Here is a 55933-nt window from a genome sequence, read left to right as displayed (position 1 = left end):
TTTTCGGACGAAATCGAACCGGTAGACATCAGCTTTCCTTTCCAAGCGCGCTCTCGTGCCAGCGCCGTAAAACGAGGTGGGAAACTAGCGCCAGCACCCCATAGATGACAATCCCGGCCAGCGACAACAGAAGCAGCGCCGCGAACATGCGGGGTATGTTCAATCGATAGCCTGACTCGGCGATCCGATAGGCGAGCCCGGAGCCGGCACCGGCCGTTCCGGCCGCAATCTCGGCCACGACCGCGCCGATCAGCGACAGGCCGCCGGCGATGCGCAAACCGCCGAGGATGTAGGGCAGCGCCGCAGGCAGCTTGAGAAAGCGCAGGGTCTGGGGCTTTGATGCACCATAGAGCTGGAACAGGCCGGCGAGATTGCGGTCGACCGAATTGAGCCCGAGCGTGGTGTTGGACAGCACCGGGAAGAACGCGACGATGAAGGCGCAGACCACGACCGCGGTCTGCTGCTCCAGATAGATCAGCAGCAGCGGCGCAATCGCGATGACCGGCGTCACCTGGAGCACGATGGCATAGGGGAACAGCGAATATTCCACCCATTTCGACTGGTTGAACAGCAGCGCCAGCGCAATGCCGCCGATGCTGGCCGCGATGAAGCCTTCGAGCGCGGTCAGGAGCGTGGTCGCGAGCGATTGTGACAGCACCGCCCAATCCTTGATCAATGTCAGGACGATGACGGAGGGCGCCGGCAGCACGTAGGGTGGAATCTCCTTGATCCGGACGACCGCTTCCCACGCAAGGAGGCCGGCCGCGAACACGATGACGGGCAGGACGATGCGCATCGCGCGTTGCGCAGTTCGCGGTTTCGCGGTGACGGTGGCTTGCGCGCTCATAGCGTCGACTGTCCCGAATATGACGGCGCCAGCGCGGCCGACACGCGTCGGCAATAATCGGAATAGGCGGTCGAGGTGCGAAACTCCTCGCCGCGCGGCTCGACCGTCTCGATGCGGAGGTCGGCCTGGATGCGGCCGGGCCGCCCCGTCATCACCACGACGCGCTGCGACAGGTAGACGGATTCGAACACCGAATGGGTGACGAAGATGACGGTCTTGCCGAGGCTGCGCCACAGCGCGAGCAGATCGTTGTTGAGGCGGAAGCGCGTGATCTCGTCAAGCGCGGCGAACGGTTCGTCCATCAGCAGGATATCGGGATCGGTGACGAGCGCGCGCGCCAGCGACACCCGCATCTTCATGCCGCCGGACAGCTCGCGCGGATAGGCCTCGGCGAAATCGGCGAGCCCGACGCTGGCGAGCGCCGCATCGGCACGTTCGCACGCTTCCGCCTTCGGAACGCGGCCGAGCCGCAGAGGCAGCCGCACATTCTCGCGCACGCTGGTCCAGGGCATCAGGGTCGGCTCCTGGAACACGAAGCCGATGCCGTGGCCCGGCTGCATCTCGCCCTCGTGATGCGCCACCCGCACGGTGCCCGACGACGGCGCCGCGAGGCTTGCGACGATCCGCAGCGCCGTCGACTTGCCGCAGCCGGACGGGCCCAGCAGCGAGATGAACTCGCCCTTGCGCACGGCAAGGTCGAGCGGGCCGAGCGCCATCACGCCGTTGTCATAGGTCTTCGTCACGCCGCGCAGGCTGACGGCGAGCGCCGTCAGGCTGGCCTCGACGGCAGCGGAGGTTGGGGCAGCGGACATCGCCCGTGCGTTACGGCTTGTTCGGACGCAGCTCGACGCCGACGCCCTTGTTGACGAAGCGCAGCGTGTAGGATTTGCGGAAATCGAGATCCGCCTTGACGACGCCGGCCTTGACCATCTTGTTGAAGAAGGAGGCGTAGCGCTCGTCGCTCATGGCGCCGATGCCGTTCTTCAAGCTATCGCCGGAATCGACGATGCCGTGCTCCTTCATCTTGGCGACGGAATAGGCGAGCAGATCGTCGGTCATCTCCGGATTGAGCTTCTTGATCAGGGCATTGCCCGGGGAATTGTCGCGATAGATATAATTGTACCAGCCGATCATGGAGGCATCGACGAAGCGCTGGACGAGATCGGGCTTCTTCTCGACGATTTCGCGGCGGGTCTCGATCAGGGTCGAATAGGTGTTGAAGCCGTAATCGGCGAGCAACAGCACGTTGGGCTTGAAGCCCGCCGCCTTCTCGACCGCGAACGGCTCTGACGTCACGTAGCCCTGCATGGCGCTCTTGGGATTGGCGATGAAGGGCTGCGGATTGAAATTGTAGGGGCGGACGTTCTTCTCGCTGAATCCGTACTCGGATTTCAGCCATTGGAAGTAGCTGGTCATGCCTTCCTTGGAGACGAACAGCGTCAGCGGCTTGAGGTCCTCGATCTTGGCGACCTTGGCGTCGGGCTGCGTCAGCATCACCTGCGGGTCCTTCTGGAAGATCGCGGCGATGGTGATGACGGGCACGTTGTTGGCCACCGCATCGAACGACATCAGCGTATTCGCGGCCATGAAGAAATCGATCTTGCCGGCGATCAGCAGCATCCGGTTGTTCTCGTTGGGACCGCCGGGGATGATGGTGACGTCGAGGCCGTATTTCTTGTAGGTGCCGTCGGCGACGGCCTGGAAGAAGCCGCCATGCTCGGCCTCGGCAACCCAGTTGGTGCCGAACGTGACCTTGTCCAGCGTCTCGGCCCGCGTCGGCGCCAGAGACACGACAGCGGCCGTCAGGCCCGCAATTAACGCTCGCCGCAGATGAGAGGGGCTCATGAGTGCACTCCGTCGATCGCTTCTAGCCGATACCAAGCCAACGCGATAAAACCGCATGGGGACGCGAGCCGGTCGGGCCCGCGTCCCCTCATAACCCCAAATTACGTGACAAATTCGGGCAAAGAAACCTTGATGACGCCGTCCCGCGACTGGAACGAAATCCGTTGGGCCGACGCCGCCGCCGCGGACCTGTCGCGCTGGATCGCCGTGCTGCCGCTGGCCGCGACCGAGCAGCACGGCCCGCATCTGCCTGTGACGACCGACGTGCTGATTGCGGAGGCTTACCTGGCCCGCGTGCGCGAGCTGCTGCCCGAGAGCATTCCCGCCAGCTTCCTGCCCGTCGAACGGATCGGGATTTCCACCGAGCATATCGACTATCCGGGAACGCAGACGCTGCCAACCGAAACTGCGCTGAAGAAATGGACCGCCATCGGCGAGGACGTCGCGCGGCGCGGCGTGAGGAAGCTCGTCCTCATCACCAGCCACGGTGGCAACAGCGCGGCGATGATGCTAATCGCGCAGGATCTGCGCGCGCACCAAAAGCTGTTCGTGGTGACGACATCGTGGTCGCGGCTATCGGGCGCGGATACTTTGTTCCCAGCCGAGGAAGTGCGCCACGGCATTCACGGCGGCGCGGTCGAGACCTCGATCATGCTGGCGCGCTATCCCGATCAGGTGCGCCTGGATGCGATCGCAGATTTTGCCGCGAGCAGCATCGCGCTGGAGCGGCAATATCGCTGGCTGTCGACGCAGCGGCCCGCGCCGTTCGCCTGGCAGGCGCAGGATCTCAACCCCAGCGGCGCGGTCGGCAACGCGACATTGGCTGTTGCCGAGAAAGGCGAGCAGCTGATCGACCGGGGCGCCACGACGTTCTGCGAGCTGCTGGGCGAGGTCGATAACTTCGACGTGAACAGGCTCGCCAAGGGGCCCCTCGGGTAACTCCCATCTCTCTGGAATCATTCGGAAAAGATCGCGACTCCACGGCCGGATTTGCGGTCTTCGAACCGGACGCGAAGAGCCTCCGTCCAATTGGGCACGCGGGCCACAACGGACCGCCTCAACCCGGATGGAGTTTCACATGTCGATCAAGACCAAGATTGCCGCCGTCGCCCTCGCGACTCTCGCCGTCACCGGCAGCATCGTGTCCACCACCTCCTCGGCCGAAGCCAAGCAGCCCGCCTGGGTCTGGGGTGTGGGCGCCGGCATCGCCACTGCCGCCGTCGTCGGCTCCGCGATCGCCGCCACCAACGATCCCTATTACCACGGCTATCGCCGCTGCGGCTGGGTCGCCCAGTACAACGCCTTCGGCCAGTATGTCGGCCGCGTTCGTACCTGCTACTGATCTGAGTACCTGAGGCCGATCTAGCACGTGGATCCTGCGTCCGACACGGGCGCCTCATCCACCCCGTGTCGTGCCCCCCGACCCCGCCCGGCTGTCCCCCCCCGGGCGGGGTCATCTGTTGCGCCCCCGCAAGTTTGTTGCAGTCCCGTCACACAGTGGTGCGAACCATTCCGGGAGGTAGCAAGCGTCAGTTGTTATTGCGAATTATTCGCAATAACGTCTGCAGCAGCCTTAAGGACTTGGACGAAATCACATCGGATCTGGATCATCCGAAGCAATCGGGGGCCAACCAAGACCTGATGACAAGATCGCCGCGAATCGGCAGGGATGCCGGTTGCGGGGAATGGGACATAAGTCGCGTTGTGGGGGCGTGCGTTTGACGCTGAGAGATCATCGACACTGGTACTTGCGAACGGCGGCGGCGATTGCCACGGGCGTGCTGGCTCTACCCGCTACCGGCCACGCGGCCGACCTGCCGCTGAAGGCGCCGATGCTGAAGGCGGTTTATGACTGGACCGGCCTCTATATTGGCGCGCATGCCGGTTATAGCCACGGCTCGTCGCATTCCGCATTGAACGACGGCACCGCCATCGGCAACAATGGCGTCTTCAGCGGCATGATCGGCGGCGTCCAGGCCGGCTACAATTACCGGCTCAACTCCGGCTGGCTGGTCGGCGTCGAAGGCGATTTTACGTTTCCCAACTACATCACCTCGAACTCGATCGTCTCCTTCCTGGCGACACCCGCCAACACCGTCACGCAGCAATGGGACTACGCGGCGAGTGTCCGCGGCCGCGTCGGCTACACCAGTGGCCCGTGGCTGGTCTACGCCACCGGCGGCTTTGCATGGATGGGCGAGCGCTATTTCGACACGCCCGCCTCCGGCGCCGACGTCCCGAAAATCCTGAACACGCGGCCGGGCTGGATCGCGGGCGCCGGCATCGAATACGGCTTCGCGCCGCATTGGAGCGCACGGCTCGAATATCTCTACAGCCGCTTCGACGGCGCCAATGTCGCCTTCTCCACGGGGGCGCAATACTCGTCCTCGTCGCTCGACTTCCAGCAGGTCAGGCTCGGCCTCAATCGCAAGGTCGATTGGCCGGGCCTGCCCAGCTACGATCCAAAGAGCTCGCTGATCGACACGGAATCCGATCGCTGGGAGATCCACGGCCAGACCACCTACCTGCCGCAAGGCTATCCGTCATTCCCCGCGCTCTATAGCGGACCGAACTCGCTGTCGCCGTCGCGGCAGGCGAAAGCGACATGGAGCAACAGCCTGTTCCTGAACGCGCGGCTGTGGGACGGCGGCGAGGTCTATTACAATCCCGAGCTGCTCCAGGGATTTGGATTGAACGACACCGTCGGCGCTGCCGGCTTCCCGAACGGCGAAGCGCAGAAGTCGAACTTCCCCTATCCGCACTACAACACCTCGCGCCTGTTCGTGCGCCAGACGTTCGGTTTTGGCGGCGAGCAGGAGGAGCTTGCGAGCGGGCAGCTGCAGCTGGGCCAGAAAGTCGACGTGTCGCGCCTCACGATTCAGGCCGGCAAGTTCGCAGTGGTCGACGTGTTCGATGGCAATGCCTACGCCAAGGACACCCGCAGGGACTTCATGAACTGGTCGATCTGGGCGCCCGGCGCCTTCGACTATTCCGCCGACAAGGTCGGCCTCACCTACGGCGTCACTGCCGAGCTGAACCAGAAGCAATGGGCGCTGCGCGGCGGCTATTTCCTGATGGTCTCGGAATCCAATTCCAATCATTTCGACACCAGGGTCGGCGAACGCGGCCAGTACGTGCTTGAGCTCGAGACGCGCTTCTCGCTGCTCGGCCAGCCCGGCAAGCTTCGGACCATGGGTTGGGTCGACAGCGCCAACATGGGCAGCTTCCGCGAAACGCTGGACAATCCCGCACTCAATCTCGACATCACGCAGACTCGGCGCGGACGCGTGAAATATGGCTATGTACTGAACCTCGAGCAGGCGATCACGGACGACATCGGCCTGTTCGGCCGCTGGAGCTGGAATGACGGCCGTTTCGAAACGCTGGCCTTCACCGACGTTCATCGCAGCCTGGCCGCGGGATTGTCGATCAAGGGCACGAAATGGGGCCGGCCCGACGACGTGATCGGCATCGGCGGCGCCGTCAACGCGATTTCCCAGGACTATCGTGACTTCCTCGCCGCCGGCGGCCTCGGCGTTCTCGTCGGCGACGGCGCGCTCAACTACCGCAACGAGCGCATCCTCGAAACCTATTACGCCTACGCGCTGAACAAGAACCTCACCCTCACCGGCGACTACCAGCTCATCGTCAACCCCGCCTACAACGCCGACCGCGGACCGGTGTCTGTGTTCTCAGGACGGCTGCACGGGGAGTTCTGAGCACCGTTCGATCCTCGAGGCGGTGCGGCCGTGGTTCACCTCTCCCGCTCGCGGGAGAGGTCGGCGCGCCAGGGCGATGCGAAGCATCGTCCCGCGGCCCGCTGAGGGCTTTCTCCGCTCGGGGATTGTCCCAGCGCGGAAACAACGTCTCCCCGACCCTCTCCCGCAAGCGGGAGAGGGAGTGCACCGTTGCCGCAACATCAAATGGTCAGGCGGAGGCGCCAGCATCGCCGACTCCTCGGAATGGGACTAGGCAGCGTTAGCTATCGCTGAATTCTACGCCGCGCGGATCGCGTCGAGGAATTTGCCGACCTCGACCTTGAGGCGGCTGCTCTCGCCGGACAGCGACCTCGCCGAGGTCAAGACATTGGCGGAGGCGGATCCGGTCTGGCTCGCGCCGCGCTGCACGTCGACGATGCTGGCGGAGACCTGCTGGGTGCCGCGGGCGGCCTGCTGCACGTTGCGGGAGATCTCGCGCGTCGCTGCGCCCTGCTCTTCGACGGCCGCGGCGATCGCGGAGGCAATCTCCGACATGCGAGAGATGGTGTCGCTGATCGACTTGATGGCGCCGACGGAATCCTCGGTCGCGGTCTGGATGCCCGAGATCTGCTGGCTGATCTCGCCGGTGGCCTTGGCGGTCTGTTCGGCGAGCGCCTTGACCTCGGAGGCGACGACGGCGAAGCCGCGACCGGCCTCGCCGGCGCGCGCCGCCTCGATGGTGGCATTGAGGGCCAGAAGATTGGTCTGGCCCGCGATCTGGCTGATGAGCTCGACGACGTCGCCGATCCGGCCCGCCGCCTTGGCGAGCTCGCCGACATGATCGTTGGTGCGGCTGGCCTGCTGCACCGCCTCACCGGCGATGCGCGCGGAATCCTGCACCTGGCGGCTGATCTCGTCGACCGACGAAGCCATCTCCTCCGCAGCGGCCGCAACGGTCTGCACGTTGGTGGAGGCCTGCTCGGAGGCGGCCGCGACGGTGGCGGTGACCTTTTCCGATTGATCGGCCGTGTTCGTCAGCGTTCCCGCCGAGACTTCCAGCTCCGACGATGCCGACGACACGGTATTGATCACGTCGCCGATCATGGCTTCGAACTCGCGCGCGATCTGGTCCATGCGCTGGCTGCGGCGGAGCTTCGCCTCGGCTTCGACCGCGGCGGCCTCGTCGGCCGCCTTCTTGGCGGCGAACGAATCCTTGAAGTGGCGGAGCGAGCCCGCGACCTGGCCGATCTCGTTGCGGCCCGTCGCGGGAATCTCGACCTCGTGCTGTCCGGCGGCAAGCGTTCCGATCACGTCGGCGATCTTCGCCAGCGGCGTCACCACGCGGCTGCGCAGCATCATGGTCACACCGGCGAGCGTGCCGAGCAGTGCCAGCACCACCACGCCCGCGAGGGCGAGCATCGCCAGCGCACCATCGCGCGCAGCCGAAGCGCGCTCGGCTGCTTCCGCCAGCGCGGCGTCGCGGACGCCGTAGAACATCTGGATCGCGGGCACGATCACCTTCGCGAGCTCGTCGGCGGTGGCGCTGTACTTGCCGTCACTCCGGGCTGCGGGAATTTCCTTATCCACGGCACCCGCTGCGGATCCGAAATAGGACTCATTTGCCGCCTTCAGCGCGGTCGCGATGCGGGAGGGGTTTCCGAGCTGCGCGATGCCGGCCTCGATGCGCTCGCGGTTGGCCTCGACGCGGCCCTGCATGCGATCCATGAGCGACAATTCGGCCGCCGTCAGCGGGCGGCGTGCGGACAGCGCCGGCGACAGCGTGGCGGCCCGGCTGCCGGCGGACACCCGCAGATCCTGCGCCGTCCGCGCCAGGCTGAGCAGCGCCGCAAGCGAGGAATCGGCATTGATCACCTTCGCTTCGAGCCGGTTCATGACCGGCTCGAGAGCGGCGAGCACCTCGGCAACACCGGGCAGGAAGCCCTTGGTTGCGGCGCTGTCGCGCGCAGCCAGAGCGACGCCCATCGCGCGATCGGCCGCCGTGGTGATGTCCTTCAGCCGCCGCGCGGCACGGTCGAGATTTTCGCTGATCGCTGCACCGTCATCCAGCACCATGACGGCGCGCCTTGCGGCCTCGAAGCCCGCCTCGGCGGCTTTCGTCGCCTTCGCGGCGGCTTCGAGCTGAGCCTGGCTCGCGGCCGCTTCCTGGAAGATCGGGCCGATATAGGGGGCGCGCAGGCTGGCGACGTGCTGGCTGGCCATCAGCGTCGCACCAAAGGCATCGACGGTCTTGATCGCATCGGAGCGGTTCGCGAAGATCCGCGTCTGGGGGATGAGCACCTCAGCGCCGAGGATGATTGCAAACACCGTCACCGTCAGCATCGACAGCGCAAAAAGCTTTCCGATCCGCATCCTGGTCCCCGAATACATCCTGCAAATGTCGGGAAAACTAGCCGGCCCCCACTAAGAGCCCGTTAAGCAAAGGCCCGTAGTTCCGCGGGGGCGCCATCTCGTCGCAGGTTTGATCGAACAGCGCCCGCCGACCGCTTCCTACGGAGCGCGGAACGCGACACAATGACCGGCATTTTCCACTGGGATACCTATATCCAGACCAGTGCCGCCGTGCGGCCACACTCGCTTACCCCCTGGAACATCAATGCTCTCGGTCGAACTCGTCATCGTCGTCGTCCTGATCGTCATCAACGGCTTGCTCTCCATGTCCGAGCTCGCCGTGGTGTCGTCGCGCCCGGCGCGGCTGTCGCTGCTCGCGGCGAAGGGCGTCCGCGGCGCCGAGCGGGCGCTGACGCTAGCCGCCGATCCCGGCAAGTTCCTCTCGACTGTCCAGATCGGCATCACGCTGGTCGGCGTCCTCTCCGGCGCATTCTCGGGCGCGACGCTCGGGCAGCGCCTGACGCAATGGCTGCTCGAGTTCGGCCTCTCCAAGGGCATCGCCGACATCGTCGGCGTCGGCCTCGTCGTCACGCTCATCACCTACGCCACGCTCATCGTCGGCGAGCTGGTGCCGAAACAGGTGGCGCTGCGCGATCCCGAGAGCATCGCGGTCAGGGTCGCGCCCGCGATGCATTTGCTGGCGCGAATCTCGCTGCCGCTGGTGTTCCTGCTCGACGTCTCCGGCAGGCTGATCCTCACGCTGCTCGGTCGCGGCGGCAGCGCCGAGGAGAAGGTCTCGGAGGACGAGATCCATCACCTCGTCAAGGAGGCTGAGACGGCGGGCGTGCTCGAGCCCGGCGAGAAGGAGATGATCGCCGGCGTGATGCGGCTCGGCGATCGTCCCGTGGGCGCCGTCATGACGCCGCGCACCGAGGTCGACGAGATCGACCTGAGCGACAATGCAGAGACCATTCGCGACATCATCGCGAAGAGCCCGCATTCGCGCTTTCCCGTCTCGGACGGCGATCGCGACAAGCCGATCGGCGTGCTCCAGGCCAAGGACCTGCTGGTCGCCCATATGCACGCGCGCACGCCGGATCTGCGCGCGCTGGTGCGCGAGGCGCCCGGCATTCCGGCATCGGCAGACGCGCGCGACGTGCTGGCCATCCTGAAAGCCGCGCCGGTCCATGTCGGCCTGGTCTACGACGAATACGGCGCCTTCGAAGGCATGGTGACCGCCGCCGATATCCTCGAATCGATCGTCGGCGCCTTTCATTCCGAGGAAGGGCCGCCCGAGCCGGCCTATGTCAGGCGCGACGACGACTCGCTCCTGATCTCCGGCTGGATGCCGGTCGACGAGTTCGGTGAGCTGCTCGGCATCGAATTGCCGCCGCATCGCTACAACACGGTGGCGGGCCTCGTACTGCAACAGTTCAGCGTGCTGCCCAATGTCGGCGACGCCTTCGATTTCGCCGGCTGGCACATGGAGGTGGTCGATCTCGACGGACGTCGGATCGACAAGATTTTGGCGAGCAGGTTGGGCGAGCAGGCGGCGGCGTGAGACGTGAGTCCCTTGAATTCTCCTCGTGAGATTGTGGGGCGCGCTCAGGGCTGAACTCCTCGCCTCACCCGAACCTCACGCCGATCCGCTTTTCCTTGCGCCAGACCACGGTGCAGGCCCGATGCGTGCCGTCGGCCTGGACGAACAGGGTGAAACGGTCGGGAATGCCGACGGGGGTCGTGACGTCGAGGGCGGCGCCGGTGTCGGAGAGGTTACGGACGGTGCAGTCGATCGCGCCGCCGCCGAACTCGATCGTTCCGGCCTTCAGCACGCGATGTCTGGCTTTTTCGCGCCGCTCGTCCATGGGCATAACATATACCCAAAGTTGAACAAAACCTTAAGCGCCAACCCTGCTCGCGATGAATTTCGTAGGGGCCGGACCAATGGCGCAGCGCGAGGCGCTCACAGCGCGGGCTGGAACGTCTCGGCCCGCGCCATCCGCCAGGCGTCGCGGAATCGCGGATCTTCGGTGCCTTCGAGCAGCTCGCCCGGACGCAGCGCCGGATAGAGCTGCGCGAAGGAGCGCACGTCCGTGGTCGAGGTGCGCTGGGTGAAATGGATCGGGCGCAGCTGCTGCGGATGTTCGAGGCCGGCGGCGGCGATCAGTTCGGTCAGCGAATGCAGCGTCGCATGGTGATAATTGTGCACGCGGTCGATCTTGAGCGGCACGTAGAGCGCGCGCGCCCGCGTCGGGTCCTGCGTCGCAACCCCGGTCGGGCAGCGGTCGGTGTGGCAACTCAGCGACTGGATGCAGCCGAGCGAGAACATGAAGCCGCGCGCCGAGTTGCAATAGTCGGCGCCGATCGCCATCGCGCGCGCCATGTCGAAGGCGGTCGCGATCTTGCCGGAAGCGCCGATCTTGATGCGGTCGCGCGCATTGATCCCGACCAGCGCATTGTGGACGAAATTGACGCCCTCGCGCATCGGCATGCCGAGATGGTCCATGAATTCCAGCGGCGCAGCACCAGTGCCGCCCTCGTTGCCGTCGACGACGATGAAATCCGGATAGATCCCGGTCTCCATCATTGCCTTGCAGATCGCCAGGAATTCCCAGGGATGACCGACGCACAGCTTGAATCCGGCCGGCTTGCCGCCGGACAGGCGGCGCATCTCGCCGATGAACTGCATCATGCCAACTGGGGTGGAGAACGCGCGGTGCGATGCCGGCGAGATGCAATCCTCGCCCATCGCGACGCCGCGGATCTTGGAGATCTCCTCGGAGACCTTCGCCGCCGGCAGCACGCCGCCATGGCCGGGCTTGGCGCCCTGGCTGACCTTGAGCTCGACCATCTTGATCTGCTCGTCGCCGGCGACGCGCGCAAACGCCTCCGGATCGAAGGTGCCGTCGAGATGACGGCAGCCGAAATAGCCGGAGCCGATTTCCCAAATGATGTCGCCGCCCATCTCGCGGTGATAGGGGCTGACGCCGCCCTCGCCGGTGTCATGCGCGAAGCCGCCCTTCCTGGCCCCGGCATTGAGCGCCCGCACGGCGTTCGGGCTGAGCGCGCCGAAGCTCATCGCGGAGATGTTGAACACGGAAGCCGAATAGGGTTTTGCGCAATCCGGCCCGCCGATGAGGACGCGGAATTTTTCCTTGGCATGCGCCTTCGGCGAGACCGAGTGATGCATCCACTCGTAGCCTTCGCGATAGACATCCTCCTGGGTGCCGAACGGCCGCTTGTCGAGCTCCATCTTGGCGCGTTGATAGACCAACGAGCGGGTATCGCGCGAGAACGGCATGCCGTCCTTCTCGCTCTCGAAAAAATATTGCCGCATCTCCGGGCGGATCTCTTCGAGCAGGAAGCGGATATGCGCCGAGATCGGATAGTTGCGCAGCACCGCGTGGCTCTTCTGCAGGAGATCGCGCACCCCCAGCAGCGTCAGCGCGCCGAAGATCAGGATCGGCACCAGCATGATGTCGAAGATCTTGCGGTCTGCGAGACCGATGCCGATCAAGAGCGCGGTGACGACCGCGCAGATCGTCAGCACGATGAAGCGGGGCGAGAAAGGAAGCAGCAGGGTTTCCATGATCCCCTCCTCCGCCAGCGGCAGGCGTTTCGGAGCTTGCTGCGTCTTGTTGTCCTCGGCCACGATTCCCAATCCTCCCGCCAGCATGAGGCGGTACGATACGCCTGTGCCTGTCATACGGATATGACGCGGCCCTTGTTTCAGGCTAGCGAATTCGGCCAGGACAAATCAATCAGCCGGATGGACGGGTTTTGCGGTGCAGCAGGGGGATGGACAGAGGGGGCGGGGCGAAATGGCTTTGCGCCGGGGGCTGAAACACCCCGTTTCCGGCTTCCAGCGCCAACAGAGATGCCCCGGCGACGGCCTGACGCCGCTAGCCGCTCGAGCATCAGCGACGGATCCCGGAGATGGCACAGCACGCGGTGGGCCGCCAGAGAAAGGCCATAACATCAGCCTTCAACTTGTCGGCCGCTTCAAGGCTTCCACGACAGGAGAACTTCTCATGACCAAGCGCGATGCTGTTTTCCCCGCCGGCCGACATGACCTCTATAAGTCGCACGCCTATTCCGCAGCGATCAGATCGGGTGATCTCCTGTTCGTCTCCGGCCAGGTCGGCAGCCGCCGCGATGGCTCGCCCGAGCCGGATTTCGAGGCTCAGGTCCGCCTGGCATTTGCGAATCTCGAGGCGACCCTGAAAGCAGGTGGATGCGGGCTTGACGATATCGTCGACGTGACGACCTTTCACACCGATCCGGAAAATCAGTTCGCGACGATCATGACCGTCAAAAGCGAGATCTTTCCGGAAGAGCCTTATCCGAATTGGACGGCGATCGGCGTCAATTGGCTCGCGGGGTTCGACTTCGAGATCAAGGTCACTGCGCGTATCCCGGGCTGAATTCAGCGCGCCTGGTCGCCAGTGATCTCGCAAGGGAGCGTATCGTGCACGATCTGGAACGCAACAAGGCGAATGTGATCGCCTTCTACGAGCTGATGTTCAACGCGTGCCGGCCGGCCGAGGCCATCGCGCGCTTCGTTGGCGAGGAGTACATCCAGCACAATCCGCATGTCGAAACCGGAAAGAAGGGCTTCATCGATTATTTCGAGCGCATGGCTCGCGAGTGGCCGGGCAAGCGGGTCGAGATAAAGCGGGTCATGGCGGAGAACGAGTACGTCGTTCTCCATTGCTTCCAGCACTGGCCGGGAGACCACGATTACGCGGGAATCGATATTTTCCGGCTCGACGACGACGGAAAGATCGTTGAACATTGGGATGTGCTGCAGGTCATCCCCGAGCATGCAGCCAATCCGAACGGCATGTTCTGAGCTCGCTGCCTGGGCGGTCAGCGTCGTTCCCCGCGGCTGCTGCGCCGCCATACCCGACACGCGGATATGGATCCTGTCCTGGCCTTCGCCAGGACGAAACTGAGGACGAAGGCGGCTTAGCGCTCGACGAACGCCTTCTCGATCACGAAATGGCCGGGCTTGTTGCCGCTGCCCTCGACGAAGTCGCGGCCTTCGAACATCTGCTTCAGCTCTTCGAGCATCGCCGGGCTGCCGCACATCATGATGCGGTCGGTTTCGATGTCGAGCGGACCTTGGCCGATATCGTTGAAGATCTGCTCGGAGCTGATGAGGTCGGTGATGCGGCCACGGTTCTTGAACGGCTCGCGCGTCACGGTCGGATAGTAGATCAGTTTGTCCGCGAGCAGCTCGCCGAACAGCTCGTCTTCGCGCAAGGAAGCGACCAGTCTCTCGCCATAGGCGAGCTCGGAGACCTGGCGGCAGCCATGCACCAGCACGATCGAGTCGAACTGGTCGTAGACCTCGGGGTCCTTGATCAGGCTCGCGAACGGCGCAAGGCCGGTGCCGGTCGAGAGCAGCATCAGCCGCTTGCCGGGGATCAGATTGTCGGTGATCAGCGTACCGGTCGCCTTGCGGCCGACCAGGATGGTGTCGCCTTCCTTGATCTTCTGCAGGCGCGAGGTCAGCGGACCGTCCTGGACCTTGATCGAGAAGAACTCGAGCTGTTCCTCGTGGTTGGCGCTCGCCATGCTGTAGGCGCGCAGCAAGGGGCGGCCATCGACCTCGAGGCCGATCATGGCGAACTGGCCGTTCTGGAACCGGAAGCCGGTGTCGCGCGTGGCGCGGAAGCTGAACAGCGTATCGGTCCAGTGGTGGACGGAAAGAACCTTCTCTCGGTAAAACGCGCTCATGATTTTCGATATTCCGAATATTTGCGGTTTTCGGGCAACAGCGTCGCCCGGCCCCTGACTGCGGGGCGGGCACCATTTGCCATGGCGGAGGATTTCGCGTGTGTGATCTACGCCATTGAGACCAATAATCAACCTCGTTTCGGATGCAATTGATGCCGATCAAACCGGCATTTCGGCTGAATTGGGCGCATCATTAACGAATTTGCTGCCGAGCGCGCGCGACGGGCAATTTCTTTTCCCCGCGGGGCTCGATGGCAGCACTTAATTTCCATCGCGCTCGCAAGAATTTCATTAAGAATAGCTCTGATCTTCACCCCGGTTTGGCGCCATTTCCCGCATTTTTGCGGCTTTCCGCGCCAGGAACGACGGCAATCACCATGGCAGGCGGCGAGCGGATCTTCGTCCAGGCGATCAGGCGTTATTGCGCGGAGCACGGCATCACGGTCGATGTCCGAACTGGCGGGTGGTTGATCGCGATGCGCCGGGGCGAGATGCGCCGCTTCGCCTTCGGCTACGACATCGGCCTCAACAGCGCCATCGCGCACCGCCTCGCCAACGACAAATCGGCCACCGCCGAGGCACTGGCGCTCGAGGGCGTGCCTTGCATTGCCCATCATCTCTTCCTCGACCCGAAGCTGGGCACGCAAATCGCCGGCACCGATTGGCGCGAGAAGATGCTGTCGCTGCTCGCGCGGAATCCGCAAGGCGTGGTGGTGAAGCCGAACGAGGGGACTTCGGGGCGCGCCGTGTTCAAGGTGGCAACGGAAGCGGAGCTCGACCACGCGGTTGGCGAGGTTTTTTCCATGAGCGCCGGCCTCGTGATCTCGCCCTATGTCGCGATCGAGGACGAGGTCCGCGTGGTGCTGCTCGATGATGCGCCCCTCGTGGTCTACAGCAAGCAGCGCGGCAAAGATTGGCGGCACAATCTCGATGCCGGCGCGAGGCCGGTGTTGCTGGCGGAGGACGATGTTCGCGCGGCATGCGTGAAGCTCGCGATCGATGCTGCGCATGCCATCGGCATCGCTTTCGCCTCGATCGACCTTGTCCACGTGGATGGCAGGTGGAGCGTGCTCGAGATCAATTCCGGTGTGATGATGGAAGCGCTGGGCAAGCTGCATCCGGAGCTGGTGCAGGCGGCGTATGACGCGGCGCTAGATCGCGTGTTCGGGGAAAGATAATGGCTGCGGCACCGGTGCTGGGGTGCAGGTGCACGACGACGCAACACGCCTTGCGAGTGCCGGCGTTGGCCGGATGTTCCCGTTGTGAAATCGACCACAGCGCTCTAGCCTTTATGCAACGCACACCACATGCGGCTTGCACGTTTTCTTTGCGAGAGCTGCATCAATCAAAACGAGCGAAGAGGGAAACGCCATGAGCGGCAACATCAATCGCCAGATCCTTCTGGTGGAGAAGCCCAGCGGCAAGCTCGGCCCCGAACATTTCAAGATGGTGGAGAGCGCGCCGCCGGAGCCGAAGGACGGCGAGGCCTTGCTGCGCGTGCGATACATCTCGCTCGACGCCGCCAACCGCGCCTGGATGCACGGCGCGACCTATCGCTCCGCCGTCGAAGCCAACAGCGTGATGGCCGGCGGCGCCATCGCCGAGGTCGTCAGCTCGAAGGCGCCGGGCCTTGCAGCAGGCGACATCGTGTTTGGCGACACCGGCTGGCAGGAATTTGCCGCCGTTCCGGCAAAGCATCTCACCAAAATGCCGAAGCTCGAGCCGATGACGCATCTGCTCAGCGTGTTCGGCATCGCCGGCCTCACCGCTTACTTCGGCCTGCTGGAGATCGGCAAGCCGAAGGAGGGCGAGACGGTCGTGGTCTCCGCGGCCGCCGGCTCGGTCGGCTCGATCGTCGGCCAGATCGCCAAGATTAGGGGATGCCACGTTGTCGGCATCGCGGGCGGCACTGAGAAGTGCAACTGGCTGACCTCGGAGCTCGGCTTCGATGCAGCCGTCGACTACAAGGACGGCGCCGTGTTCAAGGCGCTGCGCGCAGCGGCGCCCAAGGGCATCGACGTCTATTTCGACAATGTCGGCGGCGACATTCTTGAAGCCTGCCTGCCGCAGATGAACAATTACGGCCGCATCGCCTGCTGCGGCGCGATCTCGCAATATGACGGCACGCCCTCCGCCCACGGCCCGCGCGGCGTGCCCGGACTGATCGTGGTGAAGCGCCTCGTGATGCAGGGTTTCATCGTGATGGACTACATGAAGGAGAGCCAGCGCGCGCTCGCCGAGCTCCAGGCCTGGGTCAAATCCGGCAGACTGAAAGTGCAGGAGGACATCATCGATGGCCTCGAAAATACGCCGAATGCGCTGATCGGATTGCTCGCGGGCGAGAACCGCGGCAAGCGCATGGTGAAGCTCTGACGACGCAATTGCGGCGGCATAATTGACTTGCAGGACAGGTCAAAGCGGCGAATGATGCTGCCTGCGAGGCGTCACTCGCGATAATTTCGATTGCATTGCATTTTAAGAATCGTCGGCATCGACCGACGGGGCAGGACATCAGATGTTCAACACATTGAAACAGGCATCGACGCGCAAGGCGTTGCTCGCGGCAGCACTCTTCGCAACTGCAACAGGGGCGTCTGCGCAAGCACCGACCGAGGCCCAGAAGAGCGCCATCCGCTCCGCATGCCGCTCGGATTTCATCGCGCACTGCGCGAGCGTCACGCCCGGCGGCGTGGAAGCGTATCAGTGCCTGGCGAAGAACATGTCCAGCCTGTCAGCGGGATGCCAAACCGCGGTTCGCGCCGTCGAACCTGCGAAGACCGAAGCTGCGCCCGCCGCGCCGAAGACCGAGCCCGCACCCAAGGCAGAAACGGCGCCAGCCGCACCGAAGGCTGATGCCGCCCCCGCGGCAGAGCCCGCTGCCGCGCCGGCGCCGAGGGCCGCTGCCGCCAAGCAGCCGAGCAGCGCGCAGGTTGCGGCGGTCAAGAGCGCGTGCCGCGCCGACTATCCCAAGGTGTGCGCCAGCGTGCCGCCGGGCGGCGCGCCCGCGCTCGAATGCCTGGAGAAGAACAAGGCCAAGGTCTCACCCGCCTGCGAGAAGGCCGTGAGCGCTGCAGCCGGCGGCGGCACGACAGCAGCCGCAGCGCCCGCCGCCCCCGCAGCAGCAGCTCCGGCGGCAGGAGCCGCACCGGCAGCCGCGCCAGCCGTGATCGTGTTGCGCCCCTTGCTGCCGCGCGAAGAGCTGTTCATCGTGAGGTCGGCCTGCAGCGCCGACATCCGCACGCTCTGCGCGGGCGTCGCGCCCGGAGGTGGCCGCATCATTCAATGCATTTCCAACAGGGCTGCTTCGCTGTCGCCCGCGTGCAAGGACGTGCTCGCGCCGTTCGCGGCGAGATGAACTCTCGTACGCCCCAAGGGACGACATGATTGATCACGTGCGTGCATGAATTCACGCGCGCCTGCGACGACAAATTTATTGCAGATATCCGATTCCGATCACGACAAGCCCGGGAGGACCACATGCGTTCGTTGCTGCTCGTCGCTTCTGCACTGCTTGCTTTCGCGGCCACCATGACCTTCGAAGCCACCGACGCCAATGCGGTGGTTTGCGCCCGCGGCGTCTATCGCGCCGGTTGCGCCGGGCCGAACGCGGCCGTCGTGGTCCGGAAGCCGGTTCCCGCCGTGCGCTGCACCAGGGTTCTGGTGAACGGGGTTTACGTGAAGCGCTGCGTCTGAGGCGCGAATAGCCAAGCCGGCGCGGTTTGGCTATGATTCGGACCTGACGGTTCGGACGCCCGAAAACGTGCGGTCCGAAGATGAGCTTTGGCGTGTCCGCGCCGGCCGATAATTCTGCTGGCGCCGGACGCGGGAGCCCATTAGTCTACCCTTAGATAGTAAGTATACTGTCAATTAGGGAGGCAGACGTTGCGGATCGCCGTGATTGGCGGGGGCCCCGGTGGGCTCTACTTCGCCTATCTCTGGAAGAAGCGTCACCCCGAGGATCAGGTCGACCTGTTCGAACAGAACCCGGCCGACGCGACCTGGGGCTTTGGCGTCGTGTTCTCGGACCAGGCCCTGGAATTTCTGCGCGCCGACGACCCCGAGACGGTCGATGCGATCGCGCCGCATATGGAGAGCTGGGAGAACATCACGCTGAACCTGCACGGCGACAGCGTCGCCATCGACGGGGTCGGCTTCTCCTCGATCGGACGGCTCGAGCTGCTCAGATTCCTGCAGCAACGCGCGCTCGACGTCGGCGTCACGCCGCGTTTCGACACCCAGATCCACGCGATCGACCAACTCAACGGCCACGACCTGATCGTCGCCGCCGACGGGCTGAACTCGCTGGTGCGGCGCGCCTATGAAGGCGATTTCGGCACCTCGCTGTCCTACTCCTCCAACAAGTTCGTCTGGTACGGCACCTCGAAGCGCTTCGACACGCTGTCGCAGACCTTCGTGAAGACGGACCGCGGCGCCTTCAACGCCCATCACTACCGCTACTCGCCGGCGATGAGCACTTTCCTGGTCGAATGCGACCACGCGACATGGCAGGCCTACGGCTTCGCCTACAAGGACGTCGAGCAGTCCAAGGGCGTCTGCGAGGAGGTCTTTGCGGACACGCTCGGCGGCCATTGCCTCGTCTCCAACAAATCGGTCTGGCGCAACTTCCCCTGGGTCTGGAACGAGCACTGGTCGTTCAAGAACATGGTGCTGCTCGGCGATGCCCTGCACTCGGCGCATTTCTCGATCGGCTCCGGCACGCGCCTTGCGATCGAGGACGCCATTGCGCTGGTGAAGGCGCTGGAATCCGACGCGCATCTGACGACCGCGTTGCATCGCTACCAGGCCGCGCGAAAACCGGTGGTGCAGAAACTCGTCAACGCCGCGCGCACCAGCGCCTTCTGGTACGAGCACTTCGCCCAGCACATGCAGCTCGACCTGATGGATTTCGCCTACAGCTACATCACCCGGTCCGGCCGCATCGACGATGCCCGGCTGCGCCACATGTCGCCGACCTTCATGGCACGTTACGAGGCCGCTAAGAACACCGGAGATGCGGCATGAGCAACGAGATACGCGACCAGGTGCCGGCGGACGGCGCGGGGGCACGCGAGATCGACTTTGCCGTTCCGCAAGTCTACAACGCCAGCCGCGTGCTGTTCGACAATCTGGGCAAGGGCCGCGGCGACAAGCGCGCGCTCATCGGTCCGGCGGGCACGCGGACCTATGCCGAGCTCTGCGCGGAAGCCTGCCGCTGGGGCAATGGTTTTGCCTCGCTCGGCCTGAAGCGCGGCGATCGCGTGCTGTTGTTCCTCGACGACACGCCGGACTATCCGGCGGCGTTCTTCGGCGCGGTGCGCGCCGGCTTCGTGCCGCTCCTGATCAACACGCTGACGCCACCGGACCTGTTGCAATTCTATCTCGCCGATTCCGGCGCTGCCGTTGCGGTGGCGGATGCCGAGTTCTGCGCGCGGTTCAATGCGGAGGCCTGCGAGGCGACCTGCCTGCGCACGCTGATCGTCGTCAATGGCGAGGCCGACGATCATGCCGGGCCTGAGGCATTCGCAGCGGCAGGCTGGCTTGCACAATTCCCAGCGGAGTTGGCGGAAGCCCCGACGCATCGCGACGAGATGGCGTTCTGGATGTACTCCTCCGGCTCTACCGGCCGGCCCAAGGGCATCGTACATCTCCAGCACGACATGGCCTATAGCGAGGCCGCCTTCGCGAAAAGCGTGTTGAAGCTGACGCCTGACGACATCTGCTTCTCGGTGCCCAAGATCTTCTTCGCCTATGGCTTCGGCAACTCCGTCACCTTCCCGTTCTCGGCAGGGGCCGCAACGCTGCTGCTTCCGGAACAGCCGAAGCCTGCATCGATCTTCGCGGCGATCGAGCAGTACAAGCCGACGGTCTTCTTCGGCCTGCCGACGCTCTACACCTCCCTGACCAAGGCCGAGGGCGCGGACAAGACGAATTTCTCGTCGCTGCGCATGGCGCTCTCCGCGGCCGAGGTGCTCTCGGCCGAGGTCTTCAACGGCTGGAAGACGCTCACCGGCCTTGAGATCGTCGAAGGCCTCGGCTCGACCGAGGTGCTGCACATCTATCTCTCCAATCGCCCCGAGCAGAAGAAGCTCGGCGCCGCAGGCCTGCGCGTACCCGGCTACGAGGTCGCGCTGCGCGACAAGGACGGACGCGACGTCGCCGACGGCGAGGAAGGCATTCTGTGGGTGCGCGGCGATTCCAACACGCCGCTGTACTGGAACCGGCCGGATAAATCCGCCGAAACGATCCGAGAGGGCGGTTGGATCTACACCGGCGATCGCTTCGTTCGCGATGCCGAGGGCTTCCACTTCTTCCGCGGCCGTGCCGACGATCTCATCAAGATCTCCGGCCAGTGGGTCTATCCGCTCGAGGTCGAGCTGTGCCTCGCCGATCACCCCGATATCCGCGAATGCGCCGTGTTCGCGGCCGAGCTGCCGGACCGGCGCATGACGCTGAAGGCGGTGGTGGTGATGAACAACCGCGCCGCCGACCAGAACGAGGCGACGCGGCGGCTCCAGGACTACGTCAAGGGCAAGCTGCTGCCCTACAAATATCCGCGCGAGGTGATCTTCATCGACGAGCTGCCGAAAACCGGCACGGGGAAGATCGATCGGCAGGCGCTGCTAAGGATGTGACCACCGCTGTCATCGCCCGGCTTGACCGGGCGATCCAGTATTCCAGAGGCAGTTGTGATTGAGCCGAGAGGCCGCGGCGTACTGGATTCCCCGCCTTCGCGGGCAATGACAGCGGAAATAAAGGCGGCTGCGTCGCCATATACTCCCTCACCCACCCTTCCCCAGATGCTCCAGCGCATCTTCGGCGCGCAGCGGCACGCGTGACGCTTCGTTGTTGAGGTCGACGAGTTGCACCAGGAGACCCAGCAGCGCCTTGCGGTCGGCGGGCTTGAGCGGCTCCAGCATGCGCGCCTGGGCGCGCTCGACGGCCGGGATGATCTCGCGCAGGATGGCGGCGCCGGATTTGGTCAGATGCAGCAGCTTGATGCGCTTGTCCTCGCGCGCCGGCCTGCGCTCGATATAGTCCTTGGCCTGGAGCCGCTCGATGACGCTGCCGAGCGTGGAGCGGTCGAAGGCGATCACCGCCGACAGCCGCGTCGCGTCGATGCCGGGATGGGTGTGGATCGCGATCAGCGCGGCATATTGCACCGGCGTGAGATCGAACGCCTTGCACTCCTCCATGAAGATCGAGACCGCGATCTGCTGCATGCGCCGGAACAGATAACCCGGCGCGGCATAGACCGCGTCCATCGTGATCGGAGGAGAAGGCTTACTCGGCATCGGGCTGCTTCTCCGGTGCCGCATCGGCAAAGGCCGGCAATGCCTTGGCGGCAGCTTCCGCCTGGAGCAGCCGCGGATAGGCCGAGACGTCGACTCCGAAACGGCGCGCATTGGCAAGCTGCGGCACCAAACAGAGATCGGCCAGCGTCGGCATGTCGCCGAAGCAGAATGGACCCGGCTCATTCCTGATCAGCGTCTCGCAGGCCGACAGCCCCTCGCGATTGACCCAGGCGGCCCAGTCCTGGACTTTCTCCTCGGGCAAGCCGAGCTCGCGCAGTCGCGCCAGCACCTTCAGATTCTGCACCGGATGGGTATCGCACGCGATCGCCAGCGCGAAGGCGCGTACCTTGGCGCGCCGTAGTGGTTCCTTCGGCAGCAGCGGCGGATTGGGATGAGTTTCGTCGAGCCATTCGATGATGGCGACCGATTGGGTCAGCACTGCACCCGCATCATTCTCGAGCGTCGGCACCAGGCCTTGCGGATTGATGGCGAGATAGGCGGGCGCGCATTGCTCGCCCTTGCGCAGATGATGCGGCAGATGCTCGGCCCCGAGGCCCTTGAGATTCAGCGCGATCCGCACGCGATACGCGGCGCTGGAGCGGAAATAGCCGTGGAGCTTCATCGGAACCCTCCCATTCTCTTTGACTGTCATTCCGGGGCGCGCGAAGCGCGAACCCGGAATCTCGAGATTCCGGGTTCGATGCTCCGCATCGCTCCGGAATGACGACGCATTATTAGTCCCATTCCTTACATTGACGCTACCCAGATCGTCAGTATACTGTCAATCAACAAACGATCGGGAGCCGCCACCATGGAAGCCGTGACCAAGACGCCGGAACGCGAAGCGTTCTACAGGAAGATCGACGGCGAGAATCTCACTGCGCTATGGACGGTGATGAGCGATCTGATCACGCCGGAGCCGAAAAGCGCCTGCCGTCCGCATTTGTGGAAGTTCGACGTCATCCGCGACTACATGACGGAAGCCGGCAAGCTGATCACCGCCAAGGAAGCCGAGCGGCGCGTGCTGGTGCTGGAGAACCCGGGCCTGCGCGGCCAGTCCAAGATCACGACCTCGCTCTATGCCGGCGTGCAGATGGTGGTGCCCGGCGACGTCGCGCCCGCGCACCGGCACAGCCAGTCTGCGCTGCGCTTCGTGCTCGAAGGCAAGGGCGCCCACACCGCGGTGGACGGCGAACGCACCGCGATGGAGCCCGGCGACTTCATCATCACGCCGTCGATGACCTGGCACGATCATTCCAACGAGACCAGCGAGCCGATGTTCTGGCTCGACGGTCTCGACATCCCCCTGGTGCAGTTCTTCGACTGCTCCTTCGCGGAAGGCGCGAAGGAAGACCAGCAGAAGATCACCAGGCCCGCCGGCGACAGCTTTGCGCGCTACGGCCACAACCTCCTGCCGGTCGACGTCAAGCGCAACTCGAAGACCTCGCCGATCTTCAGCTATCCCTACGCCTACACCCGCGAAGCCCTGGAGAAGGCGCGCGCGAGCCAGGAGTGGGACGCCTGCCACGGCCTGAAGCTCAAGTTCAGCAATCCAGAGACCGGCGATTTCGCCATGCCGACCATCGGCACCTTCATCCAGTTGCTGCCGAAGGGGTTCAAGACCGCACGCTATCGCGCGACCGATGCGACCGTGTTCTGCCCGATCGAGGGCAAGGGACGCAGCCGCATCGGCGATGCCGTCTTCGAATGGGGCCCGCGCGATCTCTTCGTCGTGCCGAGCTGGCACTGGGTGACGCACGAAGCGGACGACGACGCGGTGCTGTTCAGCTTCTCGGATCGGCCGGTCCAGCAGAAGGTGGATCTGTTCCGCGAGGATCGCGGGAACGCGTGAGGCTCTGCTCTATCCTTCGTCATGGCCGGGCTTGACCCGGCCATCCACGCACCACCGCGCCTGAGAAAGATGTGGATGCCCGGGTCAAGCCCGGGCATGACGACCTGAATTGTTGCTACCGCCAGTGCAACAGCCGCATCTCCAGCCAGCCGATCACCTTGCCGACTGCCAGCCCGAACGCCGAGAGGATCACCACGCCCGCGAGCAGCTGGTCGGTCTGCATCAGATTGCCGGCCTGCAGCACGAAGGCGCCGATGCCGTATTGTGCGCCGATCATCTCGGCGCTGACGACGAGCAGGAGCGCGACCGAGGCCGTGATGCGGAAGCCGGCGAGGATGGCGGGCAGCGCGCCCGGCCAGATCACCTTGCGTACGATGGTGGCGAAGGGAACGTTGAAGCTTTGCGCCATGCGGATGAGGTTGCGCGGCACCGCGTCGACGCCGCTATAGACCGAGATCGCGGTCGAGAAGAACACCCCGAGCGCGATGGTCGCGATCTTCGGCTCTTCGCCGATGCCGAGCCAGAGGATCAGGAGCGGCAGCAGCGCGATCTTCGGGATCGGGAACAACGCCGAGATGAAGGTGATGCCGACGCTGCGCGCGAGCCTGGACAGGCCGATGGCAAAGCCGACGGCAACGCCGGCCGCGGTGCCGAGCAGCCAGCCGACGCCGATGCGCAGCAGCGAGGCCGACAGATGCTGCCAGAGCGCGCCCGAGATCGCGAGCTGGTAGATCGCGCGTGCGATCGCCGAGGGCGCGGGCAGGAACAACGGGTTGGCAAGGCCGGCGCTGCCGGCGGCCTGCCAGAGCACGATGACGAGGGCGAGCGCGATCCAGCCGCCGAAGCGGCTCGACGCAGGCACGAAGCCGGCACCGCGGAAGCGGACGCGGCGGGTCGCCTGATCCTTCGACGTCGCGTTCGCCGCGCGATCAAGCATGCTGAACCTCGCGCTCGGCATCGATGGCTTCGTTGCGGATCAGCGACCAGATCTGGTTCTGCAGTGCCAGCAGCTTCTCGCGCGCTACAGCTTCGCCGCGCTCGGCGCGCGTCATCGGCACGGTCACGACCTCGCGGATGCGGCCCGGCCGCCGCGACAGCACCACGATGCGGTCAGCGAGCCGCGCCGCCTCTTCGAGATTGTGGGTGACATAGACCGCGCCCATGCCGCCGTCGGCGAGCAGGCGGACGAAATCCTCCATCAACAATTCGCGTGTCTGCGAATCCAGCGCGGACAGCGGCTCGTCCATCAAGAGGATCGCAGGCTTTACCGCCAGCGCGCGCGAAATGCCGACGCGCTGGCGCATGCCGCCGGAAAGTTGCTTTGGATAGGCTTGGCGGAAATCGGTCAGGCCGGTGCGGCGCAGGGCATCGTCGACCAGCGCGCGCCGCTGCGTGGCCGTGAGCTGGGTGTGTAGCAGCGGGAATTCGACGTTCTCCTCCACCGTCGCCCAGGGCAGCAGCGCAAAATCCTGGAATACGAAGGTGAGCGGATTGAGACTGTCCGCAGGCGGCTCACCGCGCAGCTCGGGCGCGCCGGAGCTCGGTTGCAAGAGGCCGCCCAGGATCGACAGCAGCGTGCTCTTGCCGCAGCCGGAAGGGCCGACGATGGCGACCACCTCGCCGGCACTGACCGTGAAGGAGACGCCGTCGAGCACGGCGAGATCGCCGAAGCGGTGGGAGATGTGGTTGGCGATCAGGTCCATGTCACGGCCTCAGCGTCGTCCCGTTCATCCTTCGAAGCTCCCATCGCGATGCATGCGCATCGCAATGCTCGCACCTCCAGCGACAACGGCTTCGCCGTTGCGCGGGGATGACGGGTCTGGGACGGTGCGCGCAGCATTCAATCCGCCTTCACATAGTCCTTCGCGATGATCGCGTTCACATCAAATCCCTTGTCGACGAAGCCCTGCTCCTGGAGCCATTTGATCTGGTTGTCGACGTTCTTGACGTCGAGCTTGCCGTCGGGATCGATATAGGCGCAATTGCCGACCACCTGCTCGACCGGCAAATTGGTGTACTTCGCAATGATGTCCAGCAGCGGTTTTGTCCGCTCGTTGATGGGGGCGACACCGTCCTTCATCGCGGCGAGGATGACGTCGTGATATTCGCGATCGGCCTTCGCGAGCGCGCCGAGCAGCTTCGTCACCAGGGCCTTGTTGGTCAGCGTCTTCGGCGAGGCGAACACCGCGCCCAATTGCCAGGGCGTCTCGTCGCCGACCCAGCCCAAAAACTTCGCGCCGCCCTCGTCCATCAGTTTTCGCGCGGTGGAGATCGGCAGCAGCGCGGCGTCGACGGTCTCGCCCTTGAGCGCGGCCGCCGCATTCGACAGCGATTGCAGCGGCACGATCTTCACCTCGGAGAGCTTGAAGCCGTATTTGTCGGCGAGGAGGCCGAGCGAATAGTGAAAGCTCGATCCGACCTGCGTCATTGCCACGCGCTTGCCCGCGAGATCCTTCGGCGTCTTGAGGCCGGCCGAATTGGCGTTGTTGCTGGCGAAATAGCCGATCAGGGGATAGCCCGCCTTCTCGCGGCTCATGCCCCCGATCACCTTCAGCGTGCCCTTGCCGGCGAGATTGTAGAGACCGGCGGTGAAGGCGGTGATGCCGAAATCGACGTCTCCCGAGGTGGTGGCGACGGCGATCGGCTGCGCCGCATCGAAGAATTTCAGCTCGACCTCCAAACCGGCCTCACGGAAATAGCCCTTGTCCTGCGCGATGAAGACGGGTGCGGAGGATGACAGGCGAAGCACGCCGATCTTGGCCTTGAGCGCGTCTTCGGCCGTAGCCGTGCCCATCGCCATGATCGCCAAAAGGCCGGCTGCCGCGAGCCGCGCAATCCCGATCATCCCGTTTCCTCCCGTTCTCTCAGCAGTCCGTTACAGGCCCTCGGGGACGGGCTGATCCCGCCCGATGAAGGCGCCCTGTTGTTTCAACGTTTCCTGCAATTTTTCAACGGGGATGTCACGCGGGATCCGGTTTCCCGACAGAGCCAGCGCGGCGGCGGAACCGGCGGCCTCGCCCATCACGAAACAGGCACCGGAGACCCGGGCTGCCGACTGACCCTCATGGGTCATCGAGGCACAGCGGCCGGCAACCAGGAGATTGTCGACGCCGTCGGGCACCAGCATCCGGTAAGGCAGCTCGTTGTAGCCGCGCGATTGCGGGATAGGCGGGAAGGTGAACACGACGTCGCCGGGCACATGCGCCTCGATCGGCCAGCCATTGACGCCGATGGAATCCTCGAACGAGGCGCAGCCGAGCACGTCCTCGCCGCTGAGCTGATAGCCGCCCTTGATGCGACGGGTTTCGCGGATGCCGAGCTGCGGCGGCAGATCGACGATGTAGGACTTTTCGAAGCCCGGGACAGTGCTGCGCAAGAATTCGTAGGCAGCAAGCGCCTGCTTGCGGCCCTCGATCTCGCCGCGGGTGAGATCGTCGGGCTCGACGCCGTTGATGGCGTGGCCGTCCTCGCGCGCCACTTGCGTGAAGTTCACCCGCCATTCAATGCCGGATTTTTGAGGCCGCACGATCGCGCTCTTGCGCGGAAATCTATGCGTTCCGGCGGCGAGCGCCTTCTCCATTAATTGCGGAATGGTGCGCCAGGCCTCGCCCGCCTTGGCAGGATCGATGCCGTTGAGACGCAGCATCATCGAGGGATAGAGCGGATGGCCGTGCTCGTCGCCGATCTCGAACGGCGCGCCGGCCCAGACCGCGAGGTCGCCATCGCCCGAGCAGTCGATGAAGATCTCGGCTCGCACCGCTCGCCTGCCGGCTTTGGTCTCGACCATCAGCGCGTCGATGCGCCTGCTGTCACCCATGACCACGCCGGCGCCGAGCGCGTGGAAGAGGATGTTCACCCTGTGGCTTGCGAGCAGCTCATCGGCCGCGATCTTGTACGCCGCGGTGTCGTAGGCCTGCGCATAGACCTTGCCGAGGATCAGATGCGGCGTGTTGAGGCCGTTCAGGTGATCGATCCGGGCCAGCAGCTCCGACGCCATGCCCTGCACCAGGCGCCGGTGCTCGCCATGGACATTGCCGTGGAGGCCGCAGAAGTTGGTGACGCCAGCCGCGGTGCCCATGCCGCCGAGGAAGCCGTAGCGTTCGATCAGAAGCGTCTTCCGCCCGGCGCGCGCGGCGGAGGTGGCAGCGACAATGCCGGCGGGTCCGCCGCCGAGCACGACGACTTCATATTCGCCATAGAGCGGCACCTGACGTGCCGGTTCTTCGATCATTGTGGCCCGCATGACGCGTCCGCTCCCGAAATCTCTTGCTTGGGGCCGACTATGAATTAACGCGCACGGCGCTACAATCCATCAAAATACATGATCAGCTTTCACAAATCGAGAAAGGCGGACATGGACATCCTTGTGAACCTGCAGGCTTTCCTCGCCACCGCGGATGCCGCCGGTTTCTCCGCCGCTGCGCGAAAGCTCGATGTCTCGACCTCGGTGGTCGCCAAGCGCGTCACGCAGCTGGAGGCGCGGATCGGCACGCCGCTGTTTCACCGCTCGACCCGGCAATTGCGGCTCACCGAGGCCGGGCAGCGCTACGTCCATCGCGCGCGCGGTGTCGTGGCCGACGCGACCGACCTGCTCTCGCGCATGGGCGAGAAGGGCCACGATCTCGTCGATCATCTGCGCATCAAGGCGCCGACCTCGCTGACCGTGGCGCGACTCGCCGACGCCTTCAGCGCGTTCCAGACTCAGAATCCGCGGCTGAAGCTCGAGATCGTGCTGATCGACCGCCCGGTCGATCCCGTTGCCGAAGGCTTCGATATCGCCATCGGCGCCTTCCCGCATTCGTTCGGCGGCGTGATCGACGAGCCGCTGTGTCCGCTGAAGCGATTGCTCTGCGCCTCGCCTGCCTATTTGAAGAAGCACGGCACGCCAAAACATCCGCGCGACCTCGTCGAGCATCGCTGCCTCAGCTTCATGCCGACGGGACCGGAATGGATCTTCGACGGGCCGCGCGGCCGCATCAGCATCCAGGTCAGCCCGCTGCTCTCCTCCAACGAGGGCCACGTGCTGGCGCGCAGCGCCATCGCCGGCAACGGCATCGCGCTGATCTCGCATTATCTCGTGGCCGGCGCGTTGCGTGACGGCGAGTTGAGGCCAGTGCTGCGCGACTTTCCGATTCCGGAATTGTGGGTCAAGGCCGCGATCCCCGAACGGCGGCGCAATGCGGCGGCGGTGCAGGCGCTGCTGACGCTGCTGAAGACGTCGCTGGCGCAGTCGCTGTAGGTCGTGCCAAGATGGCTGTAGCCCGCATGAGCGAAGCGACATGCGGGACTCTTCGCGGCATTCCCGGATGTCGCTTCGCTCATCCGGGCTACGCGGTGTGCGCCGCGTCGCACACCTGTCACAACATCGCAGTTGCTCTCGCGTGACAGACCTGAAAGAAGGGCCGCTATGGATTCGACACCCATGAAATACGCATTCGCCGCCCTGACCGCTCTCGCGATCTCAACCACCACCGCCTCGGCCGTGGAGCAGAACTGCCGCTTCATCCAGGCCAAGCCCGATCGCGAGGCCTGCTACAAGCGGCAGGAGGAAGAGCTCGCGGCAAGGCGCAAGCCGGCTCCAGCCACCGCCGAGAGCAACACGCTCGAAACGCTGCGTCAGATGCGACAGGACGACGACGCAGTCTATCGCAGCATCAACAACATCTGCCGCGGCTGCTGACGCCTAAGCCTTGCCTCCACCCCAGTTTGCCGCGCGCTTCTCCGCGAACGAGGCCAGTCCCTCCGCAGCTTCGGCGCTCTGGCGCTTAAGCGAGTGCAGGTGCACGAGCCGCGTATACGCCGCATCCTCCACGGCCATGCCGCCGAACGAGCTCTCCAGCGCGAGACGCTTGGTCTCGGCCATGGCCTCTGGACCGTTGGCAAGCAGCTGCTCGACCACCTTGCTGCCGGCGGCCTCCAGTTCGGCGAGCGGCACGACCTCGTGGACCAGGCCGATGCGGCGGGCATCCTCGGCGCCGAAGCGCTCGCCGGTCAGCGCATAGCGGCGGACTTGCCGGATGCCAATTGCGTCGCAGAGCTGCGGGATGATGATGGCGGCGGTCAGGCCCCAGCGTACCTCGGTGATCGAGAACAGGGCATTGTCGGCGGCAATCACGACGTCGCAGGCCGCGATCACGCCGGTGCCGCCGCCGAAACAGCCGCCCTGCACCAGTGCGACAGTCGGGATCGGCAGCGTGTTGAGCCGCTGCACGGCCTCAAAGGTCGCGCGCGAGGCCGCTTCGTTCGCCTCAGCCGATTGCGGGCGTACGCCGTTGATCCATTTGAGGTCGGCGCCGGCCTGGAAATGCTTGCCGTTGCCCCTGAGCACGACGACGCGCAGGTTCGGCTTCTTCCCGAGGTCGTCCATGGCGGCGAGCACGCCCGCGATCAAGTCGCCGTCATAGGCGTTGTTGACCTCGGGCCGGTTCAGGGTGACGGTCGCAACGCCGCGCTCATCGAGGGTCCACAGGACGGGGTTGGCGGGCATCGGCGATCCTCCGGTCAGTTGTTTGCCGCGCACTATGGCCGAGGCCGCACGTCCCGATCCATATCTTTCCAGCGTGGGGCGGCCGCGTCCATCGCATGGCGGCTTGTGTCATGCTCCGCCCGGGCGGCGAGGGATCAGGACGGGACATTACATGCGCATCTGCATTTTCGGCGCGGGCGCCGTCGGCAGCCACATTGCGGTACGGCTGGCGCGCGCCGGCCACGAGGTCTCTTGCGTGATGCGCGGCGCGCACCTGGAGGCGGCGCGGGCGGGCGGTCTCAAGCTGCGGGTCGGCGATTCCGAAGTCAGCGCCAAGGTGAACGCGTCGGGCGACCCGGCCCAACTCGGCCCGCAAGACGTCGTGATCTCGACGCTGAAGGCCACCGCGCTGACTGGCCTTGTCTCCAGCATCAAGCCGCTGCTGCAGGACGACACCGCGATCGTGTTCGCGCAGAACGGCATTCCCTGGTGGTATGGGATCGGCCTGCCGCCGCGGCACCCGACACCGCCGGACATTTCCTTCCTCGATCCCGGCGGACGGCTGCGCGCCTGCATCCCGAAGGAGCGGATCATCGGCGGCGTCGTGTTCTCCTCCAACGAGGTGATCGCGCCCGGCGTGGTGCAGAACCTGACGCCGGACCGCAACCGGCTCCTGATCGGCGAATGCGACGACCGCAATTGCGATCGCATCACGAAACTCCGCGGTGCCTTCAACGACGCGCGCCTGGAATCGCCGCCGGTCGCCGAGATCCGCGAGGCGATCTGGTCAAAGCTGCTGACCAACATGTCGCTGTCGGTGCTGTGCCTGCTCACCGGCCAGACCGCGCGCGGCGTTCGCGACGACCCTGCTTTCACCGACGTCATCCCGCGCATGCTGAACGAGGCCAACGACATTGCCCAGCACTTCATTCCCGAGGTCAAGCGTGTGACGCGGAGCGGCCCCGCGCCCAACCACAAGCCGTCGCTGCTGCAGGATTACGAGCTCGGCCGCGCCATGGAGATCGACGTGCTGGTGAGGGCGCCCGCCGCCTTCGCGCGCACCGCGGGCCTGTCGACGCCGACGCTTGACCTGATCGCCGCGCTGGCGATCCAGAAAGCGCGCGACAAGGGGCTCTATTCGGCGTGACGTTCAGTCGAGCGCGTCGATCCACGCGGCGAGCGTGTCGAGCACTTCCGTGAGCGCCTCGTCATTCGTTCGACCGGACTTTTTCAGCACCGCGAAAGAGTGGTCGCCGCCTTCGACCTCATGCAGCGTCGCCTTCGTCCGCAGCCCTGCAATAACGGGCCTGAGATGGCCAGGATCGGCGAGCCCGTCGCGCGTGCCTTGCAGGAACAGCATGGGGATGGCGATGCCGGCGAGATGCTCGGCCCGCTCGGACGACGGCTTCTTGTCGGCATGCAGGGGAAAGCCGAGGAAGGCGAGCCCTTTGACACCGGGCAGCGGAGACTTCGACTGCGCCTGCGAGGTCATGCGGCCGCCGAACGATTTGCCGCCGGCGACGAGCTTCAAGCCCGGACACAGCCGCGCCGCCTCCGCGACCGCCGCGCGGATAGCGGCGTGCGCGACCGCCGGCTGGTCGGGACGCCCCTTCTTCTCCTCCATGTAGGGGAAATTGAAGCGGAACGTCGCGATGCCGCGGCTCGCGAGACCTTCCGCAACTTTCTCCATGAAGGCATGGCGCATATCCGCGCCGGCGCCGTGCGCCAGCACGTAGCAGCCGCGCGCGTTGGCCGGCTGCGTCAGGATCGCGGAGACCGTGCCGATGCGCTCGATGTCGAGCTTGAGCTCTTGAGTTTTGGCAGTCAAAATTAGGCACCCGACAGACGCATTTCTGGCCGCCTTGGTAGCGTCACCGGCGCAGCCTGAAAACACAATAATTGCAGCAGTCGACTGGCCTACCAAGCCGGAACTCCGCACCAACCGAGGTAACCATGTCTTACCGCTCCTCCTGGATGACCGAAGAGCTGGACACGTTCCGCGACCAGTTCCGGAAATATCTCGCCAAGGACCTGGCGCCGCATGCCGAGAAATGGCGCGAGCAGAAGATGGTCGACCGCTTCGCCTGGCGCGGGCTCGGCGAGATGGGCGCTCTGCTGGCGAGCGTGCCGGAGGAATATGGCGGTCTGGGCGCGACCTTCGCCTATGACGCCGCCGTGCTGGACGATCTCGAAAGCACCGTGCCGGAGCTGACCACCGGCGTCTCCGTGCACAGCGCCATCGTCGCGCACTACATCCTCAACTACGGCTCGGAGGAGCAGAAGAAGCGCTGGCTGCCGAAGATGGCCTCGGGCGAGATGGTCGGCGCCATCGCCATGACCGAGCCCGGCACCGGCTCGGATCTCCAGGCCGTGAAGACCACGGCGAAGAAGCAGGGCAATTCCTACGTCATCAACGGCCAGAAGACGTTCATCACCAACGGCCAGGCCGCCGACCTCGTCATCGTGGTCGCGCGCACCGGCGAGCAAGGCGCCAAGGGCATCTCGCTGGTCGTGGTCGAGACCGCGGGCGCGGATGGCTACAAGCGCGGGCGCAACCTCGACAAGATCGGGCTGCACGCCTCCGACACGTCGGAGCTGTTCTTCGACAACGTGACGGTCCCGCCGGACAACCTGCTCGGCAAGGAGGAAGGCCAGGGTTTCGTCCAGCTGATGCAGCAATTGCCGCAGGAGCGCCTCGCCCTCGCGGTCGGCGCCGTCGCCTCGATGGAGCGCGCGGTCAAGCTCACCACCGAGTACACCAAGGAGCGGAAAGCGTTCGGCAAGCCGCTGATGGATTTCCAAAACACCGCCTTCACGCTCGCCGAGCGCAAGACCGAGGCGATGATCGCGCGCGTCTTCGTCGACTGGTGCATCGAACGCCTGGTCGCCGGGGATCTCGACACCGTCACGGCGTCGATGGCGAAATATTGGTGTTCGGAGAAGCAGGTCGAGACCGCCGACGAATGCCTCCAGCTGTTCGGCGGCTACGGCTACATGCAGGAATATCCGATCTCGCGCATCTTCATCGATTCCCGCATCCAGAAGATCTATGGCGGCACCAATGAGATCATGAAGCTGCTGATCGCGAGGTCGCTGTAGATCATCGTGAGCGCCAGTCGCGCGGGCGGCAGCCGAAGCGCTGCTTGAAGCGCCGCGTGAAGTGGGAGAGGTCCGAGAAGCCCCAGTCGAATGCGATGGCGCCGATCGCACGATTCGCCATCGCGGGATCGCCGAGATCCCTGGCCGCACCATCGAGCCGATGGTCGATGACGAAGTCGGTGAAGCTGGAGCCCGATCGCGCCAGGAGCTTGTGCACGTAGCGCTCGCTGATGCCGACGGCATCGGCAACGTCGGCGACCGCAAGGCCGGGCTCGCGGAGCCGGCGGTGAATGGCGCGCTTCACCGCCAGCGCCGTGGCATCGGCGAGACTTTCCATCTCCGCAGCGCCCGTGCGGCCGCGTCGCGACAGGCTCACCGCGACCAGTTCGATCAACGCCCGGAACAGCCGCATGCCCTCATCCTCGGTCATGCGCAGCGCGCCGTCGCTGAGCGTTCGTGCGGTCTCGACGATGAGATGGCCGACGAAGGGATCGTCGGAGACGCGGGCCGCCCCGACGTCGAACGAGGCGGGCAGCCGGTCCCGCAAGGCCTCCGCCGGTACCCAGAACGAGGCGACGCGCAATTGCCGACCGCGGTCGTGCAGAAGCGCAAACTGCCGGTCGCTGTCGAAGATTGCGACCTGTCCGGGCGACAGGCTGATCTCGCCATCCCCCTGTTGTATGCGGCAGCGGCCGGCCAGCTTCAGATTGAGGTAGAAGCAACTGCGATCGGACGCCGCGATATCGGAAGCGGAGCGGCGCACGACGTGCTCGGGAAAGCTGACGCGGTTGATCGCGGCATCGCCGAGACGGACGTGCTCGACACTGGCCGGAAAGCCGCTTGCTGCCGCCGGCTCCGGCGTCAGATTCATGAAGGCCTGGCAGATCGCCTCGCGATAATAGGCGAACTGCTCCGCCGGCCGGACGCCCACCGTATTCCAGGCTGATTGCCGCGGCGGAACGGCGCGGTCGATCTGCTGCATCGGTTCACTCCGAGACCAATCCGGTTCACTCACAGCCAAGCAACGAATTCGTGACCGGTCCAGATTTGCCACGCGGCCATATACCCCGCCAAGGCATCATGCGCCGATCTAACCACACCCTCGGGAGGAGCCACAACATGTCGACCTACGTTCTCGTCCACGGCGCCTGGCACACCGGCGCCGAGTTCGAGCCTGTCGCCGCACCGATCCGCGCGGCGGGCCATCAGGTCCATACCCCCACCATCAGGGGCAACCGTCCGGGCGATGCCAAGACGACCGGCTTGAAGGAGGCGATCCAGTCGATCGCCGACTACCTTGCCGAGAACAATCTGAAGGACGTCATCCTGCTCGGCCATTCCTACGGCGGCATGGTCATCACCGGCGTTGCCGACCTCGCGCCGGAGCGCATCCGCCGCCTGGTCTATTGGAATGCGTTCGTGCCCAACAACGGTGAAAGCCTCAACGACATGGTGCCGCCGCACTATGTCGGGCTGTTCGACGCCATCGCAGCCGAGCGCGGCGACGGCTCGGTGGTGCTGCCCTTCCCGATCTGGCGCGAGGCCTTCATCAACGATGCCGACCTTGAGACGGCGCAGAAAGCCTACGACGTCCTCAATCCGCATCCGCTGGCAACCTTCACCGACAAGATCACCCTCAAGACCAATCCGGCAGAGATGCAGCTGGCCAAATCCTACATCAACTGCACCGAAGACACCGCGCTGCCGCACAGCCATGGCTGGCATCCGCGCCTGTCGGAGAAGCTCGGCCTGTTTCGCCTGGTGCAGGTGGCGGGAAGCCACGAGCTGTGCTTCTCCGATCCGGCGCGGCTCGCCGGCGCGATCATGGCGGCGGGACGCGACTGACCGATCTACGCGATTCATCCCATGGAGCGAGATCCATCCCTTCCAGCGCGGTGATGTGAAGCAGCAAGTCGTTGCCACCGCGCAGTCCCGGATCGAGATTGACGACTCAGGGCCGTGCTCGGCCCTGAGGGACAAGCTCTCGCCGGGATACGGCGCATAGTGAGGGAGCGCCCGGAGAGATCTACGAACCTTGCCGGATGGGCCGCACGTTTGGGATAGGCGGGCGCCGATGACGACGCCTTCGGAGCCGACCTCGCGATCCCCGATCAGGGGACGCCATCATTTACTGACAAAGAAGAAGTCCTCTCTACCGGGTAGTGATCCGTAAGTGTAGGGCTCTTGCCTTCCCGCCGTCGCTTCCAACACATCGTCGCGGACGAGCCGAAAGACCTTGTTCATTTCCACGCCAGGCGTTGCGATGCGCTGAACCAGCGCTATTGCAAAGGGCGAATTCCGTCCTTCGCCATCGAGGGCAGTCTGGCCATGCTTTGCCGCGAAAACGACGAGCGAAGCGCCCTTTACCTTGATTTCGCCAAGTCCCCGCCCGACCGCGCGAGTCCCGATCTCGCCGACGTTGCTCGCATCGAGCGTTACGGCTTCACGCGGTCCCGTTCGCTTGATTGTGTCCGCGAATGGGTTGTTGCGACAGGCGTCCAGCACGATCAGCTTCAGCTTACGCGCGCCATCTATCGATGCCATCACCTGATCAACGGGCACTGCCTCGAACTGCACGTCTCGGTCGGTTCTCAGCGTAACGTCAATCGGAAGCAAATAGTTTCTTCCGGCCATCTCAATGCCGTGTCCTGAATAATAGACGACGGCCCAATCGGCATTGTCAGAGGCGCGCGCAAACCCTTGAAGGGCTGCCGTGAGCCGCTCCTTGGTCGTATCCGTCGCTACCATCACTTCGTCGAAACCAATGTTCCGAAGGGCAGCTGCAACTGCTTCGGAATCGTTCAGTGGGTTCTTTAGGATTCCAGCCCTTTGATAGGCGGCGTTGCCGATGACGGGGGCGACCCGGCGGCCTTGGCGCTCGGAACCAGGCAGCAAACGGGGATGAGCCAATACTGGCGCGACCAAGGGCGGTGTGGTGACCGAAAACGGCGCCACGGGCTTGCCCGTCGTGGCGGGTATGACGGGTTGAGCTTCACCCGAGTCTAACGCCGCAAGCCTCGCTCGCGCGGTCGTCTGCGCTTCGAGATTGTTGTCATATTGCTGCGCGGGAAATCCCAAGGCCTTTTCGAAATCAGTCCGCGCATTCTTCAGATTCCCCATTCGCTCATAGGTCAGCCCGCGACCAGTATATGCGGCAGCAAAATCTGCGCGCGAACGGATCGCTCGATCAAAATCTTCGAGTGAGCGCGAAAGCTGCCCCTGAAACCTAAAGAGGTCTCCGCGCACGCAAAGTGCGATAATCGGCTCGACCTTGCTCTGCTCGAACAACGCAATTGACCGCGAGATATCCTTCAGCGCCGAATCCAGGTCACCCCCTTTTAAATGATACTTGCTACGCTGAGCCAACGGCCCTGCTTGATTCTTTGGATCTAGTCTGAGCGCCACATTGATTTCTTCGATGGCGCGGCCGTGCTCTCCCTTGCCGCTCAAAGCCACAGCACGGTTGACATGGGCGCCTTCGCTCCTCGGATTAAAGGCGATCGCACCGTTCGCATCTCGAATAGCATTATCGAAGTCTCCGAGACCGTTAAAGACGCTTGCGCGGTTATTAAGAGCGACGTCCTTCTTGTCTGCCAGATCAATGGCGCGCTGCAGGTCCCTGAACGCTTGGTCGAAATTTTTGGTTTGGATGTAGATAAGGCCGCGACGATTATACAGATCCGTATCATCTGGATAGATCGCAAGGGCTTCCTCAACAACCGAGAGCGCCTTGTCGTAATTCAAGAAGCAGAAGAGATAGATTTCTATCCTTCCCAGGAATCCACCCCTTCGAAAGAAGTTTCGATCCTCCTCGCTCATCTTCTTGCGTGCAACGAGTGGATCGGTGAGAAACAATCGAATGGATTCATTCTCGTCAGACAACGCTTGCTCGCAATTTTGTTTTGCGAGCCAAGCTACCGAACGAACGTGAAGGTGCACAAAGCTATCCCAGCTCCGCTTTTGCAGAAGGTCTGTGCATGCCTGAATCGTTCCATCAGCATCAAAGCCTCTGTTTTTGCAGTTTTCGCGCGATTGCGATGCCGCCCAACAACTCTGCGCGAGAAGGAAAGAAACAACGGTGACGAGCAAGGTGAATGCCGCAGCCCTCCTCATGGATTTGATGGCTTGCGAAACTAAAGCGGCCTGGACGATATCTCTCATTGCCACCTGAACTTTCCTTCTCGGCACCAGACCAGATGTTTGCCGTCCAGTTGAGTCACATCCATCAATTCGGATGCCACCAGCGGCCGCCGATGACGACGCCTTCGGAGACGATCTTGCGGTCGCCGATCAGGTGCTCGCCGACGACGTCCTCGTAATCGAACTGGCCTTGCTTCACGGAGATCAGCGTGGCGTCGCCGACGCTGCCCGGCTTGAGGCTGCCGAGCTCGGGGCGGCGCAGCGCCATGGCGGCATTCACGGTGGAGGCCGCGACCACGTCCGGCAGCTCCATGCCCATGCACAGGAACTTCGACATGGTCGTGACCTGGTCGTAGGCGGGACCATCAATGCACAGCATGTGGATGTCGGACGAGATCGTATCGGGATAGAAACCGTTGGCGAGCATCGCGCGCGCGGTCTTGAACGCGAACGAGCCCTTGCCGTGGCCGATGTCGAACAGCACGCCGCGCTCGCGCGCATCCAGCACCGCCCTCTTCACCGTGCCCTGCGCGGTTGCCGGCGTGTTGGGGAAGGGGCGGAACGCGTGGGTCAGCACGTCGCCGGGCCGCAGGCGCGCCAGCACCTCTTCATAGCTCGGCGGCGGATGATCGATATGCGCCATCAAGGGCATGCCGACCTCGTCGGCCACCTGGAGCGCGATGTCGAGCGGCACGGTTCCAGACGTGCCTGAGGAATGCAGGCCGACGCGCACCTTGATGCCGACGATGAGGTCGCGGTTGGCGTCGGCCACCTTGGCCGCCTCTATCGGATTCATCAGCCGCAGCTCCTCGCTTTCGCCGACCATGATCCGGTGCGAGAAGCCGAAGATGCCGGCATGCGAGACGTGCAGATAAGCGAGGATGCGAACCTGGCTCGGCTCGATCACGTGCTTGCGGAAGCCGGCGAAATTGCCGGGCCCGGCGCTGCCGGTATCGATGGCGGTGGTGACGCCGGAGAGGCGGCAGAATTCCTCGGCATCGATGCCGAGCGAGGTGCCGCCCCAATAGACATGAGTGTGGAGATCGATCAGCCCCGGCGTCACGATGTATTTCGAGACGTCGCGCACATCCGTGCCCGGATCCGCCTTGAGCCCGCTGCCGATCGCGGCGACCTTGCCGTCCGCAAAGGCGACATCCGTCGCGGCGTCGAGCTTCTGGGACGGGTCGATCACACGGCCGCCGCGCAGGATCAGGTCGAAAGGCATCATGGTCTCCGGATGTAGCGGTGAGGCCGCCGGCCCTCGGTGGGCGAAAGGAAGCCCAACTTCTAGCAATTTTTGCGCCGGAGTCCTTCGCAATCAGAGACGTGACCCATGACAAATCAGCAATCCCGGGCAGAGCGGCGCCCCGGCCTTCGGCGCAAGAGCTGCCCCGCCTGGGATGTTCGCCTATTTGGAGCGGACCGTGGCAAGGCGCATCAGCGCCATGCGGACACCGGTGCCATAGGCTGGATCAGCCTTCGTACAATTTGCGATGTGACGCTCCTGGATGTGGACGGCAGCACCGCCGACGGCGCGTGCCGTATTGTCGAACAGGACCTGCCGCTGCTCCGCATTCATCATGCGGAACAGGTTGCCTGGCTGTTGATAATGGTCATCGTCGACACGATGATCCCAGTGGGCGGCCGCGCCGTCGATCTCAAGCGGCGGCTCATTGAGATCGGGCTGATCGGCCCACTCGCCGTGGCTGTTCGGGAAATAGGTCGGCGTCCTCCCCAGATTGCCGTCCGTCCGCATCGCGCCGTCGCGATGGTAGCTGTGGTACGGACATTTCGGCGCATTGACCGGGATCAGGTGATGGTTGACGCCAAGGCGGTACCGTGCCGCGTCGCCATAGGAGAACAGCCGGGCCTGCAGCATCTTGTCGGGCGAGAAACCAATACCCGGCACGACATGGGCCGGCGAGAACGACGCCTGCTCGACCTCGGCGAAGACGTTTTCCGGATTGCGGTTCAATTCGAAATAGCCGACCTGGATCAGCGGAAAGTCCGCTTTCGGCCAGACCTTGGTCAGATCGAACGGGTTGAACGCAAACGCCTTGGCTTGTTGATCGGTCATGATCTGCACGAACATCGTCCAGCGCGGAAAATCGCCACGCTCGATGCTCCCGAACAGGTCGCGCTGATGCGACTCGCGATCCTTGCCGACGAGTGCTTCGGCCTCGGCGTCCGTCAGGTTCTCGACGCCTTGCTGCGTGTGGAAATGAAACTTCACCCAGGTCCGCTCATTGGCGGCATTGAGGAAGCTGTAGGTATGACTACCGAAGCCGTGCATGTGCCGATAGCTCTTCGGAATGCCGCGCTCGCTCATGACGATGGTGACCTGGTGCAGCGCCTCCGGCAGCAGCGTCCAGAAATCCCAATTGTTGTCGGCGCTGCGCATCCCGGTGCGCGGATCGCGCTTGATCGCGTGATTGAGATCCGGGAAGCGTAGGGGGTCGCGGAAGAAGAACACGGGGGTGTTGTTGCCCACCATGTCCCAATTGCCCTCCTCGGTATAGAATTTCAGCGCAAACCCGCGAATATCGCGCTCAGCGTCGGCCGCGCCGCGCTCACCGGCGACGGTCGAGAACCGCGCGAACATCGGCGTCTGCTTGCCGACGTCGGAGAAGATCTTCGCTTTGGTGTAGCGGGTAATGTCATGGGTCACCGTGAAAGTGCCGAAGGCGCCGGAACCCTTGGCGTGCATACGCCGCTCCGGGATCACTTCACGATCGAAATGAGCCAGCTTTTCGATCAGCCACACGTCCTGGAGAAGGGTAGGGCCGCGTCGCCCGGCCGTCATGATGTTGAGATTGTCGCTGACGGGCGCTCCGGTCGCGTGGGTGAGATAGTGTGACTTGTCACTCATGTGAAGATTCCTGATACGTGATTTTGAAGTGGAAGTCGGCAGGGCAGCATCGCGTGATGCCGCTCAGCCGTGCCAATGCGAACCACGGATGACGCTGCAGAAATTGCCGCGATGGAAATGCGGCTCCTTATCGGCGATGACGTCGGCCTTGACGTTGCCGAAGGTCGTGTCCGACTTGTGCTTGATGCCGTCGTAGAAGGCCTGGATGATGTCTTCCTTGAAGTGCGGCGTCCGGGGAAATGCCTGCACCACCGCCTCGCGCTCCTCGTCGGAGTAATCCTTGTAGGTGAGCCCGAGAACGTCCATCTCGACGCCGGCGGTCACCAGAGCGACGACGGGATGCATGTGCTGCGGCACGCCCGGCGTGGTGTGCAATGCGATCGCGGTCCAGACAGTGTAGGCGTCGGCTTCGGAGATGCCATGGCCGCGCAGGAAGTCGCGGGCGGCGTGCGCGCCGTCGACTTCGAACCGTTCGTGCGTGCTGCCGTGGCCCGGCATCAGGCCGAGGTCGTGAAACATGGCGCCGGCATAGAGCAGCTCGCGGTCGAACTTCAGTTCCCGGCGGATGCCGGCCAGCGCGCCAAAATGATAGACGCGGCTGGAATGGCTGAAGAGCAGGTCCGTTTCGGTATCGCGGATATAGTCGGTGATGGCGCGGGCCAGTTTGCTGTCGGGAATCGCGGCGGCCTTGTTGATCTCTGGCATGATGGGCTCCTGAAAATCTCTGGTGGCCAGCAAGGTAGATTCAGGGTACTTTGTCCTCAATTGAGGTAATACGTCTAAAACGGACAAACACCGGCCGAGGCGGACATGGGCGCGAAACCAAAATCGAGGACCGTTGTGATCATTGCGCTGCCGGGCGTGCAGCTTCTCGACGTCGCCGGCCCGCTCGACGTCTTCGCCGAGGCAAACGTGCAGGCCGGTCGCGAGGCCTATGTGCTTTTCGTGGCGGCAGCGGAGCCGGGCCCGATCCGTAGTTCGTCAGGCGTGCGGTTGATGCCCGACCGGATCATCGACCGCGGCTTCCAGGAGAACATCGACACATTGCTGATCGCCGGATGCCCGAATGCTGCCGACGTGCCGGCAGATGGCGTCGTGACCGATTGGCTCCGCCGGCGAGCGGCGAGGATCCGCCGCTACGGATCGGTGTGTAGCGGTGCGTTCTTCCTGGCGGCAGCGGGTCTTCTGGATGGCCGACGGATCACGACGCATTGGGCCGTTGCGGACCGGCTGGCCCAGAAGTTCCCGTCGGTCAGCGTGGACAAGGACGCGATCTACGTGACAGACGGCAAGCTGCGCACGGCTGCCGGTGTGACCGCCGGGCTCGATCTCGCACTTGCTCTCATCGAGGAAGACCTCGGACGTGAAACCGCGATGAAGGTCGCGAGTCAGCTCGTCATGTTCTTCAAGCGCCCGGGCGGACAGATGCAGTTCAGCCGGAAAGGCGAGAGCGTTCCCGCCGGCCGCGCCGCGCTGCAGGAGCTGCAGCGCTGGGTGGCCGCCAATCCCGGCCTCGACCACAGCGTCGCGAGCCTCGCGAAGCGCATGGACATCAGCGCGCGTCACTTCGCGCGGCTATTCCGCGCCGAAGTTGGCATCACGCCTGCGACCTGGGTTGAGGAGGCCCGCGTCAATGCGGCGAGGCGCCTGCTGGAACTCGGAAACGAGCCGCCCAAACAAGTGGCCCTGCATTGCGGATTCGCCGACGCGGACACGCTGCGCCGTGCCTTCGTCCGCCACGTCGGCGTGACGCCAGCCGAGTATCGCAAGCGCTTTGCACGGATCTCGGCATCAGCGATCTAGGAAGAAATGGAGAATGGCGATCCCGGCATGACTCGAACATGCGACCTACGGTTTAGGAAACCGCCGCTCTATCCGGCTGAGCTACGGGACCGCGGAACCCACCAGCGAGGCGGGTTGCCTGGAGGTACACATATCAAAGCGAGGGACGGATCGGAAGCCCTCGCCTCGATCAATGCGCACCTCGCCTGATAGTCCTACGCCCTGATGTTGTTGTCCTTCACCACCTTGCCCCAATAGGCGACCTGCTTGTCGAAGAAGGTCTTGAAGGCCGCGCCGTCCTGGAGCAGGAGCGTCATGTGCTGCGTCTCCTTGAGCTGGGCGGCGGTTGCGGGCTCGCTCAGGATCTCCTTGGAGGCAGTCGCCATGGCCGCGACCACATCCGGAGGCGTGCCGGCGGGCGCGAAGATGCCCCACCAGGCTAACGTCTCGAAATCCGGGAAGCCGGCCTCGATCGCGGTCTGCGTCTCCGGCAGCGCCGGCAGCCGCTCGCGGCCGAGCTGCAGGATCGGCCGCAGCATGTTGGTGCCGAGCTGGGCTGCGACCAGCGCCGCCGATCCCGCGATGAGATCGACATGGCCGCCGAGCACGTCGTTCATCGCCGGGCCGCCGCCGCGATAGGGCACGTGCATGATCTCGACGCCCGCCTTGCTGCCGAGCACGGTCATGGCGAGATGGCCCAGCGTGCCGATGCCGACGGAAGCGTATTTCACTGCGCCGGGCGTCGCCTTGCACGCCGCGACCACGTCCGCGAAGCTCTTGTAGGGGCGGCCGGCGCCGGCGGCGATCACGTAAGGCGCGGTGCCGATCAGCAGGACCGGCATCAGCTCGCGCTCGACGTCGACCGGCGGCTTGTCGAGGATGGACGGGATCACCGCATGGGAGTCGAACGTCACCAGGAAGGTCGAGCCGTCCGCCGGGCTCTTGGCGACCTGCGCCGCACCGAGCGCCCCGGCCGCGCCCGACTTGTTCTCGACCACGACGATGCGATTGAGTTTTGTCTGGAGGCTGGCCTGCAACAGGCGCGCCATCGCATCGGTCGAGCCGCCCGGCGGAAACGGCACGACGAGTGTAATCTTGCTCGCCTGCGCCATCGCCGGCGTCAGCGCGAGAATGGCCGGTGCGGCCAGCAGCGTGCGTCGTGTGATCGTCATGGTCCCCTCCCTTGTGTGATGCGCCCGGCTTTTTGCTCTTGGCGCTTCAGGTCGTGCCGAAGCCTGACCCTGCTTTCTTGTATTCTGGCCGAGGCGGACTGAAGATGTCCAGCACGCGAGCGCCATCTGGCCCGGCACGCATGGTGTGCGGCACGTTGCCCGGCGTTCGCCAGAAATCGCCCTTCTTCACCGCGATTTCCTCGTCGCCCTGAACGCGGATGGCGGAGCCGTCGAGCAGCACGCCCCATTGCTCCTCGGGATGATGGTGCAGCGTGCCCTGTGCGTGAGGGGCCAGCGTCACCACCGACAGCATCGCCTGCTCGCCGGAGAAGATGCGCGTGGTCACCCCCGCCGCGAGTTCGCGGAACAGGCCGTCGTCAGGATTGTCGATGTTGTGGAATTCTTCCTTCTGGCTCACGTCATTTTTCCCTCTACATTCTTATTTTGCCGCAGACTGGCTCACGGCAGCCAGAAGCCGGTCCTTGAACTCACCCTTCAGGGTAACATACACGCTCGACCATGTCCGGCTTTTGTACTGGCAGCTGCCTCGTGGGCAATATCCTTTGTCGTGATAGTCTCCATTGAGAACGCCGAGGAGGGTCATGCGATTGTCCCGCTGGCGAAACAGGGCGCTGCCGGACGCCCCAACCTCAAACTGGCAGTTCGTTTCAAAGATCGACCAGTCCCTGACGTCGCGCACCTGGCACTCCTGCATCGTCTTGTTGAACGACCCGTATTTGTCCGTCTTTCCAGCGGCCAGGATATCGTAACCGACGACCGCCAGAACACGCTCCAGCTCGGCCAGAATCTCCGTCCGCTCGTAGATCTCGTAAGCCTTCACGTCGGCGGGAAATGCGAGCTTTGCGACGGCCCAATCGCTGACACTCGCTCTCGGCGCACTATCATCGCAGGTACCCATCCATAGGGTCGCCGACAAGGGAATGGTCCGCTTCTCCGTCCCCCGATAATATTCGAATAGACACTTGTCAGGCGGCGTATGGAGTTTGCAGAGATCCCGGAACGCGTGAGCCGCCGTCGTGATCACGTCGCGCGCTCCGGTCACCTGCGCGCTGCTGTCTCCACCAGGGCATCGCAAGACCCCACTCGCCGCAAAGCGGTCTCTGACCGCGTCCGGGGAGAGACCGCTCGCCTTTGCGTACGCCTCTTCCGTCATTCGCCGGTCTGTATCGGGCGCAGCAACCATGACTATCAGCCGCGCCAGATCATCGTTGATGGCCCTGTGCATCTCCCACGAACTGGCCTCGTTGTTTCCGAAGACCAACCAGAAGAAGAAAGCCAGGCAGGACGACCGCGTAATTCCTCATCATCTAAAGTAGCCTCAGCATCGAAAAGCATGAGAGAACTTTGGCGAAACAGAGATCGCGAAATCACGAAAATAGCAATGGCCGACTTCGACTTACAGGCGAGCCAGCCATTGCTTTGAATTAGGCGACGGGCTGATCAGGATTTGCCGTAAGCGCCCTGGTAACGCCCCTCGCGGATGGCCTTCAGGGTCTCCTCCTCGCGCGCGACCTGGACGCGGACCGCCTCCAACAGCGCGGCGGCGCCCGCGGCGGGAAACGACACCACGCCGTCCTCGTCGCCGACGACGATGTCGCCGGGCGAGATCACGCTGCCGCCGATCGTCACGGGCACGTTGATCTCACCGGGACCGTTCTTGTAGGGGCCGCGGTGGATCACGGCGCGGGCGTAGCAGGGGAAGTCGTCGGCGGCGAACGCCGCGACATCGCGGATGGCGCCGTCGATGACGTAGCCTTCGGCTTTGCGCCATTGCGCGATGTTCTTCATGATCTCGCCGACCAGCGCACGGGTCTCGTCGCCGCCGCCGTCGACCACGATGACATCACCGGGACCAACCAGTTCGAGCGCGCGATGAATGGCGAGATTGTCGCCGGGACGGGTGCGCACGGTGAAGGCCGTCCCCACCAGCGCGCCGCCGCGATGATAGGGCTTCAATCCAACCGCGCCGGGCAGGCGGGCGAGATTGTCCGAGATGACCGAGGTCGGCGCACCGCGAAAGCCCGCGATGATGTCGTCCGGCGGCTTCGGCACGCTGTTGGCTGCGATGGTGATCGTCATGTCAAAGAATCCTTTCGTGACTTTTCTTATTCGGCGTGCGCCCGCGCCTTCGACGGCAAAATCCGGAAGGCGCGCCCCTGCTTCGTCCACGCCGCGCGCTCGTCGCGCAACAGGGTGCGGCGGACCTTACCGGAATCATCGCGCGGCGGGGCGCCGACGATCTCGAAACTCTCGGGGTGCTTATAGCGGCTGAGCCTGTCCTTCAAGAACTCCGCCATGCCGTCAGCGATGACCTGGCCGTCCGCATCCGGCTCCGGCTCGATGATGGCGTGCACGCGCTGGCCCAATTCCGGATCGGGCAATCCCACCACGACGCAGGAGCGCACGCCCGGAGCCTCGGACACCGCGGCTTCGACTTCGGCCGGATAGATGTTGGCGCCGCCACGCAGCACCATGTCGGCGAGGCGGTCACCGAGATAGAGATAGCCTTCGGCATCGAGCCGACCGATATCACCGAGCGATTCCCAGCCATCGGCGCGACGCTTCGGCTCGGCGCCGAGATAGTGGTAGGTTGCGTCCTTGCCGTCATTGTTGCGGAAGTAGATCTCGCCGGTCTCTCCCGGCGCGACGTCGTTGCCGTCCTCGCCGATGATGCGAAGCTTCGCCATGTCGCCGATCTTGCCGACCGAGCCCTTATGCGTCAGCCATTCCGTGCCTGAGATGATGCACGCGCCCTGGCGCTCGGTGCCGCCATAGAGCTCCCAGATCCGCTCAGGCCCGAGCCAGGCGATCCAGTTCTCCTTCAGCCAGGGCGGCATCGGAGCGGCCATGTGGAAGACAGTCTGAAGGCTCGACAGATCATAGGCGTTGCGCACGCTCTCGGGCAGCGCCCAGATCCGGTGCATCATCGTGGGCACGAAATTGACCCATTGCACGCGCTCGCGCTCGATCTGCCGCAGCGTCTCCTCGGCGTCGAACTTGGTGAGGCCGGTGAGCTGGCCGCCGACGAACAGCGCGTAATGCGACACGATGAACGGCGCGTTATGGTAGAGCGGACCGGGATTGAGCAGCGAGACGCCGACGGGAATGTTGAGCGGCGGCACGGCCGCCGTATCGGTCACCGCCGGATGATGGTCGAGGATCACCTTGGGCCGGCCGGTCGAGCCGCCCGAGGTCATGGCCTTCCAGTAGCGCGCCACCGGCGGATCGAGCGGCTCATCCGAGAAACCTTCCGGCACGAAATCGGCGGGCAAGCGGTTCGGCGCGTTCCAGTCGGCCTCGCCGCCGACCACCAGCGCAGGCTTGAGGATGTCGAGCACGGCGGCGGCTTCGCCGCGCGGCAGCCGCCATGACAGCGAGGTCGGCGTCGCCCCGCACTTCCACACCGCAAAGGACGTCTCGAAGAACGCGTTGCCGTTGGGCAATCCGATCGCGACGAAGTCGCCGGGCTTGACGCCCTTGGCCATGAACGCCCGCGCGCGCCGGTTGGCGCCACGTTCGAGCTCGTCCCATGTCAGCGCGTCCTGCCCGTGACGGACGGCGATCGTGCCATGTGGTTTGCGTTCAGCGTACCAGCGCGGCACGTCGGACAGGGGCAGCAGCATCAGGCGTTTCCACTTCGTCTTCTTGGCGCCGCCTCATGATGAGGCGTTCGCGGTGCGAAGTGTAACAGCCGGAGCCGAGCCTTCAAGAGATTGCATTCAAGAGATTGCCTCAAGAGACTGCCTCCAAGGCACGCGCATCAGCGCTCCGCGCCGCAGCCCGGGCTGTCGAACAGCGCGGCTAACCCGCACGCCGAGGTCAACATCTTGTCGCCGTCATGGCCGACGCCAGCGACGTCCCGGACCCTGTGATGGGGCGTGCCGTGGTTGCGCTTGGCCATCGCGTCCGCATAAGCGTGGCCGCGGGCGTAACGCGTGGCGCCTTGCGCCTCCGCCATGCAGCTCTTGTCGAGCGCGGGATGCTTCGGATTGGTGTCGAGGGTGCCGAGCAGATAGACCACCTCACGCTCGACATAGCGCTGCTCGAGCGTATCAGGCGCGACGTTGGCGACATAGCGGGGTCGTTCGTCCATGCCGTATTTCCAATTGTTATAACCCGGACAGGATTTGGCGATCGCGGGCAGCGGACGCGCGGCAGTGAAATAGGCGTAGGACGAAGGATTGGCGACGACGTAACGGACATCGATGTGTTGGCGCGACAGCGCCATCTCGCCCTTGCCGGCGATGGCGTAGCGCTGCGCGACCTGGCCGCCGCCGGAATGACCGGCCACCACGACCTGCTTCAGGTTCGGGAAGATGCGCCGGTCGGAGAGCTTGGCCAGGATCGCATCGAGCGCCTCGAATGAGGAGACCGGATTGGGCCCGAGCGCGGCCTCGCCACCCTCCCAGCCCTCCAGCGACCAGCGCAGCATATCGGCCGGCAGCTTGTGCGCCTCGATGTCGATCTCTGCCAAGAATTGCGGCACGATCATGAGTGCACGCTTGCCGTCGTCGCCCGCGGCCACCTGCGCGGTGTGGGCCGAGAGATAATATTCGTCGGCATTGCGCAGCCGTCCGTGCAGCACGATGATCGCACGCGAGATCGACGGCAGCGGCAGCGACCAGTCGCTGGAAAGATACAACGGCAGAATGCCCTGGCCGCCGACGGAGAGCCGCGTATCGGCAATCGCCCTCACCGGCTTGTGGTTGGGTGCAGCTTCGTCCGCCGCGAAGGCATCGCCGCACATCAGCATCAGCGCGATTGCGACGAGGCCGGCCAGCGCACGCATGAGAGACATTCCCCTTCGAATTCAAATCGATAAAGTCTAAGCGCATCACCCGCCGCGCGGCTGTGACTCCGGTGCCACGTCAAGCAAAAAATGTCAGCAGCCCAGCCATGAAATTCCCGAGTTCCATAGGTGACAAGCCGGCGATAAAGAGGCAAAAATCTACCTGACTCGGGGCGGGTTGAGTCTGGTAAGGAATGCTCTCGTAAATGTCGGTTGTGGTTGCATCGCGTCGTGCGGCGCCATTTCTCGTTGCTGCAGCAGGATTTTTTCTGCTGACCTTGCCGCATGCCCAGGCGCAATGGTGGAAGCGCGCACCTGTCGACTTCGAGTCCTGCGCCGACGCCGCCGAGAAATCGCCGACCAAGGCCGAGAAGACCGCCGCGCTTGCCGATTGCAATGCCAAGTTCGCCGGGCGGCGCAAACCGGGCGGCGGCTATTCCTATTATGATTTCCTCCAGGATCGCAGCTTCGACATCGCCGGGCCGAACCCGACGCCGGAGGAGCAGAAGAAGATCGACGAAGCCTACACTGCCTACCTCGCCAGAGAGCGCCGCAACAACGAAGCCGCGCAAGCGACCGCGCGCCAGCAGCGCGAGCGGCAGGAACAACAGGCACAGCAACTCCAGCAGCTCCAGCAGGTCGCGCTACGGACCGACGTCGCACGCGTGCCACTCCCGGTCGAGCGGCCGAAGGTGCAGCAGACCGTCGGCCAGCGGAAAGGCGCGCCCTGCACCAAGGGCGCCTTCTCCTGCGAATGGCCGCGCCTGTCGGAAAGCCTGAACGATCTGAAGAAGCTGTTCAGCCCGACGCCGAACAAGCCAGCGAAGAAGGGCTGAGCTTCGCCACTCCGCGCTGATCGCGAAGCGAACGAACCCGCAATCTCGCGCAACAAGCTCCGCTGTCGCCCCGGCCTTCGGCGGACGACGGAAAAGTGGGGCTTCAGTTCGTCCGCTTCTTCTTGCTGGGCTTCGGCTTGATCACCGGCGCAGTCGTTGGCGCCGTCGGCGTCGCGCCCAACTGCGACCGGCTTTCCTGCAGCCGCCTGTCGTAGCCGGGAGAGTTCATCACCGTCGGCGGCCTGGCGTAGGCGAGCGTCGATGCGGCGCAGAGAGCGGCGAGCGAAAGACCGATCATCAGGCTACGCTTCATCGCGCTTCTCCATCGAAAGTGCTAGCCGCGAATTTGCTGCGGCGTCAAACCGGGCGGACCCATGCCCGCGACCTCGGCTTCCTTGATCAGCGCAACAATGCGGCGCATCAGCGGCACATCAACATTGTTTTGCTCGGCCAGCGCGATGACCGCGCCCTGGAGATAGTCGATCTCGGTCTTGCGGCCCTGCTTGAGATCCTGCCACATCGAGGAGCGTGCCTCCGGATCGATCTTCATGGTGCGTCCCAGGATCGCATTGAAGATCGTGTCCGGCAACCGCAGCAGGGCCGGCGTCCAGCCCATCGGAATCGGCGTCGCCGAGACCGGGGTGATGCCAGCGGCCTTCAGCGCCGCCAGCCCCTCCGCCATCTGGTCGGCGAACAGCCTTCGCCAGTGGCGGCTTGCCAGCTGCGCGGCAAGCGGCATGTCGGACAGCGCGCTGAGTGCGTTGTTCAGATTGATGATCAGCTTGCCCCATTGCACGCCGGCGATGTCGCGGCTCGCGCGCACCGCAAGACCCGGCACCGACAGCGCGAGTGCCGTGTTCGCCTCGTCCGCACCGACGTGGATGTCGCCGGAGGTCGAGCGGTGGAAGCGACCCTCGCCCATCGAGATCACGTTGAAGGGCACCATGCCGGCGAGCACGCGGCGGCCATCGAGGCGCTCGCGCAGCACCGCGACATTGCCGATGCCGTTTTGCAGCGACACGATGACGGCATCCCGCGGCGCATGCTGCGCGATCTGGTTCGCAACATCTCCGGTATCGGCACTCTTCACCGTCACCAGCACGATGCCCGCGCTGTGGAAGATCGAAGCATCCTCCGACAATGCGAGCTGGCCCGCGCCGAGCCTCGTCTCCGAGCCGTTGAAATCGGTCAGCCGCAAGCCGAACCGCTCGATCTCGGTCTTCACCCGAGGGCGCACCAGCAACGCGACACGACGGCCGGAAGCCGCCAGCATGCCGCCGACGAAACAGCCGATGGCGCCGGCGCCGGCCACCACGATCGGTCGATCCGTAAACACTGACATTGCTCCCTGAACGTTCCGTCATCGATAGCAGAGGCCGCTCCGGCTGCCCACCGGTTGCGGTGCATCCGCCTTGTAACCGTCATGAGAGCCCCATATGTTTTCGCCCCGGGGGGCAGTCAGCGGCGAGCGCTCGCCGAACGACGCGCCAAAGGAGAGCACCATGGGTCTACTCGACGTCCTCAACGGCATGCAGAACGGTCCCCGCGGCCCGAGCGCGCCCAGCTCCGAGAAATCCTCCGAGGGCATGTCGCCGATGACCATGGCACTGCTCGGCCTGCTGGCCTGGAAGGCGTTCAAGCATCTGACGGCAGGCCAGCCCGGCGCGGCGCAGGCGCCGCAGCAGCGCTCGCCGCTGCCGCCTCCGACGCCGGTGAATACGGGCGGAGGCGCTCTGCCAGGCGGCAGTGGCGGCCTCAGCGATTTGCTCAAGGGCGGCCTTGGCGGCCTGCTCGCGGGCGGTGCGGCCGGCACCGTGCTCAGCGGCGGGCTCGGCGATCTCCTCAAGCAGCTCCAGCAGGGCGGCCAGGGCGAGGTTGCGAATTCCTGGGTCGGCAGGGGCGAGAACAAGCCGATCGAGCCGGGCGATCTCGCCAGCGCCCTCGGCGCCGACCAGATCGAGAGCCTGTCCGCGCAGAGCGGCTTGTCGCGCGACGAGCTGCTGTCCGGCCTCAGCCAGTATCTGCCGCAGGTGGTCGACCATCTGACGCCGGACGGGCGGCTGCCGACCGAGAACGAGCTCTCGGATCGCATTTGAGTCGCGTCAAAGGGAGGGGAGCACTGTCATGAGCATGGGCGGCCTGTTGTGGATCATCCTCGTCGGCTTCGTCGCCGGCCTCATCGCGCGCTGGCTCGCGCCGGCGCCGAACAATCCGAGCGGCTTCATCCTCACCACCATCCTCGGCATCGCCGGCGCGTTTCTGGCGACCTTCGTCGGCCAGTCCATCGGACATTACAGCCCCGACCAAGGCGCCGGCTTCATCACCGCCACCATCGGTGCGGTGGTGGTGCTGTTCATCTGGCATCGCCTGGTGGCGAGCGGGGTGATCAAGGGGTAGTGCCTTTTCGCGAAGGCAGTACGGCTCCGCCTCATCGTCATGCCCGGGCTTGACCCGGGCATCCACGTCTTTCTGTCGGCGCGACAACACGTGGATGGCCGGGTCAAGCCCGGCCATGACGTGGAGGGAGCGCGACACCAATCACGTAATCAAATGCATCCCCGCATCCATGCGCACGACCTCGCCGGTCATGTTGCTGGAGGCCGGCATCGCCAGGAAGCAGACGAGCTGGGCGATGTCTTCCGCAGATGATGCGACCTTGAGCGGCACCTTCGCCACCACGCTGTCGCGCACCTGCTTGGCGCCGGCCTCGCCGCGGCCCTTGGTGAACCAGGGCGTATCGATGTAGCCGGGGCACACCGTGTTGACGCGGATCAACGGCGCCAGCGCGCGCGACAGCGACAAGGTCATGGTGTTGAGCGCGCCCTTGCTCGCGGCGTAGGCGATCGACGAGCCGACGCCGCTGATGCCGGCGACCGAGGACACGTTGACGACCGCAGAGGGCCGCTCCGAAGCTTTCGCGCCGGCTTCGAGCAAGCTGCGCGCCGCGCGCACCATCTGGAACGGGCCGATGGTGTTGACGCCATAGACCCGCTGGAAATCCTCCGCCGACAATCCGTCGAGATCGGCGTGAGCGACATGCTTCGTCGTGCCGGCATTGTTGACGAGGATGTCGAGCCGGCCCCAGCCGCTCGCTGCCGCGACGATCTTGCGGCAATCCTCATCCTTCGAGACGTCACCCTGCGCGACCAGGACTTCCGCGGCGCCGGCCTTGCGGCAGAGTTCTGCCGTGGCCTCGGCTTCCTTCTGGCTCGACGAATAGTTGATGACGAGCCGGGCCCCGCTTCGCGCGAGAATTTCCGCCGTTGCAGCACCGAGGCCAGACGCCGACCCCGTCACGATTGCGCACAGACTGTCCTTGGCCATCCCGATTCCTTCCCCTGTCTCTGATCTCGGCGTCCTGTTTAGCGAGTTTGCCGCGCACTGCAAATCGAGCAAACTCCGCTAAGCGGAATTAGCTGATCCCCCCATGCCCGCGCCGCAGGTTGACCTGCGATCAACGCTTGTCAGGGCCATGGCTTTTTCCGATCATCGGGCGCAAGAAGAGCTTGCGCGCCGGCTCACGGAGCGGGGTGCGCCAATGGCAAAACACGGGGAACGCTGTGGCGGAGAGTGACAATATCGTCGTCGAGACCGCGGAGAAGATCTTCGCCGATCTCGCCGATCCGCAGACCATCAACAACGACAGGAAGGATTCGTGGCAAGAGCCGCTGTGGCAAGCGCTGAGCGAAGCCGGCCTGACGCTGTCCTGGGTGCCTGACGATCTCGGCGGCTCCGGCGCCAGCCTCGCCGACGGTTTTGCCCTTCTGAACGCTGCGGGCCGCTTTGCAGTTGCGGTCCCCCTGGCCGAAACCATGCTGGCGGGCTGGCTGCTCGCGCAGGCGAAGATCACATCGCCCGACGGCGAGATGACCGTGTTGCCGGCCTCGCCGCGGGATCGCATCACGCTCGACGCCGATGGCGCGCTCTCTGGCCGTGCGCGCGGCGTGCCCTTTGCCAAGGCGGCGAAGCATTTTGCGGTGCTCGCGCACGGCAAGGACGGCGTCTCCATCGCGCTGGTCGATGCGAGCAAGGGCCGGATCGAAGCTGGGCTCAATGTCGGCTACGACCACAGCGACACCGTTACGCTCGACAAGGTGCAGCCCGTGGCGATCAAGCCGGCAGCGAAGGGCTTCGACCAGACCAATTTGATGCTGATGGGCGGCGTCGCCCGCAGCCTCCAGATCGCGGGCGCGCTGGAATCCATGCTCGACATCTCCGTGCGCTATTCCAACGAACGCGTCGCTTTCGAGAAGAAGATCTCGAAATTCCAGGCGGTCCAGCACAATCTTGCGCGCCTCGCCGGCGAATCCGCCGCAGCGTTGGCGGCGGCAACGTCCGCAGCCGATGCGATTGCGAGCGCCAAATCGTTCAACGACGAGGTCTATCTCGAAGCCGCCTCCGCGAAGATCCGCTGCGCCGAAGCCGCGGAGAAAGGCGGCGCCATCGCGCACCAGGTCCATGGCGCGATCGGGTTCACCATGGAGCATATCCTGCACCGCTATTCGCTGCGGGCGCTGGCCTGGCGCGACGATTTCGGCTCGGAAAGCCATTGGGCGGTCGAGCTCGGCAAGCTCGTCGCAAACCGCGGTGCCGATGAATTGTGGCCCCTCGTGGCGTCGCGCTGATCAAGGGACGAGACAACAATGACCGCTGCCCTCCGTTTCGATCCGATCCGCCTGCCCGAGAAGTGCGAGCGGCTGCGCAAGGAAGTGCGCGCCTTCCTCGCCGAGGAGATCGCCGCCGGCACTTTCGATCCGCACAAGCCCAACCGCGAAGACACCGACGCGCCGGAATTTTCCCGCCGGGTCGGCGCCAAGGGCTGGCTCGGCATGACCTGGCCGAAGAAATATGGCGGCCAGGAACGCTCGTTCCTCGAGCGCTATGTGGTGACCGAGGAGATGCGCGTCGCCAACGCGCCGACGCGGCGCTTCTTCGTCGCCGACCGCCAGAGCGGGCCGGTGCTGCTGAAATACGCGCCTGAAAACATCAAGATGGACATCCTGCCGCGCATCTGCCGCGGTGAGATCTGCTTCGCCATCGGCATGAGCGAGCCGAACTCCGGCTCGGACCTGTTCGCCGCGAAGACGCGCGCGACCAAGACTGACGGCGGCTATCTCATCAACGGCACCAAAATCTGGACCTCGTCGGCGCATATCGCCGACTACATGATCGCGATCTTCCGGACCTCGCCGCCGACCAAGGAAAACCGCCGGCACGGCCTGACGCAATTTTTGGTCAAGATGAAGCAGCCGGGCATCCAGGTGAACCCGATCGGCCAGATCACCGGCCAGTACGAGTTCAACGAGGTCGTGTTCACCGACTTCTTCGTGCCCGACGACCACGTGCTCGGCGAGGTCGACGGCGCCTGGAAGCAGGCCACGAGCGAGCTCGCCTATGAGCGCTCGGGCCCAGAGCGCTTCCTCGAGACCTATTACGTGCTCACCGAACTCGTGCGTGCCGTCGGCCCCAATCCGGACACGCGCAGCGCCGAAGGCATCGGCCGCCTCGTCGCGCAGCTCCACACCATGCGGCGCATGTCCGTCTCGGTCGCCGGCATGCTGGAGGCCGGCAAGGAGCCGGTGGTGGAGGCCTCCATCGTCAAGGACATCGGCACGGTGTGGGAGCAACAGTTGCCGCATCGCGTGCGCGATCTCGCTGCCTTCGTCGAGGAGACCGCGACCAACCGCGAGACCTTGGAGCGGCAACTCGACTTCGCCATCAAGACCGCGCCGAAACTCACCATCCAGGGCGGCACCACCGAAGTGCTGCGCGGCATCATCGCCCGCGGACTTGGTTTGCGCTAGTCGCGCGGACCTGGCTTGCGCTAATCAATTGAGGATCATCATGAGCACCTACAAAGATATCGGCGTCGAGAAGGTCGGGCATGTCGGCACCATCGAGATCCGCCGTCCGCCGCTCAACTTCTTCGACATCTCGCTGATCAACCAGATCGCGGATGCGCTCGACGAGTTCGACCGCGACATCGAGATCCGGGCCTCCGTCCTGTCGGCACAGGGCAAGGCATTCTGCGCCGGCGCCAATTTCGGCGATCCTGCACGGCAGGAGCAGGAGGCGCGCGAGGCCGAGAAGAAGGGCGACCCGGCCGACAGTCTCGGCCCGATCAACCATCTCTACATCCAGGCCGTGCGCATCTTCCGCGCCAAGAAGCCGATCGTCGCCGCCGTGCAGGGCGCGGCCATCGGCGGCGGATTGGGTCTTGCGGTGTCCGCCGATTTCCGCGTCACCTGCCCCGAGGCGCGCTTTTCCGCGAATTTCACCAAGCTCGGCTTCCATCCCGGCTTCGGCCTGACCGTGACGCTGCCCGAATTGATCGGCAAGAACAACGCCGAGCTGATGTTCTACACCAGCCGCCGCGTCACCGGCGAGGAAGCCTACAAATGGGGCCTCGCCAATGAGCTGGTGCCGCAGGACCAGGTCAAGGCGGCCGCGATGAAGCTCGCCGGCGAGATCGCCGAGTGCTCGCCGCTCGGCCTGCTCTCGACCCGCGCCACGATGCGCGCCGGCCTCGCCGACCGCGTCATGGCCGCGACCAATCACGAGCTCGCCGAGCAGACCCGCCTGCGCGCGACGGAAGATTTCAAGGAAGGCGTCAAGGCTACGGAAGAACGGCGCGTCGCGAATTTTAGGGGACGGTAAGGCCGGGCTATCCGAACCGTTCATCCTCAGGCGCGAGCTGCACGGTGCACAGCACCGTGCGGGGAGCCTCGAAGGATGAACGGCCCCGCCGGCGGCCGTCGCCCTTCGAGGCTCGCCGAAGAGGCGAGCACCTCCACCGACAACCGCCCCGAGGTTGCGCAGGGGTGACGGATAGCGAAGATCAACTGACGCGAAACGTCACCCCGCCCAGCAGGAATTCATTCCCTGCGACCGCGTGCCCTTTCGCCCGCGCGGCATGCAGCACGCGTGCGGCATCGCTCACCCGAAACTCCAGCGCGCTCATGATCTCGCTCGCACCGCTCACGAAGCGGAAGGTGGCATTCGGCAGCTTCAGTTCGGCGTCGCGCGCCGCAACACCCAGGATCTTGCCCCAGTGCTCCGCAAGTCCTTGCGGATCCGGACTCTGCATCTCCACCGCCGTCAGCGCCTGAGTCACGTCCTTGCGGATGTGTTTTT

At 64.6% G+C, this 55933-nt stretch carries 56 protein-coding genes and 1 tRNA gene (2 of these 57 only partly in view); 25 read left to right on the top strand and 32 right to left on the bottom strand.

Annotation, left to right across the window (positions count from 1 at the left end; translation table 11 throughout):
• The 4 genes in view from LPJ38_RS06790 to LPJ38_RS06775 are tightly spaced (at most 10 nt apart) and all read right to left on the bottom strand, a layout consistent with a single transcriptional unit that may run on beyond the window.
• Positions 1–29: the start of a 2-hydroxyacid dehydrogenase gene (locus tag LPJ38_RS06790; protein WP_145639054.1), read on the bottom strand. 961 nt of this gene lie to the left of the window's left edge; only the first 29 of its 990 coding nucleotides appear in the window; the start codon lies at positions 27–29; its stop codon lies beyond the left edge, outside the window.
• Positions 29–847 (bottom strand): ABC transporter permease, encoded by an 819-nt coding sequence (locus tag LPJ38_RS06785; RefSeq protein ID WP_145639056.1) that lies wholly within the window; start codon positions 845–847, stop codon positions 29–31. The genes LPJ38_RS06790 and LPJ38_RS06785 overlap by 1 nt, the downstream gene beginning before the upstream one ends.
• Positions 844–1659 carry an ABC transporter ATP-binding protein gene (locus tag LPJ38_RS06780; RefSeq protein ID WP_145639058.1) on the bottom strand — a complete coding sequence of 272 codons (816 nt, stop codon included), beginning with the start codon at positions 1657–1659 and terminating at the stop codon, positions 844–846. The genes LPJ38_RS06785 and LPJ38_RS06780 overlap by 4 nt, the downstream gene beginning before the upstream one ends.
• A 10-nt stretch (positions 1660–1669) precedes the next feature.
• Complete coding sequence (locus LPJ38_RS06775; RefSeq protein WP_145639060.1) at positions 1670–2692, bottom strand: ABC transporter substrate-binding protein; 1023 nt, start codon at positions 2690–2692, stop codon at positions 1670–1672.
• Positions 2693–2824: 132 nt separating this feature from the next.
• Between LPJ38_RS06775 and LPJ38_RS06770 the strand changes: the two genes are divergently transcribed.
• The 3 genes from LPJ38_RS06770 to LPJ38_RS06760 all read left to right on the top strand — a co-directional run bounded on the left by LPJ38_RS06770 (position 2825) and on the right by LPJ38_RS06760 (position 6411).
• On the top strand, positions 2825–3631 hold the full coding sequence (locus LPJ38_RS06770) for a creatininase family protein (protein ID WP_145639062.1): 807 nt from the start codon (positions 2825–2827) through the stop codon (positions 3629–3631).
• Positions 3632–3770: 139 nt separating this feature from the next.
• Positions 3771–4034 carry a hypothetical protein gene (locus LPJ38_RS06765; RefSeq protein WP_167520635.1) on the top strand — a complete coding sequence of 88 codons (264 nt, stop codon included), beginning with the start codon at positions 3771–3773 and terminating at the stop codon, positions 4032–4034.
• Between the two features lie 406 nt (positions 4035–4440).
• Positions 4441–6411 carry a carbohydrate porin gene (locus LPJ38_RS06760; protein ID WP_145639335.1) on the top strand — a complete coding sequence of 657 codons (1971 nt, stop codon included), beginning with the start codon at positions 4441–4443 and terminating at the stop codon, positions 6409–6411.
• A 276-nt stretch (positions 6412–6687) separates the two neighbouring features.
• Here LPJ38_RS06760 and LPJ38_RS06755 read toward each other — a convergent pair whose 3' ends face one another.
• A complete protein-coding gene (locus LPJ38_RS06755) occupies positions 6688–8760 on the bottom strand; it encodes a methyl-accepting chemotaxis protein (protein WP_145639067.1) in 2073 nt (690 codons plus the stop codon).
• A 244-nt stretch (positions 8761–9004) separates the two neighbouring features.
• Here LPJ38_RS06755 and LPJ38_RS06750 point away from each other — a divergent pair, with 244 nt between their 5' ends.
• Entirely contained in the window at positions 9005–10300 is a 1296-nt protein-coding gene (locus tag LPJ38_RS06750; protein ID WP_145639069.1) for a hemolysin family protein, read from the top strand.
• A 64-nt stretch (positions 10301–10364) separates the two neighbouring features.
• Here LPJ38_RS06750 and LPJ38_RS06745 read toward each other — a convergent pair whose 3' ends face one another.
• Positions 10365–10604 carry a PilZ domain-containing protein gene (locus LPJ38_RS06745; RefSeq protein WP_145639071.1) on the bottom strand — a complete coding sequence of 80 codons (240 nt, stop codon included), beginning with the start codon at positions 10602–10604 and terminating at the stop codon, positions 10365–10367.
• A gap of 98 nt (positions 10605–10702) precedes the next feature.
• On the bottom strand, positions 10703–12391 hold the full coding sequence (locus LPJ38_RS06740; RefSeq protein ID WP_404438165.1) for an FMN-binding glutamate synthase family protein: 1689 nt from the start codon (positions 12389–12391) through the stop codon (positions 10703–10705).
• Between the two features lie 379 nt (positions 12392–12770).
• Here LPJ38_RS06740 and LPJ38_RS06735 point away from each other — a divergent pair, with 379 nt between their 5' ends.
• Both LPJ38_RS06735 and LPJ38_RS06730 read left to right on the top strand, forming a co-directional pair.
• Positions 12771–13163 carry a RidA family protein gene (locus LPJ38_RS06735; RefSeq protein WP_145639340.1) on the top strand — a complete coding sequence of 131 codons (393 nt, stop codon included), beginning with the start codon at positions 12771–12773 and terminating at the stop codon, positions 13161–13163.
• 44 nt (positions 13164–13207) lie between these two features.
• Positions 13208–13591, top strand: a complete 384-nt coding sequence (locus tag LPJ38_RS06730) for a nuclear transport factor 2 family protein (protein WP_145639073.1) — start codon at positions 13208–13210, stop codon at positions 13589–13591.
• Positions 13592–13707: 116 nt separating this feature from the next.
• Here the strand turns inward: LPJ38_RS06730 and LPJ38_RS06725 are convergent, their stop codons facing one another.
• The gene (locus tag LPJ38_RS06725) at positions 13708–14481 is read right to left on the bottom strand and encodes a ferredoxin--NADP reductase (RefSeq protein ID WP_145639075.1); all 774 of its coding nucleotides are present in this window, start codon (positions 14479–14481) and stop codon (positions 13708–13710) included.
• 377 nt (positions 14482–14858) lie between these two features.
• Here LPJ38_RS06725 and LPJ38_RS06720 point away from each other — a divergent pair, with 377 nt between their 5' ends.
• The 6 genes from LPJ38_RS06720 (at position 14859) to LPJ38_RS06695 (ending at position 21113) form a co-directional block, all read left to right on the top strand.
• On the top strand, positions 14859–15659 hold the full coding sequence (locus LPJ38_RS06720) for an ATP-grasp domain-containing protein (protein ID WP_145639078.1): 801 nt from the start codon (positions 14859–14861) through the stop codon (positions 15657–15659).
• Positions 15660–15852: 193 nt separating this feature from the next.
• Entirely contained in the window at positions 15853–16854 is a 1002-nt protein-coding gene (locus LPJ38_RS06715; RefSeq protein WP_145639080.1) for an NADP-dependent oxidoreductase, read from the top strand.
• 142 nt (positions 16855–16996) lie between these two features.
• Positions 16997–17836, top strand: a complete 840-nt coding sequence (locus tag LPJ38_RS06710; RefSeq protein ID WP_145639082.1) for a hypothetical protein — start codon at positions 16997–16999, stop codon at positions 17834–17836.
• Between the two features lie 122 nt (positions 17837–17958).
• Positions 17959–18174, top strand: coding sequence for a hypothetical protein (locus LPJ38_RS06705; protein WP_018316432.1), 216 nt, complete (start codon positions 17959–17961; stop codon positions 18172–18174).
• A gap of 189 nt (positions 18175–18363) precedes the next feature.
• Positions 18364–19503, top strand: a complete 1140-nt coding sequence (locus tag LPJ38_RS06700; protein WP_167520636.1) for an FAD-dependent monooxygenase — start codon at positions 18364–18366, stop codon at positions 19501–19503.
• Entirely contained in the window at positions 19500–21113 is a 1614-nt protein-coding gene (locus tag LPJ38_RS06695) for a benzoate-CoA ligase family protein (protein ID WP_145639085.1), read from the top strand. Before LPJ38_RS06700 ends, LPJ38_RS06695 begins: the two co-directional genes overlap by 4 nt.
• 147 nt (positions 21114–21260) lie before the next feature.
• On the opposite strand, the gene LPJ38_RS06690 is transcribed toward LPJ38_RS06695, so the two are convergent.
• Positions 21261–21773, bottom strand: a complete 513-nt coding sequence (locus LPJ38_RS06690) for a MarR family winged helix-turn-helix transcriptional regulator (protein WP_167520637.1) — start codon at positions 21771–21773, stop codon at positions 21261–21263.
• Complete coding sequence (gene maiA / locus LPJ38_RS06685; RefSeq protein WP_145639088.1) at positions 21763–22395, bottom strand: maleylacetoacetate isomerase; 633 nt, start codon at positions 22393–22395, stop codon at positions 21763–21765. Before maiA ends, LPJ38_RS06690 begins: the two co-directional genes overlap by 11 nt.
• A 189-nt stretch (positions 22396–22584) precedes the next feature.
• Between maiA and gtdA the strand changes: the two genes are divergently transcribed.
• Positions 22585–23625 carry a gentisate 1,2-dioxygenase gene (gtdA, locus tag LPJ38_RS06680; protein ID WP_145639090.1) on the top strand — a complete coding sequence of 347 codons (1041 nt, stop codon included), beginning with the start codon at positions 22585–22587 and terminating at the stop codon, positions 23623–23625.
• Between the two features lie 115 nt (positions 23626–23740).
• Here gtdA and LPJ38_RS06675 read toward each other — a convergent pair whose 3' ends face one another.
• From LPJ38_RS06675 to LPJ38_RS06660, 4 genes are all read right to left on the bottom strand, one after another.
• Positions 23741–24562: an ABC transporter permease gene (locus tag LPJ38_RS06675; RefSeq protein WP_167520638.1), complete on the bottom strand. Its 822-nt coding sequence runs from the start codon at positions 24560–24562 to the stop codon at positions 23741–23743.
• Entirely contained in the window at positions 24555–25328 is a 774-nt protein-coding gene (locus LPJ38_RS06670; protein ID WP_145639094.1) for an ABC transporter ATP-binding protein, read from the bottom strand. The genes LPJ38_RS06675 and LPJ38_RS06670 overlap by 8 nt, the downstream gene beginning before the upstream one ends.
• Before the next feature lie 137 nt (positions 25329–25465).
• On the bottom strand, positions 25466–26470 hold the full coding sequence (locus tag LPJ38_RS06665) for an ABC transporter substrate-binding protein (protein ID WP_145639096.1): 1005 nt from the start codon (positions 26468–26470) through the stop codon (positions 25466–25468).
• Between the two features lie 30 nt (positions 26471–26500).
• Complete coding sequence (locus LPJ38_RS06660) at positions 26501–27868, bottom strand: FAD-dependent oxidoreductase (protein WP_145639098.1); 1368 nt, start codon at positions 27866–27868, stop codon at positions 26501–26503.
• A 111-nt stretch (positions 27869–27979) separates the two neighbouring features.
• Here LPJ38_RS06660 and LPJ38_RS06655 point away from each other — a divergent pair, with 111 nt between their 5' ends.
• The gene (locus tag LPJ38_RS06655; RefSeq protein WP_145639100.1) at positions 27980–28864 is read left to right on the top strand and encodes a LysR family transcriptional regulator; all 885 of its coding nucleotides are present in this window, start codon (positions 27980–27982) and stop codon (positions 28862–28864) included.
• 183 nt (positions 28865–29047) lie between these two features.
• Positions 29048–29305 (top strand): hypothetical protein, encoded by a 258-nt coding sequence (locus LPJ38_RS06650; protein ID WP_167520639.1) that lies wholly within the window; start codon positions 29048–29050, stop codon positions 29303–29305.
• A gap of 3 nt (positions 29306–29308) precedes the next feature.
• On the opposite strand, the gene LPJ38_RS06645 is transcribed toward LPJ38_RS06650, so the two are convergent.
• Positions 29309–30112 carry an enoyl-CoA hydratase-related protein gene (locus LPJ38_RS06645; protein ID WP_145639104.1) on the bottom strand — a complete coding sequence of 268 codons (804 nt, stop codon included), beginning with the start codon at positions 30110–30112 and terminating at the stop codon, positions 29309–29311.
• A 151-nt stretch (positions 30113–30263) separates the two neighbouring features.
• Here LPJ38_RS06645 and LPJ38_RS06640 point away from each other — a divergent pair, with 151 nt between their 5' ends.
• The gene (locus tag LPJ38_RS06640) at positions 30264–31238 is read left to right on the top strand and encodes a ketopantoate reductase family protein (protein ID WP_145639107.1); all 975 of its coding nucleotides are present in this window, start codon (positions 30264–30266) and stop codon (positions 31236–31238) included.
• Between the two features lie 3 nt (positions 31239–31241).
• Here the strand turns inward: LPJ38_RS06640 and LPJ38_RS06635 are convergent, their stop codons facing one another.
• On the bottom strand, positions 31242–31919 hold the full coding sequence (locus LPJ38_RS06635) for an alpha/beta hydrolase family protein (RefSeq protein WP_145639109.1): 678 nt from the start codon (positions 31917–31919) through the stop codon (positions 31242–31244).
• Positions 31920–32044: 125 nt separating this feature from the next.
• Between LPJ38_RS06635 and LPJ38_RS06630 the strand changes: the two genes are divergently transcribed.
• Positions 32045–33190: an acyl-CoA dehydrogenase family protein gene (locus LPJ38_RS06630; protein ID WP_145639111.1), complete on the top strand. Its 1146-nt coding sequence runs from the start codon at positions 32045–32047 to the stop codon at positions 33188–33190.
• A 1-nt stretch (position 33191) separates the two neighbouring features.
• Here the strand turns inward: LPJ38_RS06630 and LPJ38_RS06625 are convergent, their stop codons facing one another.
• Positions 33192–34172 (bottom strand): helix-turn-helix domain-containing protein, encoded by a 981-nt coding sequence (locus LPJ38_RS06625; protein ID WP_145639114.1) that lies wholly within the window; start codon positions 34170–34172, stop codon positions 33192–33194.
• A 137-nt stretch (positions 34173–34309) separates the two neighbouring features.
• Here LPJ38_RS06625 and LPJ38_RS06620 point away from each other — a divergent pair, with 137 nt between their 5' ends.
• Positions 34310–35035, top strand: a complete 726-nt coding sequence (locus LPJ38_RS06620; RefSeq protein ID WP_145639116.1) for an alpha/beta hydrolase — start codon at positions 34310–34312, stop codon at positions 35033–35035.
• Between the two features lie 279 nt (positions 35036–35314).
• On the opposite strand, the gene LPJ38_RS06615 is transcribed toward LPJ38_RS06620, so the two are convergent.
• From LPJ38_RS06615 to LPJ38_RS06600, 4 genes are all read right to left on the bottom strand, one after another.
• Positions 35315–37351, bottom strand: a complete 2037-nt coding sequence (locus LPJ38_RS06615) for a caspase family protein (RefSeq protein ID WP_145639118.1) — start codon at positions 37349–37351, stop codon at positions 35315–35317.
• A gap of 64 nt (positions 37352–37415) precedes the next feature.
• Complete coding sequence (locus LPJ38_RS06610; protein WP_145639344.1) at positions 37416–38555, bottom strand: amidohydrolase/deacetylase family metallohydrolase; 1140 nt, start codon at positions 38553–38555, stop codon at positions 37416–37418.
• Positions 38556–38738: 183 nt separating this feature from the next.
• Positions 38739–40199 carry a catalase gene (locus LPJ38_RS06605; RefSeq protein WP_145639120.1) on the bottom strand — a complete coding sequence of 487 codons (1461 nt, stop codon included), beginning with the start codon at positions 40197–40199 and terminating at the stop codon, positions 38739–38741.
• Between the two features lie 63 nt (positions 40200–40262).
• Positions 40263–40904: an HD domain-containing protein gene (locus LPJ38_RS06600; protein WP_145639122.1), complete on the bottom strand. Its 642-nt coding sequence runs from the start codon at positions 40902–40904 to the stop codon at positions 40263–40265.
• A 105-nt stretch (positions 40905–41009) separates the two neighbouring features.
• Between LPJ38_RS06600 and LPJ38_RS06595 the strand changes: the two genes are divergently transcribed.
• Complete coding sequence (locus LPJ38_RS06595; RefSeq protein WP_145639124.1) at positions 41010–42002, top strand: GlxA family transcriptional regulator; 993 nt, start codon at positions 41010–41012, stop codon at positions 42000–42002.
• A 14-nt stretch (positions 42003–42016) separates the two neighbouring features.
• Here the strand turns inward: LPJ38_RS06595 and LPJ38_RS06590 are convergent.
• The 7 genes from LPJ38_RS06590 to LPJ38_RS06560 all read right to left on the bottom strand — a co-directional run bounded on the left by LPJ38_RS06590 (position 42017) and on the right by LPJ38_RS06560 (position 47963).
• Positions 42017–42093: transfer RNA gene (locus tag LPJ38_RS06590), tRNA-Arg, on the bottom strand.
• Between the two features lie 103 nt (positions 42094–42196).
• A complete protein-coding gene (locus tag LPJ38_RS06585; protein WP_145639126.1) occupies positions 42197–43153 on the bottom strand; it encodes a tripartite tricarboxylate transporter substrate-binding protein in 957 nt (318 codons plus the stop codon).
• 46 nt (positions 43154–43199) lie between these two features.
• Complete coding sequence (locus tag LPJ38_RS06580; RefSeq protein ID WP_145639128.1) at positions 43200–43571, bottom strand: dimethylsulfonioproprionate lyase family protein; 372 nt, start codon at positions 43569–43571, stop codon at positions 43200–43202.
• A gap of 21 nt (positions 43572–43592) precedes the next feature.
• Positions 43593–44399: a hypothetical protein gene (locus tag LPJ38_RS06575; RefSeq protein WP_145639130.1), complete on the bottom strand. Its 807-nt coding sequence runs from the start codon at positions 44397–44399 to the stop codon at positions 43593–43595.
• A gap of 215 nt (positions 44400–44614) precedes the next feature.
• Entirely contained in the window at positions 44615–45253 is a 639-nt protein-coding gene (locus tag LPJ38_RS06570) for an RraA family protein (RefSeq protein WP_167520640.1), read from the bottom strand.
• 26 nt (positions 45254–45279) lie between these two features.
• Complete coding sequence (locus LPJ38_RS06565; protein WP_145639134.1) at positions 45280–46797, bottom strand: AMP-binding protein; 1518 nt, start codon at positions 46795–46797, stop codon at positions 45280–45282.
• A 137-nt stretch (positions 46798–46934) separates the two neighbouring features.
• The gene (locus LPJ38_RS06560) at positions 46935–47963 is read right to left on the bottom strand and encodes an alpha/beta hydrolase (protein ID WP_167520641.1); all 1029 of its coding nucleotides are present in this window, start codon (positions 47961–47963) and stop codon (positions 46935–46937) included.
• 206 nt (positions 47964–48169) lie between these two features.
• Here LPJ38_RS06560 and LPJ38_RS06555 point away from each other — a divergent pair, with 206 nt between their 5' ends.
• Complete coding sequence (locus LPJ38_RS06555; protein ID WP_145639138.1) at positions 48170–48799, top strand: hypothetical protein; 630 nt, start codon at positions 48170–48172, stop codon at positions 48797–48799.
• Between the two features lie 103 nt (positions 48800–48902).
• Here LPJ38_RS06555 and LPJ38_RS06550 read toward each other — a convergent pair whose 3' ends face one another.
• Positions 48903–49112 (bottom strand): hypothetical protein, encoded by a 210-nt coding sequence (locus LPJ38_RS06550; protein WP_145639140.1) that lies wholly within the window; start codon positions 49110–49112, stop codon positions 48903–48905.
• Positions 49113–49133: 21 nt separating this feature from the next.
• Positions 49134–50135, bottom strand: a complete 1002-nt coding sequence (locus tag LPJ38_RS06545; RefSeq protein WP_145639142.1) for a 2-dehydropantoate 2-reductase — start codon at positions 50133–50135, stop codon at positions 49134–49136.
• Between the two features lie 166 nt (positions 50136–50301).
• Between LPJ38_RS06545 and LPJ38_RS06540 the strand changes: the two genes are divergently transcribed.
• Positions 50302–50895 (top strand): YidB family protein, encoded by a 594-nt coding sequence (locus LPJ38_RS06540; protein ID WP_145639144.1) that lies wholly within the window; start codon positions 50302–50304, stop codon positions 50893–50895.
• A 28-nt stretch (positions 50896–50923) separates the two neighbouring features.
• On the top strand, positions 50924–51196 hold the full coding sequence (locus LPJ38_RS06535; RefSeq protein WP_208750591.1) for a GlsB/YeaQ/YmgE family stress response membrane protein: 273 nt from the start codon (positions 50924–50926) through the stop codon (positions 51194–51196).
• A 141-nt stretch (positions 51197–51337) separates the two neighbouring features.
• Here the strand turns inward: LPJ38_RS06535 and LPJ38_RS06530 are convergent, their stop codons facing one another.
• A complete protein-coding gene (locus LPJ38_RS06530) occupies positions 51338–52123 on the bottom strand; it encodes an SDR family NAD(P)-dependent oxidoreductase (RefSeq protein WP_145639146.1) in 786 nt (261 codons plus the stop codon).
• Between the two features lie 236 nt (positions 52124–52359).
• Here LPJ38_RS06530 and LPJ38_RS06525 point away from each other — a divergent pair, with 236 nt between their 5' ends.
• From LPJ38_RS06525 to LPJ38_RS06515, 3 genes are read left to right on the top strand one after another with little or no spacing between them, the layout of a single operon-like run.
• Entirely contained in the window at positions 52360–53424 is a 1065-nt protein-coding gene (locus tag LPJ38_RS06525) for an acyl-CoA dehydrogenase family protein (RefSeq protein ID WP_145639148.1), read from the top strand.
• A gap of 18 nt (positions 53425–53442) precedes the next feature.
• On the top strand, positions 53443–54603 hold the full coding sequence (locus LPJ38_RS06520) for an acyl-CoA dehydrogenase family protein (protein WP_145639150.1): 1161 nt from the start codon (positions 53443–53445) through the stop codon (positions 54601–54603).
• Between the two features lie 40 nt (positions 54604–54643).
• Positions 54644–55456: an enoyl-CoA hydratase/isomerase family protein gene (locus LPJ38_RS06515; protein WP_145639152.1), complete on the top strand. Its 813-nt coding sequence runs from the start codon at positions 54644–54646 to the stop codon at positions 55454–55456.
• Between the two features lie 181 nt (positions 55457–55637).
• Here LPJ38_RS06515 and LPJ38_RS06510 read toward each other — a convergent pair whose 3' ends face one another.
• Positions 55638–55933 carry the final stretch of a VOC family protein gene (locus tag LPJ38_RS06510; protein WP_167520642.1) on the bottom strand. It continues 451 nt past the right edge of the window, so the window shows 296 of its 747 coding nt (coding positions 452–747); the start codon falls outside the window, past its right edge; it ends in the stop codon at positions 55638–55640.

It is taken from the genome of Bradyrhizobium daqingense (assembly GCF_021044685.1).
Taxonomy (GTDB): Bacteria; Pseudomonadota; Alphaproteobacteria; order Rhizobiales; family Xanthobacteraceae; genus Bradyrhizobium; species Bradyrhizobium daqingense.
This window is presented reverse-complemented; position numbering and strand designations above follow the sequence as displayed.

Bases quoted from the DNA above. Each gene is read 5' to 3' on its own strand.
- LPJ38_RS06785 (WP_145639056.1), bottom strand. From the start codon at position 847: ATGAGCGCGCAAGCCACCGTCACCGCGAAACCGCGAACTGCGCAACGC.
- LPJ38_RS06780 (WP_145639058.1), bottom strand. From the start codon at position 1,659: ATGTCCGCTGCCCCAACCTCCGCTGCCGTCGAGGCCAGCCTGACGGCG.
- LPJ38_RS06775 (WP_145639060.1), bottom strand. From the start codon at position 2,692: ATGAGCCCCTCTCATCTGCGGCGAGCGTTAATTGCGGGCCTGACGGCC.
- LPJ38_RS06770 (WP_145639062.1), top strand. From the start codon at position 2,825: ATGACGCCGTCCCGCGACTGGAACGAAATCCGTTGGGCCGACGCCGCC.
- LPJ38_RS06765 (WP_167520635.1), top strand. From the start codon at position 3,771: ATGTCGATCAAGACCAAGATTGCCGCCGTCGCCCTCGCGACTCTCGCC.
- LPJ38_RS06755 (WP_145639067.1), bottom strand. From the start codon at position 8,760: ATGCGGATCGGAAAGCTTTTTGCGCTGTCGATGCTGACGGTGACGGTG.
- LPJ38_RS06750 (WP_145639069.1), top strand. From the start codon at position 9,005: ATGCTCTCGGTCGAACTCGTCATCGTCGTCGTCCTGATCGTCATCAAC.
- LPJ38_RS06745 (WP_145639071.1), bottom strand. From the start codon at position 10,604: ATGGACGAGCGGCGCGAAAAAGCCAGACATCGCGTGCTGAAGGCCGGA.
- LPJ38_RS06735 (WP_145639340.1), top strand. From the start codon at position 12,771: ATGACCAAGCGCGATGCTGTTTTCCCCGCCGGCCGACATGACCTCTAT.
- LPJ38_RS06725 (WP_145639075.1), bottom strand. From the start codon at position 14,481: ATGAGCGCGTTTTACCGAGAGAAGGTTCTTTCCGTCCACCACTGGACC.
- LPJ38_RS06720 (WP_145639078.1), top strand. From the start codon at position 14,859: ATGGCAGGCGGCGAGCGGATCTTCGTCCAGGCGATCAGGCGTTATTGC.
- LPJ38_RS06715 (WP_145639080.1), top strand. From the start codon at position 15,853: ATGAGCGGCAACATCAATCGCCAGATCCTTCTGGTGGAGAAGCCCAGC.
- LPJ38_RS06710 (WP_145639082.1), top strand. From the start codon at position 16,997: ATGTTCAACACATTGAAACAGGCATCGACGCGCAAGGCGTTGCTCGCG.
- LPJ38_RS06705 (WP_018316432.1), top strand. From the start codon at position 17,959: ATGCGTTCGTTGCTGCTCGTCGCTTCTGCACTGCTTGCTTTCGCGGCC.
- LPJ38_RS06695 (WP_145639085.1), top strand. From the start codon at position 19,500: ATGAGCAACGAGATACGCGACCAGGTGCCGGCGGACGGCGCGGGGGCA.
- LPJ38_RS06690 (WP_167520637.1), bottom strand. From the start codon at position 21,773: ATGCCGAGTAAGCCTTCTCCTCCGATCACGATGGACGCGGTCTATGCC.
- maiA (WP_145639088.1), bottom strand. From the start codon at position 22,395: ATGAAGCTCCACGGCTATTTCCGCTCCAGCGCCGCGTATCGCGTGCGG.
- gtdA (WP_145639090.1), top strand. From the start codon at position 22,585: ATGGAAGCCGTGACCAAGACGCCGGAACGCGAAGCGTTCTACAGGAAG.
- LPJ38_RS06675 (WP_167520638.1), bottom strand. From the start codon at position 24,562: ATGCTTGATCGCGCGGCGAACGCGACGTCGAAGGATCAGGCGACCCGC.
- LPJ38_RS06670 (WP_145639094.1), bottom strand. From the start codon at position 25,328: ATGGACCTGATCGCCAACCACATCTCCCACCGCTTCGGCGATCTCGCC.
- LPJ38_RS06665 (WP_145639096.1), bottom strand. From the start codon at position 26,470: ATGATCGGGATTGCGCGGCTCGCGGCAGCCGGCCTTTTGGCGATCATG.
- LPJ38_RS06660 (WP_145639098.1), bottom strand. From the start codon at position 27,868: ATGCGGGCCACAATGATCGAAGAACCGGCACGTCAGGTGCCGCTCTAT.
- LPJ38_RS06655 (WP_145639100.1), top strand. From the start codon at position 27,980: ATGGACATCCTTGTGAACCTGCAGGCTTTCCTCGCCACCGCGGATGCC.
- LPJ38_RS06650 (WP_167520639.1), top strand. From the start codon at position 29,048: ATGAAATACGCATTCGCCGCCCTGACCGCTCTCGCGATCTCAACCACC.
- LPJ38_RS06645 (WP_145639104.1), bottom strand. From the start codon at position 30,112: ATGCCCGCCAACCCCGTCCTGTGGACCCTCGATGAGCGCGGCGTTGCG.
- LPJ38_RS06640 (WP_145639107.1), top strand. From the start codon at position 30,264: ATGCGCATCTGCATTTTCGGCGCGGGCGCCGTCGGCAGCCACATTGCG.
- LPJ38_RS06630 (WP_145639111.1), top strand. From the start codon at position 32,045: ATGTCTTACCGCTCCTCCTGGATGACCGAAGAGCTGGACACGTTCCGC.
- LPJ38_RS06625 (WP_145639114.1), bottom strand. From the start codon at position 34,172: ATGCAGCAGATCGACCGCGCCGTTCCGCCGCGGCAATCAGCCTGGAAT.
- LPJ38_RS06620 (WP_145639116.1), top strand. From the start codon at position 34,310: ATGTCGACCTACGTTCTCGTCCACGGCGCCTGGCACACCGGCGCCGAG.
- LPJ38_RS06615 (WP_145639118.1), bottom strand. From the start codon at position 37,351: ATGAGAGATATCGTCCAGGCCGCTTTAGTTTCGCAAGCCATCAAATCC.
- LPJ38_RS06610 (WP_145639344.1), bottom strand. From the start codon at position 38,555: ATGCCTTTCGACCTGATCCTGCGCGGCGGCCGTGTGATCGACCCGTCC.
- LPJ38_RS06605 (WP_145639120.1), bottom strand. From the start codon at position 40,199: ATGAGTGACAAGTCACACTATCTCACCCACGCGACCGGAGCGCCCGTC.
- LPJ38_RS06600 (WP_145639122.1), bottom strand. From the start codon at position 40,904: ATGCCAGAGATCAACAAGGCCGCCGCGATTCCCGACAGCAAACTGGCC.
- LPJ38_RS06595 (WP_145639124.1), top strand. From the start codon at position 41,010: ATGGGCGCGAAACCAAAATCGAGGACCGTTGTGATCATTGCGCTGCCG.
- LPJ38_RS06585 (WP_145639126.1), bottom strand. From the start codon at position 43,153: ATGACGATCACACGACGCACGCTGCTGGCCGCACCGGCCATTCTCGCG.
- LPJ38_RS06575 (WP_145639130.1), bottom strand. From the start codon at position 44,399: ATGCACAGGGCCATCAACGATGATCTGGCGCGGCTGATAGTCATGGTT.
- LPJ38_RS06570 (WP_167520640.1), bottom strand. From the start codon at position 45,253: ATGACGATCACCATCGCAGCCAACAGCGTGCCGAAGCCGCCGGACGAC.
- LPJ38_RS06565 (WP_145639134.1), bottom strand. From the start codon at position 46,797: ATGCTGCTGCCCCTGTCCGACGTGCCGCGCTGGTACGCTGAACGCAAA.
- LPJ38_RS06560 (WP_167520641.1), bottom strand. From the start codon at position 47,963: ATGCGTGCGCTGGCCGGCCTCGTCGCAATCGCGCTGATGCTGATGTGC.
- LPJ38_RS06555 (WP_145639138.1), top strand. From the start codon at position 48,170: ATGTCGGTTGTGGTTGCATCGCGTCGTGCGGCGCCATTTCTCGTTGCT.
- LPJ38_RS06550 (WP_145639140.1), bottom strand. From the start codon at position 49,112: ATGAAGCGTAGCCTGATGATCGGTCTTTCGCTCGCCGCTCTCTGCGCC.
- LPJ38_RS06540 (WP_145639144.1), top strand. From the start codon at position 50,302: ATGGGTCTACTCGACGTCCTCAACGGCATGCAGAACGGTCCCCGCGGC.
- LPJ38_RS06535 (WP_208750591.1), top strand. From the start codon at position 50,924: ATGAGCATGGGCGGCCTGTTGTGGATCATCCTCGTCGGCTTCGTCGCC.
- LPJ38_RS06530 (WP_145639146.1), bottom strand. From the start codon at position 52,123: ATGGCCAAGGACAGTCTGTGCGCAATCGTGACGGGGTCGGCGTCTGGC.
- LPJ38_RS06520 (WP_145639150.1), top strand. From the start codon at position 53,443: ATGACCGCTGCCCTCCGTTTCGATCCGATCCGCCTGCCCGAGAAGTGC.
- LPJ38_RS06515 (WP_145639152.1), top strand. From the start codon at position 54,644: ATGAGCACCTACAAAGATATCGGCGTCGAGAAGGTCGGGCATGTCGGC.